The following is a 41,788-nucleotide window of genomic DNA, read 5'->3' as shown; positions in this document are numbered from 1 at the left end:
GTCCGGATCCGGGGTCGTCGGTGAACGAGGGGTGAACTCGACTTGCCCACTTGGCCACGAAATGTGGCTCGTGAGACGACAGTCACGTGAACAAGCCCCAGAGGGCTTGACTCAATGCATCCGATGACGCTCAGTCGCGACGACCTGGCCCTTGCGCAGGTGGGCCACGAGCATCTCCCCCAGGGCCAGCTGCGGGTCCTCGATCCCGAGTGCGTCGAAGACGGCCGGCAGCACGGGTCGGTGGGTGCAGACGACCGTCGGGCGAGGGTCCTCGAGCACGTCGTCGACGATCGCGCGCACCCGCTTGGCCGACGCGCCCTCCTCGCTCAGGTGCTGCTCGCACTCGAGCGGCCAACCTGTCGTGTCGGCGTACGGCGTCACGGTCTCGACGCACCGCAGGCTGCTGGAGGTGATGACCCGGGTGACGCCGTAGGCCGCGAGGAGCGGGACGAGGCGCTGGGCCTCGCTGCGGCCGGCGGCGAGCAGCGGACGCTCGACGTCGTCGGCGCGCCAGGCCTTGCGGGAGCGGGCCGCGGCATGGCGCAGGACGACCACCGGCTGGGTCTTGCGGCGGACCTTGAGCGCCTCGCGCAGCGTGTCGGCGTCGTAGAGGTAGGTGAGCCGCTCGAACGCCTCGGCAGCATCGACCCACTCGACGGCATCGATCTCGTCGTTGGCGAGGTAGCCGCTGACGTCGTCGTCGCCCAGGACCCGACCGGTCCAGTAGAAGACGGTCTTCATCCGCCCCGCGCTGCTGGTCAACGCATAGCGCTGGCTGCGCAGCGGCGGCCCCAGGCGCACGTGCAGTCCGGTCTCCTCAGCCACTTCGCGCACGGCGGCGGCCGCGGCGTGCTCGCCCCGGTCGAGCTTGCCCTTGGGGAAGGACCAGTCGTCGTACTTGGGACGATGGACCAGCAGCACCCGCTTGCCCGGACGGAACGCGACGACACCAGCGGACAGCACATCCTGAAGTCCAGACGCGGGCATGCGGGCTAGTCTCACACCACCCGAGCCACCTGAGGAGACCCGGCACCGCCGTGATCGCACCGTGAACACCCAGCGCCTGCGCCAGGTCGGCATCCTCGCCATCGTCGCGGCCCTCGTGGCAGGGCTGGCGGTGGTCGGTCTGCGCTGGTGGTCCGACCGCGACCGCACCGACCTGCAGCGCGCCATGGCCCTCGCGCCGGGCGACGGCGAACGCTTCTCGTGGACCGACTGGAGCGCCGTGCGCGACGAGCTCGGGATGGACCTCGACGCCGACTCGCCCTCCGAGTCGGTGACGGACCTCATGAACGCGGCCTACAGCGCCGACCTCTCCTCGACCTCCGCGCTGCCCGAGTCGGCGCAGGTGCTGCACGTGCAGTTCGGCTTCTCGCCGGCCTCGGCCGACTGGGAGCTCTTCAGCCAGTCGGCCGCCGGGGCGGTCGTGATGCTCCACCTGCCCGAGGACACCGACTGGGAGCGGATCCGCTCCCGGATCACCAACCTCGGCTTCACCGAGCCCGGCGAGGCCGACGGGATCTGGGACGGCGGCTCCGACGTGCTCGGCGCGATCGGCGGCAGCATCACGCCGGAGGTCAGCTACATCGCGCTCGACGAGGAGGAGCAGCTCGTCCTCACCAGCGACAACCGGGGCTACCTCGTCGAGGCGTTGGCGGGCGCGACGGGTGACGGCTCGACGGTCGAGGGCCTCTCGGAGGTCGTCGACGCGTCCGGGTCACCGTTGTCGGCCGCGATCTACACCGGGGCGCAGGCCTGCGGCGCGCTCGCGATGGGACAGGCCGACCCCGACGACCAGGCCCAGGGCGAGCAGCTGGTGCGGGAGGCCGGCGAGGTCAACGCCTACACGGGCTTCGCGATGTCGGTGCAGCCCGGCCTCGACCTGCGCGTGGCACTGTCCTTCGAGACCGACGAGCAGGCACGCACCAACGCCGACACCCGCGCGATCCTGGCCGCCGGCCCCGCGCCCGGCCAGGGCGGCGACTTCGCTGACCGCTTCACCCTCGGCCCCGTCGAGGCAGACGGGCCCGTCGTCACCCTGGCGCTCGAGCCGGTCGAGGGCAGCTATGTGCTCTCCGACCTCTCCAACGGGCCGGTGCTGTTCGCGACCTGCTGAGGGTGTGGATGGTTCGTGGCCCGGAAAGTGTGGGACGTTTTCGACCTTCCCGGGGCCTGCCGGGGTCGAAAACGTCCCGCACTTTCCCCCCGACGGCGACCTCAGGCGAACCGGCGCAGCCGGAGGCTGTTGGTGACCACGAAGACCGATGACAGGGCCATGGCGGCGCCGGCGAGCATCGGGTTGAGCAGGCCGAGGGCGGCGAGCGGCAGGGCGGCCACGTTGTAGGCGAAGGCCCAGAAGAGGTTGCCCTTGATGGTGGTCAGGGTGCGGCGGGCGAGGCGTACGGCGTCGGCGGCGACCAGCAGGTCTCCGCGCACGAGCGTCAGGTCGCTGGCCTCGATCGCCACGTCGGTGCCCGTGCCCATCGCGATGCCGAGGTCGGCCTGGGCGAGCGCGGCGGCGTCGTTGACCCCGTCGCCGATCATCGCCACGACCCGGCCCTCGGACTGCAGGCGCGACACCACCGCGAGCTTGTCGGCCGGCAGCACGTCGGCGACGACCTCGTCGATCCCGACCTCGGCCGCGACGGCACGTGCGGCACGCTCGTTGTCGCCGGTGAGCAGGATCGGGGACAGCCCGAGCCCGCGCAGCCGGGCCACGGCCTCCGCACTGCTCGGCTTGACCGTGTCGGCCACGACGAGCACGCCGCGCGCCTGGCCGTCCCAGCCGACCGCGACAGCGGTGCGCCCGGACGCCTCGGCGCGGTCGACGGCCGCAATCAGCTCGGGAGGCAGCGCCCAGCCCTGGTCGGCGAGCAACCGGGGGCGACCCACGACGACCTGACGGCCGTCGACGACGCCGCGCACGCCGAGTCCCTCGAGGTTGATGAAGTCGTCGGCGGCCACGACGCCCGGCACGGCCGCCGCGATCGCCCGGGCGATCGGGTGCTCGCTGGAGGCTTCGAGCGACGCCGCGGTCCGTCGTACGTCGTCGACGGCGGAGCCGTCCGCCGCCAAGGTCTCCACCAACGTCATGTGGCCGGTGGTCACGGTGCCGGTCTTATCGAGCACGACGGTGTCGATGCGTCGCGTTGACTCCAGCACCTCCGGACCGCGGATCAGGATGCCCAGCTGGGCGCCGCGACCGGTCCCGACCATCAGCGCGGTCGGCGTGGCCAGACCCAAGGCGCACGGGCAGGCGATGATCAGCACCGCGACGGCCGCGGTGAAGGCGGTCGCCGCGGACGCACCCGTCGCGAGCCACACCCCCAGCGTCGCCAGGGACAGGCCGATCACGATCGGCACGAAGATGCCCGAGACCCGGTCGGCCAGCCGCTGCACCTCGGCCTTGCCGTTCTGCGCCTCCTCGACCAGCCGCGCCATCTGGGCCAGCTGGGTGTCGGCGCCGACGCGCGTGGCGCGCACGACCAGGCGGCCGCTCGCGTTGACGGTCGCGCCCGTCACCTCGTCGCCGGGGCCGACCTCGACCGGCACCGGCTCCCCGGTGAGCATCGAGGCGTCGACGGCGGAGTGGCCGGACTCGACGACGCCGTCGGTGGCGACCTTCTCCCCCGGTCGTACGACGAGCAGGTCGCCGACCGCGAGGGACGCGGCGGGCACGCGGTGCTCGACGTCGCCGCGCAGAACGGTCACGTCCTTGGCGCCGAGGTCCATCAGCGCTCGCAGGGCGGAGCCCGCGCGGCGCTTGGAGCGCTTCTCGACGTAGCGCCCCGCGAGCAGGAACGTCGTGACGCCGGCTGCGACCTCGAGATAGATGTTGTCGAGCCCCGACGACCGGTCCACGGTCAGCTCGAAGGGGTGGGTCATGCCGGTCATGCCGGCGGTGCCGAAGAACAGCGCGACCAGCGACCAGCCGAAGGCGGCGAGCACCCCCACCGACACCAGGGTGTCCATGGTGGTGGCGCCGTGGCGGGCGTTGACGAGGGCGGCGCGGTGGAAGGGCCAGGCGCCCCACACCGCGACCGGAGCGGCGAGGGTGAGCGAGGCCCACTGCCAGTTGTCGAACTGCAGCGGCGAGGCCATCGACAGCAGGACGACGGGCACGCTGAGCACCACCGAGACCAGGAGCCGCTGACGCAGCGCGTCGAGCTCGGGATCGGCGTCCGGGTCGACACCGACATCGGCGCCCGCACCCGGAGCACCCGCCGGAGCCGGCAGGTCCGCGCCGTAGCCGGCCGCCGCGACGGTGGCGAGCAGGTCGTCGGTGGAGACGCCCGCGGGATAGGCGACCTTGGCCTTCTCGGTCGCGTAGTTGACGCTCGCGGTGACGCCGTCCAGCTTGTTGAGCTTGCGCTCGATCCGGTTGGCGCACGACGCGCAGGTCATGCCGGTGATGGCCAGCTCGATCTCGGAGGTGTCGACGGGGATGCTCATGTCGTCATCGGGTCACGCGAGGGCGTAACCCGCCTCCTCCACGGCTGCGGCGACGGCCGCGCGCTCGAGCGGGGCCGCGCTCGTGACGACGGCGGTCCCCGCGGTGTGGGACACCTCGACGCTCTCGACGCCGGGGAGCTCGCTGATCTCCTCGCGCACCGAGGCCTCGCAGTGGCCGCAGGTCATGCCGGTGATGGTCCAGGTGCTGATGTCGCTCATGCCTCCACCATATACCCCCCTTGGGTATGCGTCGAGCGGCACACAAAAACCCGCCGGCACAGGGTCCGGCGGGTCAGCGTCGATCGGAGAGGGGCGTCAGGCCTCGCGCCGCGGCTGGGGCGGCTGCGGGTTGACCCCGAGGATCTGGTCGATCTCGTCGGGCGAGAGGTGGTCGTCGGACTCACTCGCGGCGATGATGAGGTTGGTGGTGAGCTCCACCTCGCCGAGGAGGTCGACGTCTTCGAGAGTCACGTCGAACTGGTCGTACACGAGGGACCCCTATCTGGTCGGTGGGCGTGTATCCGAGCAAGCCTTCCCCCAGCAGGATACGCGCAAACGACACGGGATCCCCTGGTCACTATGGGCTATGCCACGCCTGCCCGAGGTGACCATGGCCGCAACCCCGGACTCGTGCCCACGGCGCCCGGGAGCAACCGCTTTAGAAACCACGAGGCCCCCCTCCCGAAGGAGGGGGGCCTCGTTTTGAAGACTATGCGTCTCGTCTGAGATCAGACGGGACGGACGTTCTCCGCCTGGGGGCCCTTGGGGCCCTGGGTGACGTCGAACTCAACCTTCTGGTTCTCGTCCAGGGACTTGTAGCCCTGGGTCTGGATTGCCGAGTAGTGCACGAAGACGTCGTCGCCGCCGTCCTCCTGCGCGATGAAGCCGAAGCCCTTCTCAGCGTTGAACCACTTCACGGTGCCTTGAGCCATGTTGCTGGTACTCCTGTTATCGGAACGAAAGCCGCCACTTCAGCGACCCGCATCAGATGCGGTGAAACGTCGCTCCGACCCGTGATTGGCAACACCACAAACCAGAAACGCCGTCGGATCACAAACTCCGCGGCCGTTGACCTGCTGGAACTTGCACCTTCTGCGCCTCCGACTCTACCAAGCGTTCGCGCAGAAGAAAGATTTCGGCTGCCTGTTTCCGCCCGGCCCCCATGAAGGTTGTGCGACGGGTCTGTGACGGCGCGGGAAACGACCCGGCGTGGCAGGGTTGAGGGCATGGACGACGACCCCGTGGCGGCCGCGTTCGGCGACCTCGGCGCCGACCTCTTCACCACCGACCCCGACCTGGTCGCGGGCTTCGCGCACGACGAGTCCCGCCTCACCGACCGGGCGCTGCCTGCGGGCGTGCTGTCGCCCCGCTCGACCCACGACGTCGCCGACCTGGCCCGCCGAGCGCACGCGCACGGCGTACCCCTGGTGGCGCGGGGCGCCGGCTCCGGCCTCTCCGGTGCCGCCAACGCACCCGTGGGGTCGGTCGTCCTGCGCACCCACCGGATGGCGGCGATCCTCGAGGTCGACGTCGCCGAGCGGCTCGCGGTGGTGCAGCCGGGGGTCGTGACCGCCGACCTGCGCGCGGCCGCCCGCGAGGTCGGGCTGTTCTACCCACCCGACCCCGGCTCCGTGGCGATCTCCACGGTCGGCGGCAACGTCGCGACCGATGCGGGTGGCATGTGCTGCGTGAAGTATGGCGTGACCGGTGACTTCGTGCTGGGCCTCGAGGTCGTCCTGGCCGACGGGACCGTGGTGCGCACGGGGCGTCGTACGGCGAAGGGGGTCGCGGGCTATGACCTCACCAGCCTCTTCGTCGGCTCCGAGGGCACGCTCGGGATCATCACCGAGATCACCGTGCGACTGCTGCCGGCGCCCGCCCCCGCCCAGACCCTCGTCGCGACCTTCGACTCCCTGGCCTCGGCCGGGCAGGCGGTCGCCGCGATCGCCGGGTCGGGGCTGGCCGTGTCGATGCTGGAGATCATGGACCGCACAACGCTGCGCGCCGTCGACGCGCGCACCGCGATGGGGTTCGACCCCGACGTGGCCGCGATGGTGCTGGCCCAGGCCGACGACACCGCTGCTGCCACGACCGTCGCCGCCCTCGCGGCACTGTGCACCGACCACGGCGCCGTCGACGTCGCGACCTCCGAGGACCCCGACGAGGCCGAGCTTCTCCTGGAGGCCCGGCGACAGGCCCTGCCGGCCCTCGAGGACCTTGGCGACTGGCTCCTCGACGACGTCTGCGTCCCCCGCTCCCGCATCGTCGACCTGCTCTCGGGCGTCGAGGAGATCGGCGGGGCCGAGTCGTTGACGATCGGGGTCTTCGGCCACGCGGGCGACGGCAACATGCACCCGACGGTGATCTACGACGAGCGTGAACCCGCCAGTCGCGCCTCCGCGGGCCGGGCCTTCGACGCCATCACCCGCCTCGCCCTCGACCTGGGCGGCACCATCACCGGCGAGCACGGGGTCGGCCGGCTCAAGACCGGGTGGCTGACCCAGGAGCTCGACCCCGACTCGCTCGCGCTGCAGCGACGGGTCAAGGACGCGCTCGACCCCACCGGGATCCTCAACCCCGGTGCGGTGCTCGACTGATCAAGTCGTCCTTGGTCAGCGCGGACCGGTCGGAGGCCGCCGAGGTGCGGTCCGACTTGGAGTACAGCCGGTCGATCGCGGCAGAGCGCCGGGCCTGGTGGTCGTGGTCGGCCGCCTCCGGGTCGAGGAAGGCCCGCTTGCTGGCGGCCGCGTCCCGCTCGTCCGCCGCCGCGTCGCGCGCCTCGGCCGCCTGGTCGCGTGCCTCCGCCGCAGCGAGCACCCGCTTCGCGGTCGAGGAGCGCCGTGCGCTGGACGCGGAGTCGACGGGCGCATCGTCCTGGTCGTTCTCGTCCGAGGCCATCGCTCCATCAGAGCACACTCGGTCGGGAGCAGACCGGCCCGGCCAGGTCGCGCCAACCTTCTGAGCCCTCCGAAGCGTTCCTCGCGTGACACCATCGCCGACGAGGAGCAGCGCGTGCAGGAGCAGGAGTTCACCGAGTGGGCAGCCGGGTGCCAGCGGTCCCTGCTGCGCTCGGCCTACCTGCTGACCGGCGACCTGCACCGTGCGCAGGACCTGGTCCAGGAGGCGCTGGTCAAGGTCGCGCTGCGCTGGTCGCAGCTGCGCGAGGGCAACCCCACTGCCTACGCCCGCCGGATCATCGTGCGCGACAACGTGAGCTGGTGGCGCCGGCGCCGCGAGACGGCGGTGGCGGACCCCGAGGGCCCGGCCCCCGACGGCGTGAGCAGCGACCCGGTGACCGCCATGGTCGTACGACGAGCCCTGCTGCGCCTCACCCCCGCCCAACGGGCGGTGCTGGTGCTGCGGCACTTCGACGACCTGTCGGAGCGCGAGACCGCCGACGTGCTCGGCGTCAGCATCGGCACCGTCAAGAGCCAGAACTCCGCCGCCCTGGCCCGGCTCCGCACCGGCGCACCCGAGCTGCTCGACCTGATCGGAGAACGTCATGAGTGACCTGCACGCGCTGCTCGACCACGCGACGGACGGGATCGAGAGCCCTCGACTGGAGCAGGTCGCACTGCGCACGGCCCACCGTCGGCGCACGCGGCGTCGGGGTGCGGCCGCAGCAACCGTGGCGTCGACGCTCGTCGCGGTGGTCGCCCTCGTCGGCAGCCAGACCAGCGGAGGACGCAGCGACAGCATGCCGCCTGCCATGCCGCCCGGCCTCACCCCCACCGTCACGCCGCCGACGCCGTCCACGCCCGCGCTCGAGGCAACGGCGAGTTGGGACCCCCGCGACGTCGACGACCTGTCCGGCGCCCCGGCCCGGGTCGTGCCCGCCCTGCCCGACGTCATCGACCCCCCGTCTTCCTCTCCGCTGCTGGCCGACGAGCCGGTCGGCAGCGCTGTCGTCGCCGTCGAGGAGCGCGGGACCGCGCAGGTGCTCGGCCCCGACGGCGAGTGGCGCACGGTGCCGCTCGACGGTCGCTACCCGAGGATCGCGCTCAGCCCGGGCGGGACACGGCTGGCGGTCTACTACTACGTGGACACCGAGGACCCGGACCACACCTACGACGTGACGGTGCACGACCTGGCGACCGGCGGCAGCACCGTGCTCGAGCCGCCACCGGGCTTCGTGCCGTGGGACGACACGGGCTGGTCGTTCCTCGACGAGGACCTGCTGCTGCTCACCAGCGGCCCGGCGTCGTACGCCGTCTCCCTGAGCAGCGGTGCCACCGAGCCGAGGCCCTACCGTGCCGGCCTCTCACGCACGGTCGACCCGGACGGCGAGGTGCTGGTGAGCTCGGACTGGAGCGAGCCCAACGTGCTCCTCGACTACGCCGGTGGGGCCCCGCGCGAGGTCAGCATGGCGCGGACCGGACGGCTCGCGAGGATCGTCGCGGACGACGACACCGTGGTCGGCACGTCCTACGAGAACGGGCCCTTCGCGGTCTACGTCGCCGACCGCGCGACCCTCACGCCCCGGGCCACGCTGCCGGTCGTCGACACGGACGGCAACTACAGCAACTGGGCGCTGGGACCCCAGGCCCTCCTCGCCGACGGCACCGTCCTGTTGCGGGTGGCAGCGCTCGGGCGCGGCCGCGCCACCGGCTTCCGGCTGGTGCTGTGGGAGCCCGGGACCGGTGACTTGTCGGTGGTCAGCTCCTCCGACCTGCCGGTCGAGGCGTCGGTGGTGTTCGCGTCCGGGTTGCTGCGGAGCTGAGAGCGGCGCCCGCGTCAGCAGGTCGGTGAGTACGCCGTCTTCGTCAGCGCCGCGCCGGCCCGCGACTGCCGACCGGTGTCGAGCGTCCAGGCTCGCACCCAGTCGACGGAGAACTGGCTGCCGTTGTGCTCGGTGGCGTTGTCCAGGCCGACCATGCTGACTCGCGGCACGAGCGCCTTGCCGGCGACCACGGTGCGCTTCGACGTGGTGGCGAACGCCTTGCCGTCGAAGAACCAGGTGATGTGGTCGCGGGCCACCTCGACGGCGAAGTTGTGCAGACCGCTCCACGCCGGGGCCGGCCGGGTGCGCGTCCACTCAGAGCGCGCCTGCTGGGAGCGGACCCCCACGGCGTAGGACTTCGCGCCCAGAGCCATGTCGGCCACGCGGATCGTCTCGGGCGCGCAGGCACCGGGTGCGGTGCCCTCCGGCACGAGCTCGACGCGCATCCCGAAGTCCCGCCCGTCCTGCTCGAAGACGTTCTGCCAGATGCGGAACTCCCACCGCCCGTAGCGCTGCGCGTTGCGGACCACGGTGGCCGACGTCGTGCCCCGGTCGCCCGGACCCTGGTGGATCAGCTTGCTCTGAAGGCCAGCGCGTTGAAGGGCACCACCCGTCCGCTGCCGGTCGAGTACTCCTCCCAGCCACCCTTGAGGACCTCGCCGCGGGTGGGCGGAGAGGACAGGGACTGGCCGTACTCCCAGGCGAAGTCGTAGGTCGGTCGGAACCACCCGTGCTGCGTGCTCGCGTCGGTCGCACCGGTCGAGTCGGTCTCCGGCGGCAGCGGCTCGCGATCGGTCGGGCGTGGCAGGGCCGCGCCGAGGATGTCGGGCAGGAGGCTGGACCGGACGTACGTCGGCCAGGAGACGCTCCAGCCGATGTCGCTGCCCGCCGCGGTGACGTCGCCGACCTTGGCGCGCAGGACGCGCTCGCCGAGCAGCGAGGCGGTGAGGTCGAAGGACGCCAGCCCGCGCTCGTCCGCACGTGCGGTGCCGATGGTGCGCCACTGGCCGTCGGAGGTCCGCTCCTGGAGGGTGACGACCCGGCCCGCGAACACCGGCGGCTCGAGCTCGCGGTGGGTGTAGATGTCGGCGGCGGAGTCGACCACGACCGTGTACCTGGACAGCGACCCCACCGTGACGACCGCGCTGCGCTCGTCGGCTCCGTCGACCGCGAGGGTCACGGCCTGGGGGCGGGCGTAGAACCGTCGCGGCGTGCTGACCAGGTCGCCGCCGACCACGCGATAGCTGATGTCGAACATCGAGGGCGCGGGGAAGCGGAACCTGTAGGCACCGGACGCGGTCGTGTGGTGGTCACTCCCCTTGACGTCGGTCCACCGGTCTCCGGGGCGGTTCATGTGGAACTGCAGGTGGATCGCGCGGCGCCCGGGCCGCGGCAGCTTGCCCGTGAAGGTGAGCGCCTGGCCAGCGACGTGGGCCGCCGGCGTCACCGTGAGCGTCCCGATGCTGCGTGCCTGCGCGATGGTGGACGGTGCGGGCGCCCCGGACGCCTCGGGGGTCGGGAGTGCGGCGGCGCCGAACACCGCCCCGGCGACGACGAGGGCGGAGAGGGCGCGACGCACCCGCGACGCGTCGACGTGATGACGGTGCACAAGGCCCCCGGTCTCGCATGTGCTGCTCGGTGCTCGACACCAGTATCGGCGCGCAGCGACCCTCACCTGAGGCATTGGGGCAACCGGTCAGCCGGGCCGGTCGGCGGGAAGCTGGAGCTGGCCGGTGGGAGCGACACGGCTGCCCCGGGCCGCATCAGGGAGGCTCGGGGGCCGGCAGGCATAATCACCGCTGGATCAGGGCCCCTAGCTCAATTGGCAGAGCAGGAGACTTTTAATCTCTTGGTTGTGGGTTCGAGTCCCACGGGGCCTACCGAGTGCACCTGTCGCCTCTGCAGGGCGTGCTCAGCCGACGACGAGGACGTGCAGCGTGCGGGGGCCGTGGACGCCCTCGACGCGGTCGAGCTCGATGTCGCTGGTGGCCGACGGCCCGCTGATCCAGGTCAGGGCCCGCGAGGGGTCGAGGCGGCTCATCGCGTCGGGGACGTCGGCGACCACCTGGTGCTCGGCCACGATGCACACGTGCACGTCCGGCACGAGCGAGATCGCGCGTCGGCCCTGGTCGGGGCCGTGGTCGAGCACGATGGTGCCGGTCTCGGAGATCCCGACCGCGGCGCGCGTGACGACGGCGTCGAGCGCGTCGAGCGCGGCAGCGGTGAGGCCGTCGTCGACGACCTGGCCGGGGACGTCGAGCCCCAGTCCGGGAGGTACGACGACCCGTGCGCCGTGTGGGAGGGCTGCGGCGACGCGCGCCGACAGGTCCGCGACGCTGCAGCGCTCCACGACCGCGCGGTAGTCGGCCACGCGCTCGGCGAAGAGCGCGACCAGGTCGTCGGGGGCGACCCCGACCGGGGACGGCACGGGCTCCGGCGACGGCGTCGCGTCGGCCAGCGCCGCGCGCACCGCCGCCAGGATGTCGTCGCGGGCGCTCATGACCCACCACCGCCCTGGCGGCCCAGACGACCGACCCGTTGCCACCACGCACGGAACGACTCGGCCGGCGGCGCCGGCAGGTCGCGAGCGCTGGTCCAGGCGCCACCCGGCCCGGGCAGCTTGCCGGAGGCGGAGCGACCGCCGGGCAGCGAGACGCCGAACATCCGCTTCATGACCCGCCCGGCGACACCCGAGGCTCGCTCGGCGCGACCCAGGCGGCGTGCGTCGGAGAAGGCCCAGGCGGCGCCCTTCATCGCGACCGCCTCCGCGCTCGGCACCGTGTCGGTCCGGTGTGCGTCGACGACCTTCGAGCGCAGGTGCACCAGCACCTCGGGGATGTCGATGCGCACGGGGCAGACCTCGAAGCACGCGCCGCACAACGACGACGCGTAGGGCAACGAGTCGACCTGCTTGTCGCCGGTGCCCTGCATCAGTGGGTTGAGGATCGCCCCGATCGGTCCGGGGTAGACCGAGCCGTAGGCGTGCCCGCCCGTGCGCTCGTAGACCGGGCACACGTTGAGGCAGGCCGAGCAGCGGATGCAGCGCAGCGCCTGACGACCCACCTGGTCGGCCAGCGCACGGGTGCGCCCGTTGTCCAGCAGTACGACGTGCACCTCCTGCGGGCCGTCGCCCGGCGTGACGCCGGACCAGGTGGAGGTGTAGGGATTCATCCGCTCCCCGGTCGAGGAGCGCGGGAGCAGCCGCAGCAACGGGTCGAGCTCGGCCCAGGTGGGCACGACCTTCTCGATGCCCACGACGCTGATCAGCACCTCGGGCAGCGTCAGGCACATCCGGCCGTTGCCCTCAGACTCCACGACCACCAGCGTGCCGGTCTCCGACACCGCGAAGTTGGCCCCCGAGACACCCACCTTGGCCCGCAGGAACTTCTCACGCAGCTGCGCCCGAGCCGCGGCGGCCAGCATCGCGGGCTCGTCGGTCAGGTCCGCGGGTGCGGGTCGCCCCGCACCGGCCATCTCGCGCAGGAAGATCTCGCGCACCTCGGCGCGGTTGCGGTGGATCGCCGGCACCAGGATGTGGCTCGGCAGGTCGCCCCCCAGCTGCACGATCAGCTCGGCCAGGTCGGTCTCCCACGCCGCGATGCCGGCCGCGGCCAGCGCGCCGTTGAGGTCGATCTCCTGCGTCACCATCGACTTGACCTTCACGACCTCGTCGACACCGTGACCCTGCGCGATGCCCACGACGATCGCGTTGGCCTCGGCCGCGTCGCGCGCCCAGTGCACCGCGGCACCGCCCGCGACCAACGTGCGCTCGAGCTCCTCCAGGTGGGTCGCGAGGTCGAGCAGCGCCCGCTCCTTGACCGCCGCACCCGCCAGGCGCAGGTCCTCCCAGTTGTCGACCTCACCGACCACGGCGGCCCGCTTGGCGCGGATGACACCGGTGGCGTGGGCGAGGTTGTGGCGCAGCTGGGTGTCGCCCAGCGCGGCCCGGGCGGCGACCGGGAAGGCCGGCATCCCCACGAACGTGCCGGTCATCGCGCACCCCCGACGACAGCGCCGAACGGTGCGTCCTCGGTCGACGCGAGGATCTCGGCGAGGTGCATGACCCGCACCCCGGAGCGCTGCCGCGACAGGATCCCCCCGACGTGCATCAGGCAGGAGTTGTCACCGGCCACCATCACCTCGGCACCCGTCGAGCGCACGTGCCGGGCCTTGTCGGCGCCCATCGCGATCGAGGTGTCGGCGTTCTTCAGCGCGAAGGTGCCCCCGAAGCCGCAGCACTCCTCGGCCGACGGCAGGTCGACCATCCGCAGACCGCGCACCGCGGCCAGCAGGCGCGAGGGCCGGTCCCCCACCCCGAGCATCCGCAGCGAGTGACACGTCGGGTGGTAGGTCACGCGGTGCGGGAAGTAGGCACCCACGTCGACCACGCCGAGCACGTCGACGAGGAACTCGGTGAGCTCGTAGACCTTCGGCGACGTCTCCGCGACAGCCACAGCCAGGCCCGCGTCGCCCGAGCGCCGCGCCACGATCCCGTGCTGGTGGCGGGCCGAGCCCGCGCACGATCCGCTGGGCGTCACGATCGCGTCGAAGCCGGCGAAGGCGTCGACGAACGTGCGCACCACGGGCACCGCCTCGTCGAGGTAGCCGGTGTTGACCATCGGCTGCGCACAGCACGTCTGCGCCGCGGGGAACTCCACGTCCACCCCGAGCCGGCGCAGCAGCGCCACGACCGCCTTCCCCGTCTCGGGGAACATCGCGTCGTTGACGCACGTCACCATCAGGGCCACCCTCATCGGCCCATCATGACCCGCCTCCGAGGGGGTCCGACGCCCGGCCCGAGACGCGTCGTGTGTCCGACAACGCGGCCCGGCGCTGCCGGCGGCACACGACCGCACTCCAGGCGGCGATCAACATCCCTCCCGGGGCTTGCCCGATTCGCTCACGCGCCCGCGACGTTCGGGCCACACTGGCGTCACACCAGGCACCCGCGACGCGACCGGCGCCGCCCGGACGAGGAGGCACGTGCACACCACCACCCCGTCCCAGCGTCCGCACCTGTGGGAGGTCGGCCTGGTCCTGCTCGCGATGGCCCTCACGTTCGTCGTGTCCGTCGCCACCGACCTGGCCGAGGTGCGGGCTCGGTGGCTGCTGAGGCACGAGGCCTACAACGTCGACGAGCTCATCTTCACCGGGGTCGTGGGGATGGTCGGTTTCGCCATCGTCGCCTGGCGCCGGACGCGACTCCTGGGGGCCGAGCTCCAGCGCAACGCCCAGATCGACCTGGCACTGCGAGAGACGACGCAGCGCTACCGCTCACTCTTCGACTACCACCCGAGCGCGGTGTTCTCCCTCGACCTGGAGGGCCGCTTCACCAGCGTCAACGCAGCGGCCGAGCAGATCAGCGGCTACTCCGCCAGGGAGCTGGAGGGGATGTCCTTCGCCGAGCTGCTGCCCGTCGAGGAGCTCGACCCGATGCTAGCCACGTTCGCCCTGCTGGTCGCCCGCGAGCCCCAGCGCTTCGAGGTGGGCTTCCACCACAAGGGCGGCGCGACCGTGGACCTGCGCATCACCGGCCTGCCGATCATCGTGGGTGACGAGGTGGTCGGGGTCTACGGCATCGCCGAGGACGTCACCGAGCACAACCTGATGCAGGCAGAGCTGGCCGAGGCCCGCCGGTCGGCCGAGGAGGCGAGCGACGCCAAGTCCCTCTTCCTCGCCACGATGAGCCACGAGATCCGCACGCCGCTCACGAGCATCCTCGCCGCGGTCGAGGTGCTGGCCGCGGACGACCTCGACCCCGGCCAGCGCCACCTCGCCGAGATCATGGGCCGTCAGGGGCACGCCCTGCTGCGACTGGTCGAGGAGATCCTGGACTTCTCCCGGATCGAGGCCGGGATCATCGAGCTGGAGACCGTCGACGTCGACCTGATCGCGCTCGTCGACGAGGCGCTCGCCCACCACTCCCCCGCGGCCGAGGCGAAGGGGCTCCGGCTCCACGCGACCATGGACCCGGGCCTGCCGCAGGACCTCTCCGGCGACGTGAACCGGCTCGGCCAGGTGCTCTGCAACCTGATCGGCAACGCGGTGAAGTTCACCGACTCCGGCTGGGTGCACGTGCAGGTCACCCAGGACCCCAGCCCGCACCGGCCGGTCATCCGCTTCACCGTCGCCGACTCCGGCATCGGGGTCACGGCCGAGCAGCAGGTCGGGCTCTTCGACTCCTTCCAGCAGGCCGACTCCTCGATCACGCGCCGCTTCGGCGGCACGGGTCTCGGGCTGGCGATCTGCCGACAGTTGGTCACGGCCATGGGCGGCACGATCGGCCTGGAGTCGACGCCCGGCGAGGGCAGCACGTTCACGGTGACGGTGCCCCTCGCCCGTCGTACGACGGCGCCCCCGACCTCAGTCACGACGACTGCGTAGCCGGGATCACATACCGGGAGTCTGTTTGATACCTCCCTATTGACGTAGATTCAACAGCATGTCGTTCCGCGCCCGTGCCCTGCTCACCGTCGTCCTCGCCGTGGGCATCAGCCCCCTCGCCGCGCCTGCCACCGGCGCGCCCGCACCGGCACCGGTAGCGGCACCGACAGCGACCCCGGCCGCAGCCGACCGCGGCACCGAGGTCGTCTCGCGCACCGTCTCCTTCAACCTGACCAACACCGGTCACAGCCTGCTGTCCTGTCCCGCGGACAACAAGGCCTACCCGGTCCGCGCCCGGCTCGTCGGCCCGCGCCAGAAGGTCCTCGGCTACGTCGGCAGCACCCGGATGAACGTGCTGGTCCATGACGCGGGCACCGGCGGCTGGTTCTGGAGCCTGCGCCAGCACCCCGCCTACGACTACGCCACGCAGCTGGGTCGTCAGGGCGAGCTCTCCGTGGTCCTGGACCGCCTCGGCTATGACAAGAGCCCCCTCGCCAACGGCCGCAGCACCTGCCTCGACGCCCAGGCCCACATGCTCCACCAGGTCGTCCAGCACCTCTTCTCCGGCATCTACGACTTCACCCAGGGGGGCTTCACCCCGCCCCACGCCTCGTCGGTCGTCGTGCACGGCCACGGCACCGGCGGCGCGATCGCCCAGCTCGAGGCCGCCCGCTACGACGACGTCGCCGGGCTGGTGCTGATGTCCTGGGCCGGCTCCAACGCCTCCCAGCTGGCTGTCGACCAGGCCCGTCAGCAGACGTCGGCCTGCCTGACCGGCAGCGGCTACGCGGCGTACGGCGCCAGCAGGGCGGCCTTCCAGCGACTGCTCTTCGCGAGCGCCCCTGCCGCCGTCCGGCGCACCGCGACCGCCCAGCGCAACGCGACCCCCTGCGGCGACGTGACCAGCCTCGCCTCCACCCTGCTGTCCTCCGTCCTGACCGCGGGACAGGTCGAGGCACCGGTGCTGCTGATGTCGGGCAGCAAGGACGCCCGCGTGCGCCGCGACGCCACCCAGGACACCGCCGCGTCGTTCCGCAACAGCGAGAAGGTCACGACCCGGGTCATCGCCGGCGCCGGCAGCGCCCTCCCGCTCGAGAAGTCCGCCCCGCGGACCCGCGCGGCCGTGCTGCGCTGGCTGCGCGCGCTCTGACACCAGCCACCGCACGCACCTCCCGCACGCGCTCCGGCGTACGGGTGGGGGGTATAGCCTCCTCGCGTGAGCACTCCTGACGAGATCGAGCCCGGCTACGTGCACCACCAGCACCGCGACGCCTACCTCAAGCGGCTGCGGCGCATCGAGGGCCAGGCCCGAGGGCTGCAGCGGATGGTCGAGGAGGAGCAGTACTGCATCGACATCCTCACGCAGATCTCCGCGATGACGAAGGCGCTCCAGTCGGTCGCGCTCGGTCTGCTCGACGAGCACATGGCGCACTGCGTCGTCGAGGCCGCCAAGGCCGGCGGACCCGAGGGCGAGGCCAAGCTCAAGGAGGCCGCCGACGCGATCGCGCGGCTCGTCAGGTCCTAGGGCCCCTCGTCCCCGGAGGCGCGGAGCCGCGGAAAGAGGCGGCCGGGGTCCTCGCCCCGCTCGTGGACACGTGACGCCGGGCCCACCACCAGCGGGTCGGGCGTGCCGACGACCTTGAGGTCCTTGGACGGGTAGTCGAACGCCGCCAGCACCACCCGCATCGCCTCGAGCCGTGCGCGGCGCTTGTCGTTGGACTTCACCACCGTCCACGGCGCGTCCCCGGTGTCGGTGTAGAAGAACATCGCCTCCTTGGCCGCGGTGTAGTCGGCCCACTTGTCACGGCTGGCGAGGTCGGTCGGCGACAGCTTCCACTGCTTCACCGGGTCCAGCGACCGGGCGGCGAAGCGGGCCGCCTGCTCGTCGTGGGACACCGAGAACCACAGCTTGAAGAGGTGGATGTCCGCGTGCACCAGCATCCGCTCGAACTCCGGGGCCTCGCGCATGAACCCGAGGTACTGCTGGGGCGAGCAGTAGCCCATCACCCGCTCCACGCCGGCCCGGTTGTACCAGGACCGGTCGAAGAGCACGATCTCCCCGCCGCTGGGCAGGTGCTCGACGTAGCGCTGGAAGTACCACTGCGTGCGCTCGCGCTCGGTCGGCACGCTGAGGGCCACGACCCGCGCGCCACGGGGGTTGAGGTGCTCCATGAAGCGCTTGATCGACCCGCCCTTGCCGGCCGCGTCGCGCCCCTCGAAGAGGATGGCGACCTTCTGGTCGGTCTCCTTGATGTGCGCCTGGAGCTTGAGCAGCTCGATCTGGAGCTTGCGCTTGGTCTTCTCGTAGCGGGCCCGTGACAGCTTGTGCTCGTAGGGGTAGCCCTCGCGCCACGGCGGCAGCCCATCCGGGCCGGGGACGTCGTCGTACTCGTGTCCCTCGCGGAGCAGCGACTGGGAGAGCTCCGCGATCTCGTCGAGCTCCTCGGCGTGGCCCGGACGCCCGACGGGGGCGGGGACCTCGGACACCGCTCCGGGGGTACGTCGCGTGGTCACCGCAGCGCCGCAGGGTCGCCGGCGGTGCCGCCCGGCCCGTCACCGGACGAGCGGTCCAGCGTGAACGTGCGACCGGTGACGACCGTGGGCGTCACGCTGACGACGTCGTACTTCAACGTGGCGACCCAGGGCCGCAGCGGCAGGCCGTCCACCCGGTGCTCCTCGACCTCGTCGAGGACCCGCATCGTGCCGCGAGCCACGACCGACCAGGCGACCTCGTCGCCGAACCAGTCGATCTCGAAGGCGACCTCCGAGTGGAGCGCCGCAGCGAAGAGCTTGTTGCCGGGCGTCGTGCGGAAGAGCAGCTCACCCTGGTCGACGACGTAGTTGAGGGGCACGACGTGGATCTCGTCGACGAGCCGGTAGGCCAACCGACCGATCTCCTCGCTGTCGAGCAGCGACCAGCACTCCTCCGAGCTGAGCTCGCGGACCGGGGACTCGGTGTAGGGCATGACGGCCTCCTCGGGAGCGGGCGGCCGGAGCACCACCCGGACCTCCACGCTAGGTCGGCGGACACCTGCCCGGCAGGGCCGTTGGTCCCCTGGCCGCCGGTCCTTCGTCGGGCGACGACTCAGCGGCCCGTCCAGACCGGCGGCCGCTTCTCGGCGAACGCGGTGGCGCCCTCCTGGGCGTCCTGGGAGCCGAAGACCTCCATGGTCAGCTCGGCCTGCCGGGCCCAGCCCTCCTCGGTCGACCAGTCACGTGCGGAGCGGGCGATCTGCTTGCTCACCGCCACCGCCAGCGGCCCGTTGGCGGCGACCTGGTGGGCCAGCTCGAGGGCACCGTCGAGCGCGCCACCCTTCGCGGTCACGCGGTTGACCAGGCCCAGCTGGGCCGCGCGGGCGGCATCGATCGAGGCGCCGGTCATGAGCATCTCGAGCGCGATCGCCTGCGGGATCCGCTGCGGCAGCAGCAGCGCCGCCCCGGCGGCAGCGACCAGGCCGCGCTTGACCTCGGGCACCCCGAAGCTGGCGTCCTCCGCGGCGACGACCAGGTCGCACGCGAGGGTCAGCTCGAAGCCGCCCGCCACGGCGTAGCCCTCGACCGCGGCGATCAGCGGCTTGCGCGGCGGCCCCTCGGTGAGCCCGCCGAAGCCGCGCCCCTCGACGATCGGCACGTCGCCGGTGAGGAAGCCCTTGAGGTCCATGCCCGCGCAGAACGTGCCGCCGGCGCCGGTGAGCACCGCGACCCGGAGCTCGTCACTGGCCCCGAGCTCGTCGATGGCCGCGGAGATGCCCCGGGCCACCGCGCCGTTGATGGCGTTGCGGGCCTCGGGGCGGTTGATCGTGATGACCTGCACGCCGTCGCGTGCCTCGACCAGGACCTCGGACATGGTGGCGCCTCTCTGAGCGGCTGCGGTGGGTGCCGCCCACCCTAGGACCCCCGCTGCCGCCGAGCAGGCCGTCAGCGCCGCAGCAACCGCGCGGCCTCGGCAGCCCAGTAGGTCAGGATCACGTCGGCGCCGGCGCGCCGGATCGAGCCGAGCGTCTCGAGGATGGCCGGCTCGCGGTCGATCCAGCCGCGGGCGGCAGCGGCCTCGACCATGGAGTACTCACCGGAGATGTTGTAGGCAGCGACGGGCACCGAGACCGCGTCACGGACCCGGCGCAGCACGTCGAGGTAGGCCAGGGCGGGCTTCACCATGACGATGTCGGCGCCCTGCTCGATGTCGAGCAGCGCCTCGCGGACGCCCTCGACGGCGTTGGCGGAGTCCTGCTGGTAGGTGCGCCGGTCGCCCTGGAGCGAGGAGTCGACGGCCTCGCGGAAGGGGCCGTAGAAGGCGGAGGCGTATTTCGCGGAGTAGGCCAGGATCGACACGTCCTGGTGACCGGCGGCGTCGAGCGCGGAGCGGATCACCCCGACCTGGCCGTCCATCATCCCGCTCGGGCCGACCATGTGGACGCCGGCGGCGGCCTGCACGCGGGCCATCTCGGCGTAGGCCGCCAAGGTGGCGTCGTTGTCGACGCGGCCGTCGGGGGTGAGCACGCCGCAGTGGCCGTGGTCGGTGAACTCGTCGAGGCACAGGTCGCTCATGACCGTCAGGGCGTCACCGACCTCGGCGACCGCGTCGACGATCGCGACGTTGAGGATGCCGTCGGGGTCGAGCGCGCCGGAGCCCTCGGCGTCCTTGGTCTCCGGGATGCCGAAGAGCATGACGCCCCCCAGCCCGAGCTCGGCCGCCTCGGCGACGGCAGCGCGCGCCGAGGCGCGGGAGTGCTGCACCACACCCGGCATCGAGGAGATCGGCCGCGGCTCGTCGAGACCCTCACGGACGAAGAGCGGCAGCACCAGCTGGCGCGCCTCGACCGAGGTCTCGGCGACCATGCGGCGCAGCGCCGGAGTGGTGCGCAGGCGGCGCGGCCGCACGACCGGTCCCGACACCTCGGGCCCGCGCACCTCTCCGGAGCCGGGTGTCATCGCGACGAGGTGGCCTTCGTACGACGACCGGACGGCTTGCGCGCGGACGGCTTGGTGACGGGCTCACCGGCCTCGATCATCGCCACGCGGCGCGCTGCACCGAAGTCGGCCAGCGCGTCGGTGAGGACGTCGATGTCGGGCTTGGGCGAGAGCACGTCGACCCGCAGCCCGTGCTCCTCGGCCGTCTTGGCGGTCGCGGGGCCGATGACGGCGATGATCGTCGAGGGGTGCGGCTTGCCGGCGATGCCGACCAGGTTGCGCACGGTCGAGGACGACGTGAACACGACCGCGTCGAACTTGCCGGTCTTGATCGCGTCGCGCGTCGGCGCCGGCGGCGGCGTGGCCCGCACGGTGCGGTAGGCGGTGACGTCGTCGCACTCCCAGCCCAGGTCGACCAGGCCCGCCACGAGGTTCTCCGTGGCGATGTCGGCCCGCGGCAGGAAGACCCGGTTGATCGGGTCGAGCAGGTCGTCGTATTCAGGCCAGTCGGCCAGCAGACCGGCGGCCGACTGCTCGCCCGAGGGCAGCAGGTCGGCGCGCAGGCCCCAGGCGGCGATGGCCTGGGCGGTCTTGTCACCGACCGCGGCGATCTTGAGGCCCGAGAAGGCGCGGGCGTCGAGGCCGTACTCCTCGAACTTCTCGCGCACGGCCTTGACGGCGTTGACGGAGGTGAAGGCGATCCACTCGTAGCGACCCTCGACGAGGCCGCGCACGGCCTTGTCCATCTGGAGCGGGTTGCGCGGCGGCTCGACCGAGATCGTCGGGACCTCCTCGGGCACCGCGCCGTAGCCGCGCAGCCGCGAGGAGAGGGCGCCGGCCTGGTCCTTGGTGCGGGGCACCAGCACGCGCCAGCCGAAGAGCGGCTTGCTCTCGAACCAGGACAGCGTCTCGCGCAGGTTGACGACCTTGCCGACCACGACGATCGCCGGCGGCGCCATGCGGGCGGCGCGGGCGTCGCTCGCGATGTGCTCGAGCGTCGAGGTGACGGTGGACTGCTCGGTGGTGGTGCCGACGCGGGTCATGGCGACCGGGGTCTCCGGCGAGCGACCGGCGAGCATGAGCGCCTTGGCGATGTCCCCGATCTGGCCGACGGCGGAGAGCAGCACCAGGGTGCGGTCGTCGGCGTAGGCCGACCAGTCGACCTTGTCGCCGCAGGTGATCACCGACATCTCGCGGTGGTCCTTGGTGGTCAGCGGGATGCCGGCGTAGGCCGGGACCGCGCCGACGGAGGAGACGCCCGGGACGACCTCGAAGCCGATGCCCGCCTTGGCGACGGCCTGGGCCTCCTCGGGCCCGGAGGCGTAGAGGAACGGGTCGCCGGAGAGCAGGCGGACGACGCGCAGCCCCTTCTTGGCGTGCTTGACGACGACCTTGGCGCGCGCGGCGTGGGTCAGTGGTTGGCCGTCCTCGCCGAAGCCACCGTCGACCAGCTCGGGGCCGGTGACCTCGGGGACGACGTCGCTCTCGCCCTCAGCGGTGTCCTCGGCCTCGACGGGCTCGGGCAGGCCCAGCAGCGTCCGGACCAGGCCGGCGTGCTCGGGCGACTCGGTGACGACCACCTCGGCCTGCTTGATGAGCTCGACGGCTCGCACGGTCAGCAGGTCGGGGTCGCCGGGGCCACTGCCCACGAACGACACCCAGCCACGGGTGGCGGCCTTGGTCGTGCCCTGGGTGCTGCCCTGGGTCGTGCCTGTGGTCTTGCCTCGCGTCATGCGTTCTGCACCTCTGCTGATGGGTCTGTCGGTTGATTCAGTTGTCCTGCACCGTCGGCGAGCATCTCGCCCGCCAGGCGGTTGCCGACGCCGGTGGCGTCAGCGGGGGCGCCGGATGCGGACATCCGAACCGACAGGCCCCCGTCGAGCGAGAGCGCGATCGCCCGCACCCAGATCTCGTCTCCCTCGTCACCCTCCGCGACCTCGGCCAGAGCTCCGATCGGTGCCGAGCAACCACCCTCCAGGGTGGCCAGCACGGCCCTCTCGGCGTCCACGGCCGAGCGGGTGTGCGCGTCCTCGAGACGCGCCAGCTCCTCGGCCAGACCACCCTCCGAGCGGCACTCGATGCCCAGCGCGCCCTGCCCGGGGGCAGGGAGCATCTGGAGCGGGTCGAGCACCTCGGTGGCCTCGTCGAGACGACCGATCCGGGAGAGTCCCGCCCTGGCGAGCACGACCGCGTCGTACTCCCCGGAGCGGACCTTGCTGATCCTGGAGTCGACGTTGCCACGAACGCCCACGACCTCCAAACCGAGGCCGAGGGCGTGCAGCTGGGCGACGCGGCGCGGGGAGCCCGTGCCGACCCGGCTGCCGACGGGCAGCTCGCCGAGGGTGAGGCCGTCGCGGGCGACGACCACGTCGCGCGGGTCCTCGCGCAACGGCACCGCGGCCAGCGTGATGCCCTCGGCGGGATAGGTCGGGAGGTCCTTGAGGGAGTGCACGGCGACGTCGACCTCGCCCGCGAGCAACGCGTCGCGCAGGGCGCTGACGAAGACACCGGTGCCGCCGATGGCCTCGAGGGGCACACCGGAGGCCTGCGTGCGGTCGCCCTCGGTGGAGACCTCGACCAGCACCGCCTCACGCCCGAGCGTGGTGCGGATCATCTCGGCGACGTGGCCGGCCTGGGTGGTCGCCAGCAGGGACGCACGCGTGCCGATGCGGAGGGGAGCACTCATGTGAGGCCCTCCGGACGCGTGACGGCCACGACGGCCTCGGGGTCGAGCGCGAAGAGCTCGGCCAGGGCCGCGGCGTAGGACACCGCTCCCTGCTCGTTGGAGAGCTCCTTGACCCGCACGGTGGGCTCGTGGAGCAGCTTGTCGGCGACGCGGCGCACGGTGTGGAGGATCTCGAGGCGGGCCGACTCGTCGAGCTCGGGTAGCCGACCGACGAGACGGCTCATCTCGGCGTCGACGACCGAGGTCGCCATCGAGCGCAGCGCCACCACGGTGGGCGTGACCTGGGCCTGGCGGCGCGCGGCGAGGAAGGCGGTGACCTCCTGCGTGACGATGGAGCGCACGTCGGAGACCTCGCGGCCGGCGTCGGAGTCCTGGAGCACCTCGGCGAGGTCGGCCAGGCCGATCAGCGTGACGCCCGGGAGGTCGCCCACGGCGGGCTCGATGTCGTGCGGGAGGGCCAGGTCGATGACCGACAGCGGTCGGGCGTCGGGGCGTGCGGTGAGGAGCATGTCGCGCGTGACCAGGACCCCGGTCGCGCCGGTGCAGCTGATGAGGATGTCGGCCCGGGCGATCTCGACGGCGAGGTCGCCCATGGCGCCGGCGCGGACGCCGTACTCGGTCACGAGGCGCTCCACACGACCGACGGTGCGGTTGACGACGGTCACCTCGGCGGGCTCGAGCCGGGCCACCGTCGCGGTGGCCAGCCCGGCCATGGCGCCGGCGCCGACGACCAGCACCCGCTTGCCGGTGACCGGGCCGATGGCGGCCTCGGAGCGCTCGAGCGCGGCGGAGACCAACGAGGGGGCGACGCGGTCGATGTCGGTCTCGGCGCGCGAGCGCTTGCCGACGCGCAGCGCCTGCTGGAAGAGCAGGTTGAGCGCGGAGCCGACCGTGCCCATCTCCTGCCCCAGGCGCAGCGCCTCGCGGGTCTGGCCCAGGATCTGCGCCTCGCCGACGGCCATCGAGTCGAGCCCGGCGGCGACCTGGAAGAGGTGGGAGACAGCACCGTCGTCGTAGTGGACGTAGAGGTGCGGGAGCATCGACTCGGTCGACTCCCCCGCGTGCTCGACGAGCAGTCGGGAGAGCTCCTCGACGCTGCCGTGGAAGCGGTCGACCTCGGTGTAGATCTCGACCCGGTTGCAGGTCGAGATGACCGTGGCCTCGGTGACGTGCTCGCTCGCCGAGGCGTCGTGGATGAGCTTGCTGACCCCGTCGGCGTCGAGCGCGACCCGCTCCAGGAGGGAGACGGGGGCGGAGTTGTGGGAGATTCCGACGACGAGGACGCTCATGCGCTCTGGGCCTTCCGCTGCTCGTGGTAGGCGAGGATCTGCAGCTCGATGGACAGGTCCACCTTGCGCACGTCCACGCCGTCCGGGACCGAGAGGACCGAGGGGGCGAAGTTGAGGATGCTGGTGATGCCGCAGGCGACCATCCGGTCGGCGACGTCCTGGGCGGCCAGGGCGGGAGTGGCGATGACGCCGATGGCGACGCCCTGCTCGGCGACGATCTGCTCGAGGTCGTCGAAGGCCCGCACGTCGACGCCGGCGACGACCTCGTCGTGGCGCTCGGGGTCGGCGTCGAGCAGCGCGACGACGCGGAAGCCGCGGCTGCGGAAGCCGGAGTAGTTGGCCAAGGCATGACCGAGGTTGCCGATGCCGACGATGACGACCGGCCAGTCCTGGGTCACGCCGATCTCGCGGGCGATCTGGTAGCGCAGGTAGTCGACGTCGTAGCCGACCCCGCGGGTGCCGTAGGAGCCGAGGTAGGACAGGTCCTTGCGGAGCTTGGCGCTGTTGACCCCGGCGGCAGCGGCGAGGTCCTCGCTCGAGCACGTCTGCGTGCCGGCCTCGACCAGGGTCGTCAGGGCCCGCAGGTAGACGGGCAGGCGAGCGACCGTCGCCTCGGGAATGTCCCGGGCAGTCTCACTCGTTGTCCGTGCGGTCACTGTCTTCTTTCCAGTCGCACGCCACGATCAGGGAGCCCCGTCCGAGGCCCTCCGGGGGTGCGGCCAGATCACTGTAGGAGTTTGTGAACGGGAGAACAAAACGAGCCGACGCCGCTCAGGCGTCATGGGCTAGCACATGTGAGATGACCCACCCGCAGCGGGTCCGCGACCGACGCCTCCTGCGGCGGTGTGGTCGTCGGTGAGGCGGGCGGGCACGACGCGCTCAGCGCGCGAGAGCCACCCGCAGCCGGGTCGCGTCGACGCGCCAGAAGTCGTGCTGGCGGCCGTCGACGAACGTCACCGGGATCTCCTCGCCGAAGCGGCGGGTGAGCTCGGGGTCGTCGTCGATGGAGACCTCGGTGAACGACTCCCCCAGCTCGGCGCACACGGCCTCGACCACGACGCGCGCGTCGTCGCACAGGTGGCAGCCGGGCCGGCTGTAGAGCGTGACCCGGGGGCTCGTCCCGCTCACTCCAGGATCCCCAGGGCCCGGCGCCGCTCGAGGCCTCGCAGGCGGCCCTTCTGCACCTTGCCCGTGCCGGTGAGCGGGAGGGTGTCGACGACCTCGATGCGGCTGGGCTGCTTGAAGCGGGCGAGGCGCTGCGCGCAGTGGTCGCGTACGGCGGACCCGACGGTCGCCGGGTCGCCTCCGGGTGCCACGACGTAGGCCACGACGGCCTCGCCGGTCACGGCGTCCTGGACGCCGATCACGGCGACCTCGGTGACTCCGGGGACCTCGCCGATGACCTCCTCCACCTCCACGGGATAGACGTTGAAGCCCGACACGATGACCAGCTCCTTGAGACGGTCGACCAGGAAGAGGTCGCCCGAGGCGTCGAGGAAGCCGACGTCCCCGGTCGACCACCAGCCGTCGTCGTCGGGCCCGTCGGCACCGTCGGGCCAGTAGCCGCTGAACAGGTTGGCCCCGCGGACCTGGATCTCGCCGGGGTCGTCGCCGACGGGGATCTCGCCGGCCTCGTCGACGAGCCGGATCTCGATGCCCTCCAGCGCAGCCCCGACCGAGCCGGTCTGCAGCACAGCCGACCGGAGGGTGCTGGTGACCACCGGGGAGGCCTCGGTGAGCCCGTAGCCCTGGTGCACCGCGATGCCGGTGCGCGCCGTGAACTCCTCGATGACCTCGGGCGCCAACGGCGCCGAGCCGCTGAGCACCAGCCGGACCGGGCCGAGGCGCTCCTCGAGCCCCTCGACCGAGCGCCAGTAGGCGAACACCGGCGGCGCGATCGGCACCACGCTGCACGCCTCGTCGTCGATGAGGTCGAGGGTGCCCTGCGGGTCGAAGCGCTCGGCCAGCACCAGCTTGGCGCGGTGCAGCAGCACCCCGCCGAGCACCGCGTTGAGGCCGTAGACGTGGAACATCGGCAGCACCCCGAGCACCACGTCGTCGCCGTGGATCATCGGCGGATCGACGTCGGCGGCCTGCTCGATGTTGGCGATCAGCGCGCGGTGGGTGAGCATCGCGGCGCGCGGGCGGCCCGACGTGCCGCTGGTGTAGAGCAGGGCCGCGAGCTTCTCGGGGTCCTGGAGCGGCGGGACGGCGCGGGCCTTCTCGGCGCGCAGGTGGTCGTAGGAGCGCTCGCCCGGGAGCAGCGTCGCGCCGATGACCACCACCCGCGGCAGGGTCAGCCGCTGGAGCACCGCGGGGTCGATGTCGTCGGCCCCCTCGAGCTCGCCGGACAGCGCACGGTCCAGCAGCGCGACGGCCTCCCGCACCCGGGTCACGGCGTTGCCGTCGGCCACCACCATCCGGGAGCCGGAGTCGGCGATCATCCGGGCGAGCTCGCCGGGGGTCGCGTTGGGGTTGACCGGCACGGCGACGGCCTGGGCGCGCAGGGTGCCGAGATAGGTCGTGATGAACTCGATGCGGTTGCCGACGACGGCCATCACGCGCAGTCCCGCGACGATGCCGGCGGCACCGAGCCCGGTGGCGACCCGACCGACCTCGTCGTCGAGCTGGGCCCACGTGACGCTGCGTCCGCCGGCCTCGACGACCGCGAGGCGGTCGGGACTCTCGGCGGCAGCCGTGGCCACGAGATCAGCGACGTCGCGCGCGACCGGGGACGAGAGCTGGCCAGACATGCGGTGATACTTCCACACCTCGCCGCAGACGCCGGGGCACGTCGTACGACGCCCGCGTCGTCGAGGGCTACCCTGAGCGCGTGTCGCCGCCGGACAAGCACCACAAGCCGCTGAACCTCCAGCAACGCTCGACGCTGGCCGGGGAGGCAGCGGCCGCGGCGGCCGAGGTCGAGAGCGCCCTGCTCACCCCGGCGGACCTCACGTCGGCGGCGTTCTTCGACGTCGACAACACCGTCATGCAGGGCGCGAGCATCTTCCACCTGGCCCGAGGTCTGCACCGACGCGACTTCTTCACGACGCGCGACATCCTCGGGGCCGCGTGGAAGCAGGCCTACTTCCGCGTCGTGGGGGTCGAGGACCCCGAGCACGTCGCCGAGGCCCGCAACTCCGCCCTCAGCTTCATCGCCGGCCACACCGTGGCCGAGCTCGAGGAGCTGGGCGAGGAGATCTTCGACGAGGCCATGGCCCACCGGATCTGGCCCGGCACCCGCGCGCTGGCCCAGATGCACCTCGACCAGGGGCAGCGCGTCTGGCTCGTGACCGCGGCCCCCATCGAGATCGCCACGATCATCGCCCGCCGTCTCGGCCTGACCGGGGCCATGGGCACCGTCTCCGAGCACGTCGACGGCGTCTACACCGGCCGTCTCGTCGGCGACATGCTCCACGGCCCGGCCAAGGCCGTCGCCGTGCAGGCGCTCGCGGAGCGCGAAGGGCTCGACCTGGCCACCTGCTCGGCCTACTCCGACTCCGCCAACGACCTGCCGATGCTCTCGCTGGTGGGCGACCCCGTCGCGATCAACCCCGACCCCCGGTTGCGCGCCCACGCCCGCGCCGCAGGCTGGCGGATCCGCGACTACCGCACCGGTCGCAAGGCCGCGCGGGCCGGCCTGGTCGTCGGCGCCCTCGCCGGCGCCGCGTCGGGCACCGTGGCGGCCGGGGTGGCGTTCCGCAAGCGCCGCTGAACCGCCCTGGACGCCCGGGCCGCCCGGACGTCGACAGATTCAGGCCTATCCGGAGCCATTCGGGCATGACCCACGGAGCGCCCGGGCACAGCCGCACACGATCACGCCTTCCGGGCCCTGTGGTCTGGACCGGACAACCCCGGATTTGTTCCCCGCCGGTAGCCAACTGGCCTACGATCGGAAGACAGGGCGCCGGGGGGCACGCCTCAGCGGGGAGGGTCTCTCATCAGCATGCCGTCGAACGGTCGTGACACGCAGCGCGGGCTGGATGCCCTGCGCGAGCTCGTCGCGCGCCTGATCCTGGTCGAGCAGCCACTGCTCGCGGGGGGCGCGCAGGTCCTGAGCGCCGAGGCACTGGCTGACGACAGCCACCACCCGCTCGGCGGAGGAGCCGGCCTGGGATCGGGCGGCGGAGCCTACGGCGACGCCGACCTCGCGACGTCCTCGGAGGAGGACGAGGCCGAGCGCACCCGTCTCATCGCCCTCGTCGAGCTGGCCCGCAAGGGTGACGCCGACGCCTTCGGCCTCCTCTACGACCACTACCAGTCCTCGGTCTACCGCTTCCTCTTCTACCGCACCCGCTCCTCGACCCTGGCCGAGGACCTCACCTCGGAGACGTTCTTCCGGGCGCTGCGGAGCATGACCAACTTCCGGTGGCAGGGCAAGGACTTCGGCGCCTGGCTCATGACCATCGCCCGCAACCTCGCGACCGACCACTTCAAGGCCGGGCGCACCCGCCTCGAGCTGACCACCGAGGACATGGGGGCGCACGACGACACCACCGAGGGGCCGGAGATGGCCGTCCTCGCCGGCCTCACCAACGAGATCCTGCTCAAGGCGCTCACCGAGCTCCCCGAGGAGCAGCGCGACTGCCTGGTCATGCGCTTCCTGCAGGGCATGAGCATCGCCGAGACCGCGGCCGTCCTGGGTCGCAGCGACGGCGCCGTCAAGCAGCTCCAGCTCCGCGGGGTCCGCAACCTCGCCAAGCTGATGCCCGACGGGATCAGGGGGTGATCGCGGTGTCCGGATTTGTTCCCGCAGGGACCGTGTCGCTGGCCACGTATTTGCATCAGCCCGCCCGCGTAACTTCCGTGGTCGACCCGTCGTTGAGCCCGATGTCAGCACCTCTTACCTCGCTGGCACGACCCGCACCCAGCACGACCACAGGATGGACCCGATGACACCCGCATTCACGGCGCGACGACGCGCCGAGGAGTTCAACTCCCTGGTCGAGAGCGCCTCGACCAGCGAGCTGACCGATGCGCGCTACGTCGACGTCCTCGAGCTCGTCGAGGCGATGCGGCAGGTCACCCCGGTCCGGGCGCGGCCGGCCTTCGTCGCCGACCTGCGTGAGCGGCTGATGATCGCCGCCGAGACCGCCTTGGCCCCCTCGACCGACGCCGAGCTCAAGGCGCGCCTGACCGTCGCCCCCCGCCGCACGCCGCGCGAGCGCCGCATCGCCGTCGCCATGGGCGGCTTCGCCATCGTCGGCGCCACCACCTCGATGGCCGTGGCCGCCCAGACCGCGCTGCCCGGCGACACCCTCTACCCGCTCAAGCGGGCCCTCGAGAACGCCCAGGCGGGCGTGCAGGTCGACGAGGGCGACAAGGGCTCGACGCTGCTGGCCAACGCCTCCGGGCGACTGGAGGAGGTCGACGAGCTCAGCCGCGAGAAGCGCGACAGCGCCACGCTGGCCATCGCCGAGACCCTCCAGGCGTTCACGACGCAGGCGACCGAGGCCTCCGACCTGTTGCTCGCCTCCTACGAGTCGACCGGTCAAGAGGCGGACATCTCGGAGCTGCGCACCTTCGCGTCCGACAGCATGACCGCGCTCCAGGAGCTCGAGGGCCTCGTGCCGGAGGGTGCCCGCAGCGCGCTCGTCCAGGCCGCCCAGGTCCTCACCCAGATCGACCAGCAGGCCGTCGCCCTGTGCCCCAACTGCGTCGTCAAGGGTCTGACCGAGATCCCCGAGTTCGTGCTCAACGGCGTCGGCGACCTGCTCGCCAGCGTCACGGGCGGCTCGCCGACCCCGACGAGCGGCACCTCCGGCTCCGGCTCCGGCTCTGGCGAGGGCAAGCCCGGACGGGGCGGCAACCGCGGCGACGGTCAGACGACCGGGCCGCCCGCTGCCCAGCCCACCAAGCCGCCCGTCGTCGAGCAGCCGGGCACGCCCGAGCCGAGCGAGGCCCCGGCGGGCGAGGACGACAACCCCGTCACCGACCTGACCGAGGGCCTGACCGGTGGTGGCTCCGCGCCCTCACCGTCGGTGCCGGCCGACCAGCCCGACCTCGGCGAGGTCCTCGAGGACACCGTCGACGGTGTGATCGGTCTGCTCGACTGACGTCGCTGCCCTAGACGCGCCCCTGGTCCCACGGATCGGGGGCGTCGTTGCGTCGGTGGCCCGCGAGGCGTCGGCGAGGCGTCGGCGAGGCGCCGGCGCCGGCGCCATCAGCGGAAGACGGACTGGCGCTGCATCAGCAGCGAGTAGAGCGTCTGCTGGATGGTCTCGCGGACCTGGTCGGTCACGTTGAAGACCAGCATCGGGTCGTCGCTGGCCGCGCCGTCGTAGTCGTCGGTGCGGATCGGCTCGCCGAACTCCAGCAACCACTTGGACGGCAGCGGCACCAGGCCGAGCGGGCCGAGCAGCGGGAAGAACGGCGTGATCGGGATGTAGGGCACCCCGAGGATGCGCGCCAGACCGGGGATGTTGCCGACCAGCGGGTAGATCTCCTCGGCTCCGACCACCGCGAGGGGCACGATCGGGACGCCGGTGCGCAGCGCGGCCGACACGAAGCCGCCGCGACCGAAGCGCTGGAGCTTGTAGCGGTCGGCGTAGGGCTTGCCGATGCCCTTGAAGCCCTCGGGCCAGACGCCCACGAGCTCGCCGCCGCGCAGCATCCTCTCGGCGTCCTCGCTGCACGCCAGCGTGGCTCCGCCCTTGCGGGCCAGGCTGCTGACGAGCGGCATCGAGAAGACCAGGTCGGCCCCGAGAGGACGGAGGAATCGACCGGTGTGGTCGTGGATCGAGACCATCGTCATGAGCCCGTCGACCGGGATCGTGCCGGAGTGGTTGGAGACGACCAGCGCACCCCCGTCGGCGGGGATGTTGTCGATGCCGCGGACCTCGATGCGGAACCACTTCTCCGCGATCGGTCGCAGCGCCGCCATGAAGAAGCGCTGGGTGACCTCCTGGTCGAAGCCGTATTCGTCCACGACGTAGTCGCCGGTCACGCGGCGGCGCAGGAAGGCCAGGAAGCGGGCCAGCTGGGGCTCCCACTGCTCACCGAAGACCTCGCGGGCGGCGTGCTGGAAGGCGGCGAGCCAGTCCTTGCTGGGGATGCCGCCCAGGGGGTGGCGGCTCTTGGTGGTCGCGGGCGAGACCAGCGGCGCCGTGGCGGTGCTGGCCTCCTCGATGACGGGCGTGCTCTCGATGACCGGGGTCTCCGAGCGGGTCGCCGTCGGGTCGGTCTCGATGACCGGCTTGCCGGCGGCGTCGAGCAGCGGGTCGACGGTGTCGGCGGGCTTCTCGGTCGGGGCCGCGCGCCGGGGCGGGCTCGCCTTCGTGGCGGCCGGCTTGGGCTTGGCACCGGGAGCCAGGCTGCGCGCGGCGCTGCTCGGCTGCTTGCCGGTGCCGCGGCCCGGTCGGCCGCGGGTCCCGATGGGGATGATCTCGGCGTCACCCACGGCGGACTCCTCCCGGGCCGATCTCGACGAGGCCGGACGCCTCGGAGGCTCCGCCCCTGGTGGAGCCCGGCTCGGGCAGCTGGCGCGCGATCCCGGCGATCACCCGCTCGGAGCGGCCGCCGGTCGTCGGGAGGCTCTTGCCGAAGTCGGCGAAGGCCTCCGCGGTGGTGAAGCGCGGCTCGAAGCCGAGCACCTGGCGCATCCGGGTCGTGTCGACGCCCCGACCGTAGGTGAGGAAGGAGAGCTGCTCGGGCGAGAAGTCGGCGACCCGCGCCGAGCGGAGGAACGACCCGACGTTGCCGACCGCGAAGCCGGGCATCGGGACGGTCGGCCGCTGGAGGCGTCGCGCAGCCTGCGAGAGCATCAGGATCCCGTCACCGGCGATGTTGAAGGTGCCGTGCACGTCGGCGTTGACGCTGTGGCGCAGCACGCCGAGCAGGTCGTGCTGGTGGAGGAACTGCAGGCGGGCGTCGTAGCCCAGGACCGTCGGCAGGACCGGGAGCCGGAAGTAGGACGTGATCGGGCTCAGGACCTGGGGACCGATGACGTTGGCGGCGCGCAGCAGCGTGACGCGGACGTCGGGACGGCGCCGGGCGAAACCGCGGACGTAGCCCTCGATCTCCGCGACGTCCTTGGCGTAGCCGGCGCGCGGAGCGCGGCGCGGCTCCATGTCCTCGGTGAACATCGCGGGGTCGCGGTTGCTCGCGCCGTAGACCGTCGTCGTCGACTTCACGATCAGGTGTCGCAGCCCGGGTGCCTTCTGGCAGGCCGCGAGCAGCTGCATCGTGCCGATGACGTTGAGCTCTTTCATCGTGTTGCGACCACCGGCGCTGCCGGGGGTCGAGATGACGCTCATGTGGACGACGGTGTCGACGTCCTCCTTGGCGATGACCTTGGCGATGACCGGGTTGCGGATGTCGGCGCGCACGAACGAGACGTCGCCCATGTCCCCGCGAGGGGGGACGACGTCCACGCCGATCACCCGGGAGACCCCGGGCTCGAGGGCGACGGCGCGCGCGAACTTGCGTCCGAGGTCTCGAGAGACCCCGGTCACGAGCACGACCTTGCCGCCGCCTGCCATCAGCCCGCCGTTCCGTAGGTCAGATCCCCGACGACCGGCTTACTTGCCGAGCTTGCGACGCTGCACGCGCGTCTTCTTGAGCAGCTTGCGGTGCTTCTTCTTCGCCATACGCTTGCGTCGCTTCTTGATGACAGAACCCACGGATATACCTCTCCAAACTGCATCGGGTGCTCCAGGAAGTGCCTGGAGGACCCCACCACCCTATCCGTGGATGGTCAGCGTCGAAGAATCCGGTCGGGTGAGGTCCACCATAGGGACCCCGACGGCGGCCCAGCCGAGCACTCAGCCGGCGTCGTAGAAGCTGTTGCGCAGGTAGTTGTTCACGTCCTCCTCGAGCACGCGGAAGGATCGGCCCACGCGCAGCGCGGGCAGGTCACCTCCGTGCACGAGGCGGTAGACCGTCATCTTGGAGACCCGCATCATCGCGGCGACCTCGGCAATGGTCAGGAACTTGGACTCGGACAGATCACCGGTCGTGTTCGTTGCCATGGCGCACCTAACTTTCTGTTGCGCACGGCATCGGCTTCCCCACCGATGTTCACACGGGCGCGTCGTGGTGAGAATAGGGCCAGATGTGACTCGTGGGGAAGAGATTCACCAATGGAACTTCTGAGGCGTCGGCGTGTCGGCTTGACGAGCCCTCAGGGTTGGGGGTCCAGGCCGTGCAGCGGGAAGGCCTCCATGCGCGTCGCGTGGATCGCCCGGTCGAGCCAGGTGTCGGGGTCGTAGCCCTCCTCCCAGCGTCGGTAGGCCGGTGTGCGGCCGTCGGTCAACCGGTGCGGGGCGCCGCGTCCGAGCTGCTCGCGGACGTGCTCGCGCCAGCCTCCCGGTGTCTCCAGGAGCGGGTCGAGGGGACGGCCGCCGACGATCGAGAGCAGGTGGGTCCAGGCCCGGGGCACGACCTCGACGAGCGCGTAGCCGCCGCCACCCGTGACGACCCACTTGCCGTCGGCCACCTCGTGCGCCAGCTCATGCAGCGCGAGGTAGGCCGCGCGCTGCCCGTCGACGCTGAGCATCAGGTGCGCCAGCGGGTCGTCGGCGTGGGAGTCGCAGCCGTGCTGGGTCACGAGGACGTCGGGGTCGAACTCGCGCAGGAGCGCGGGTACGACGGCGTGGAAGGCGCGCAGCCAGCCCGCGTCGCTGGTGCCGGGCGGGAGGGCGACGTTGACCGCCGTGCCCTGCGCGTCAGGGCCGCCCAGGTCGACCGGGAAGCCGGTGCCGGGAAAGAGCATCTGACCGGTCTCGTGCAGGGAGATGGTGAGCACGCGCGGGTCGTCCCAGAAGATCTTCTCGACGCCGTCGCCGTGGTGGACGTCGACGTCGACGTAGGCCACGCGCTCGGCGCCCTGGTCGAGGAGCCACTGGATGCCGACCGCGAGGTCGTTGTAGATGCAGAAGCCGCTCGCCCGGTCGCGCATCGCGTGGTGCAGGCCACCGGTGATGTTGGCGCTGTGCAGCGACTCCCCGCTCCACACCTGACGGAACGCCTCGTGGCTCGCGCCCACGACATGGGCCGAGGCCTCGTGCATGCCGAGGAAGACGGGGTTGTCGTCGGTGCCGAGCCCGAAGTGCTCCTCGCCGGGCCCGGGGTTGTGCCCCATCCGCTTCACGGCCTCGATCAGCTGCTCGCCGTGGATCGTGGCGAGGAGGTCGTCGCGGGCCATGGGGGCATCGACGATGCGCAGGTGGTGGTCGAACACCCCGACCTCGCGGGCCAGGCGCATGGTGAGGTCGACCCGGATCGGCGACATGGGGTGCTCGGGCCCGAAGTTGTACTGCGTCAGGCTCTCGTCGAACACCACCGTCGCCGGACCCTCACACTCCGCCGCGGTGCTCATGGGTGCAACCTACTGGTCGAGCGGCCTCGCGCCGTGGCATGCTCGCCCCGTGCACACGACCCGTCCGACCCAGTGGTGGCCCGCCTGACCCGGCGGACCACCTCGTGTTGCACCCACACATCGGCCGCCTGCGGGCGGCCGATCGTCATTTCCGGGCACTCCTCCGGGCGGCGGCACTCCTGCGGGCCCACCTCCAGGAGAGCTCCTCATGACCACCACCTCCCTCGCCCGCACCCCCCTCGCCCGCACCACCCGGCGGCTGTCGTTGCTCAAGCCGACCGGCCACCTGACGCTCGGCAACCTGCTCGGCGCGCTGCGCCCGATGGCGGCCGCACAGCAGGAGGCCGACTGCTTCTACGGCATCGCCGACCTGCACTCCCTCACCGTCCCCCACGACCCGGCCCGACTGCGGGTGCTGGTGCGCGAGCAGGCGACGCTGCTGCTCGCCGTCGGCCTCGACGCCAGCACCCTCTTCGTCCAGAGCCGGGTGCCGACGCATGCCCAGCTGGGCTACCTGCTCGAGTGCGTCGCGACGACCGGCGAGCTCAACCGGATGATCCAGTTCAAGGAGAAGGGCCGCGGCGTCGCCTCGACCCGCGTCTCGCTCTACACCTACCCGGCCCTGATGGCGGCCGACATCCTGCTCTACCGGCCCACCCAGGTGCCTGTCGGCGACGACCAGCGCCAGCACGTCGAGCTCACCCGCGACCTGGCCATGCGCTTCAACACGACCTACGGCCACGTCTTCACCGTCCCCGAGATCACGGTCCCGCCGTCCGGCGCACGCGTGATGGACCTCGCCGACCCGACGAGCAAGATGGGCAAGACCGGAGGTCGGTCGGACGGGGCGGGAGTGATCCACCTGCTCGACTCCCCCGACGTCGTAGGGCGCAAGGTCGCGCGCGCGGTCACCGACAGCGACACCGGTCCCTCCTCCGTGCGGGTCGATCGTGGCCGGAAGCCGGGCGTCACCAACCTGCTCGAGATCCTGGCCGTGTGCGGTGGCTCGCCTGACGGCGTGACGACCTACGGCGCGCTCAAGAAGGCCGTCACCGACGCCGCCGTCGCGACCCTGGAGCCGATCCAGGCCTCCTACGCCGACCTCGCCGCCGACCCGGCGCACGTCAGCTCGGTCTTCGCCGCCGGCGCCGAGCGGTGCGTCTCGGTCACGACCCCCGTCCTCGCTGCCGCTCAGGCGGCGATGGGGCTGTGATGGTGGCAGGGGCGAACGGCCGGTCCCGGGGTCAGGGCGTCCAGGACCACGCCTGGGCGGGTTGGTCCTCCGGGCCCGCGCCCACAGGGTCGACGCCGCCGACCACCACGACCCGGCCGTCGACCAGGACCGCGGACGCACCGTCACCGACCGCAGCGTCGGGCTTCGGCGGGACGCGCGTCCAGGTCTCGGCACGGTCGTCGTAGACGAAGCCCCAGCCGAGCAGGAGCGGGCCGTCGGCGGCGACGAGGGACCAGCCGTCGCCGCCCGCCGACGTCGGCGGGTCGGGCAGCGGGGCCCACTCGCGGGTCGCGGGGTCGAGGCGGCCGCCGTAAGGGATCGTCGTCCCGGCCGGGCTCTCGCCGCCCTGGAGGTCGAGCTCCACCAGGCGCTCCCCGGTCCAGTGCCGGAAGGGATTGGTCTGGTCGGTCGACCCCTCGGTCCACCTCGAGCCGTCCCAAAGTTGGACCGTCGACGTCAGCAGGACGTCTCGCGGCGACGTGCGGCCCGAGACGGCCACTCCCGTCGACGTCGCGACCGCCACCGCGTCGAAGAGCGGTGTCGGCATCGCCGGCAGCTCCGACCACGTCCCCGCCGCGAGGTCGAGCACCTGCACGCGGCCCTGGCGGCTCAGCGCGTAGACCTCGCCACCACGAGACGAGATCGAGCCGCTGTCTCGGGTGGGCACGGGCGGGTCGGGCACCCGGGTCCAGGCGTCGTCGCCGGCGTCGTAGGCCCACCAGCGCCCGTCGCCGAAGACGACCATCGTGTCGCCGACCATCGTGGTGCGGAAGTAGTAGCCCATCCCCACCGGCGCCTCCGCGATCACCCGCCAGGTGCCGGCCTCGACGTCGTACGCAGCGCCGTCGCTCGCCACGGTCGGCACCCGGTCGCAGTCGGCGTTGGCCGGGCACGGCTCGGGGTCACCGCCGACGAAGACCACCTCCTCGCCCGTCCAGCCCACCAGCGGCATCGACCGGGCGGGGACCGGCGCGTCCGGGAGCCGCTCCCAGGCGCCCTGACCCTTGACCGGTGGCGCGGGGTCGGGCGCCGGGGAGCGGCCGGCGTCGCCGCCCAGGGCAACGACGGACACCGACACCACGACACCCGCGGCCGCCACCCCGGCCAGCACCGCGCGCCGACGGCGTCGTCGCAGCCGAGCCCCGTCGGCGCGGACGGCCGCCAGGTCCCCGGTTCGTACGTCGATCCGGTCGAGGCCGTCGCGCAGCGAGCGACCGAGTCGTTCCTCGAGCTCCATCAGTGCTCTCCTCCGGCTCGTGCATCGGTCTGCCTGGTTGCGTCGCCGAGCAGGCGCCGCAGCGTGGCCAGGGCCGCGGACGACTGGGACTTCACGGTGCCCGGGCGGATCCCGAGCGTCTCGGCGATCTGCCGCTCGCTCAGGTCCTCGTAGTAGCGCAGCACCACGACGGCCCGCTGGCGCGGTGGCAGGGTGGCGATCGCGGCCCACACCTCGTCGCGCTCGAGCAGCGCGTCCTCGACCGCTGATCCCGCGACCGCGACGGCCGCGGAGACGGGCTCCGGCATCGCCCGCACGGTCGTCTCGCGGCGTACGGCGGCCTTGCGCTGCTGGGCGAGCGCGGCGTGGAGGGCGATCGTGCGGACGTAGGCGATCGGCTCGTCGGCGCGGCTGACGCGCGACCACGCGGCGTACGCCTTGGCGAAGGCGGTCTGCAGCGCATCCTCGGCGAGCTGGCGGTCGCCGATGACGCCGTAGGTGGTGCGCAGCAGGCGTGGCCAGGCGACGGCGAAGAACTCGTCGAAGTCGGTCACTCCCCCAGGATGCCGACAGGAGCCGGTTCGGTTCGGTCGACGCCTCACTTGAACATGTTCAAAACTTGGTCTAGCGTCAGAACCTCGAACTGAACACGTTCAAAACGCTTACCCACGCATTCAGGAGAGCCCCATGGACTGGACCGTCACCACCTACTTCACCTACCTCGCCGTCAGCGTGCCGTTGATCGTCTGGGTCGCCACGACGCTCGCCCACAACGGCAAGGTCTTCCTCGCCGACGTCTTCGCCGGCAACGACGAGCTCGCCGGGGCGGTCAACAAGCTGCTGGTCGTCGGCTTCTACCTGCTCAACCTGGGCTTCGTCAGCCTCTACCTGCGCATCAGCGACCCGGTCGCCGACCTCGGCGGGCTGCTGGAGACGCTCAGCGTCAAGATCGGCGTCGTCACGCTGACGCTCGGCGTGCTGCACTTCCTCAACGTCTACGTCTTCAACGCGATCCGCCGTCGCAGCCGGATGGAGGCGCTGCGCTCCGCCCCCGTCGCGCCGCAGGGCCAGCTGCCGCACCCGAGCCAGTACGCCGCCCCCTTCCCGGCCCCCGGTCGCTGAGGTCGGCCGGCCATGCAGCAGCTGACCGTCCTCTACGACGCGCGGTGCCCGCTGTGCTCGCGCTTCCGCGACTGGCTGGAGGGGCAGGCCCTGCTGGTGCCCGTCCGCCTGGTCGCAGCCGGGTCGCCGGAGGCCCGCCACTTCTTCCCCACGCTCGACCACGCCCGGACGCTCCAGGAGATCACCGTGGTCGGCGACGACGGGTCGATCTGGACCCAGGAGCACGCGTGGGTGATGGCACTGTGGGCCACCCGGGCCCACCGCGGGCTGGCCGAGCGGCTCGCCCGCCCGCAGTGGCTCCCGCTGGCCCGCGGCGCTGCGACGTCCGCCGCCGGGCTGCGTCACCTCCTGCACGCCCGAGGGGGTGACTACCCTGATCGCTGTGTCGCAGCAGCCAGCCCTCTCCCCCAAGGCTGAGCAGACCCGCCAGGCCATCGCCGAGGCCGCGATGCGGCTCTTCAGGCGCGACGGCTACGACAAGACGACCATGCGGGCCATCGCCCAGGAGGCCGGCGTCTCGGTCGGCAACGCCTACTACTACTTCGCCTCCAAGGACACCCTGATCCAGGCGTTCTACGACGGCATCCAGACCGAGCACGCGGCGCGGGCCGCGCGGGCACTCGCCACGGAGACGACCTTCGCCGGCCGGCTCCACGGCGTGCTCCGGGCCTGGTTGGAGGTCGCCGCGCCGGACCACGAGTTCGCCGGGCAGTTCTTCCGCAACGCCGCCGAGCCGACCAGCCCCCTGTCGCCGTTCAGCGAGGAGTCAGCGGCGGCCCGCGAGGCGAGCATCCGCCTCTACCGCCAGGTCGTCGAGGGCTCCGACCTCAAGCTCGCGCCGGCGCTGCGTGCCGAGCTGCCCGACCTGCTGTGGCTGATGCAGATGGGCGTCGTGCTCTTCTGGGTGCACGACGACAGCGCCGGCCAGGCCCGCAGCCACGCGCTGGTGGAGAAGGTCGTGCCCATGGTCGACCGGATCGCCCGGCTCTCGCGCCTCCCGGTCGTGCGCGGGCTCGTCGACGACCTGCTCGAGCTGATGGTGGCGCTCCGCTCGGTCTGACCCGTCAGCCGAGTCGGCGCGATGTTGCACGCCGCACGCCGAGTCGGCGCGATGTTGCAGGCCGTACGCCGAGTCGGCGCGATGTTGCAGGCCGGGTGCTGTCCGCTTCATCAAGGGATGCAGGCCAACCGGCCCACACGCTGCAACATTTCGCCGACTCGGCCCACCGGCGACGACATTGCGCCGACTCGGCCCACCGGCGACGACCACGCGCCGGCTCGGCGGAGGGTCAGCGACCCATGAACGCCGCGACGACGCGACCGAGCTCCTCACCGGAGTCCTCCTGGAGGAAGTGGCCGGCGCCCTCGATCGTCGGGTGCTCGAGCCCCGCGGCGCCGGGCACGAGCTTGCGCAGGATGGGCGCCATCGCGCCGGTGATCGGGTCGCCGTCGCTGAAGGGCGTGAGGAACGGCTTGTCCCACGCGGTCAGCACCTCCCACGCCGCCCGGTTGGCCTCGGTCGCCGGGTCGTCGGGACGGGTCGGCACGAGGGTGGGCATGACGCGGGGGCCGGCCTTGGCCTCCTCGACCGGGTACGGCGCGTCGTAGGCCAGGCGGTCGGCCTCGGCGAGGCCGCGCAGGCAGCCCGCCTCGACGAAGCGGCCGATGTCGAGCGTCGGGGCGCTCTCGACCGCGCGGCGGAACTGCCACCAGATCTCGGGCATGTCGAAGTCGCCGGTCGGCAGGCCGGTGTTGGCCGCGACGACGGCCGCGAAGCGGTCGGGGTGCTCGGCGACGAGCCGCAGCCCGATCAGCCCGCCCCAGTCCTGCCCGACGAGCGTGACGTCGCGCAGGTCGAGCTCGTCCAGGACGAGGGATCGCACCCACTCCACGTGCCGGGCGAAGCTGTGGTCACTCGTCGCCAGCGGCTTGTCCGAGCGACCGAAGCCGACCAGGTCGGGCGCGACGACGCGCACACCGGCGTCGACGAGCACCCGGATGACGTCGCGGTAGAGGTAGGACCAGGTCGGCTCGCCGTGCAGCAGCAGCGCGACCGGTCCGTCGGCGGGTCCGGCCTCGACCCACGCCATGCGCAGCGTGCCGCCGTCCTGGTCGGGCACGTCGGCGTAGGACGGCGGCCACGAGAAGGACTCGAGGCCGGCGAAGCGCTCGTCGGGGGTGCGGTAGGTCTCCATGGCGGCAGTCTGGCAGCGCCACCCCGAGCGGGCGAGGGGTCAGCGGCGGGCGTCCCGCTCCGCGAGCGCCTTCAAGGTGAGCAGCTGCTTGCGCATCATCACCAGGTCGCCCCAGGCGAGCGCGCGAGCCCAGAGCCAACCACCCGGACCCCGCTCCCGCGCGACCATGCGGGCGACCAGCCGGGAGGTGCCTGCGGCGGCCGGCTGCACGGCGTACGTCACGGACACGGGGCCGACCATCCGGCTGACCAGCGACGGTCGGGTGACGCCCGTCCACTGGCGCCCCGGGTCGACGGAGACCACGTCGAAGATGATGAGCATCGACTGCCCGACCCGCAGGCCCTCGGCGCCCGGCGTGAGCTCGCGCGGACTGCGCCGGCCCAGGTTGTCGACGAGGTCGTAGGAGTAGGGCGCGACGGCCATCTGGCAGACCCAGCGCCAGGTCAGCTCGGGCGGCGCGGCGACCGTCACCGCACGCGTCATCGGGTAGGCCGGCTGCTCGACGAGCGAGTCGGCCGGGTGGTCGCGCAGCAGGTCGTCGGCGTCGGCACCCCAGGCGGCGGGCAGGCGGCCGGCCACTACTTCTTCTGTCGTCGGCTGCCGGCGTGCCAGTCCTCGGCCACGCCCACCTGGTCGGGCTCGACGCCCAGGGCGCGCAGCTGCGGGAGCTCGCGCAGGCTGCGCTTGAGCTCGGCGAAGCCGGCGAACGTCGCGAGGCCCACGACGTGGTCCCACAGACGCAGGGCGTCCTCGTCGGAGGGCAGCCGGCTGATCACCGGGCCGAAGAACGCCGCACCCTCGGGCGGCGCGATGTGCAGGATCGGGGTGCCGACGTCCTTGCCGGTGAGCGCGAGCGCCTCGTCGGTCTCGGCCTGCAGCTGCGCGTCGCGCGAGGTGTCGTCGAGGTGACGGGCCAGGTCGGCGGGCAGCCCTGCGGCGGCCAGCGCCTCGGCGAGCACCTCGGCGGTGCGCGACGGGTCGTTGCTGCCGCCCTCGGCGACCGACCGGTCGAAGACCAGGCCCCCGAGCGCCTCGTAGTAGCGCGCGACGCCGTCGTTGCCGTGCCCGTCACGCACGTGGGCGGCCACGCGCAGCAGCCTCAGGCCGGCGGTGTGGCCGGCGTCGTAACCCTCGGGGAAGTGGCTGGCGTAGTCGACGTGGGCGTTGAGCAGGCGCAACGAGATGAAGCGCCACTCCACGTCGTAGGAGCGCTGGGCCTGCACCTGGCGCACCCAGCGGCTGGTCATCCAGGCGAAGGGGC

45 protein-coding genes and 1 tRNA gene are annotated in these 41,788 nt (G+C 72.2%); 15 read left to right on the top strand and 31 right to left on the bottom strand.

What is annotated here, in order from left to right:
• Positions 1–111: 111 nt before the first annotated feature.
• The gene (locus AAG827_RS12385) at positions 112–987 is read right to left on the bottom strand and encodes an NUDIX domain-containing protein (protein ID WP_341926319.1); all 876 of its coding nucleotides are present in this window, start codon (positions 985–987) and stop codon (positions 112–114) included.
• 61 nt (positions 988–1,048) lie between these two features.
• Between AAG827_RS12385 and AAG827_RS12380 the strand changes: the two genes are divergently transcribed.
• Positions 1,049–2,116: a hypothetical protein gene (locus AAG827_RS12380; protein WP_341926318.1), complete on the top strand. Its 1,068-nt coding sequence runs from the start codon at positions 1,049–1,051 to the stop codon at positions 2,114–2,116.
• Positions 2,117–2,217: 101 nt separating this feature from the next.
• Here the strand turns inward: AAG827_RS12380 and AAG827_RS12375 are convergent, their stop codons facing one another.
• The 4 genes from AAG827_RS12375 to AAG827_RS12360 all read right to left on the bottom strand — a co-directional run bounded on the left by AAG827_RS12375 (position 2,218) and on the right by AAG827_RS12360 (position 5,384).
• On the bottom strand, positions 2,218–4,452 hold the full coding sequence (locus tag AAG827_RS12375) for a heavy metal translocating P-type ATPase (RefSeq protein WP_341926317.1): 2,235 nt from the start codon (positions 4,450–4,452) through the stop codon (positions 2,218–2,220).
• A 12-nt stretch (positions 4,453–4,464) separates the two neighbouring features.
• The gene (locus AAG827_RS12370) at positions 4,465–4,671 is read right to left on the bottom strand and encodes a heavy-metal-associated domain-containing protein (protein ID WP_341926316.1); all 207 of its coding nucleotides are present in this window, start codon (positions 4,669–4,671) and stop codon (positions 4,465–4,467) included.
• Positions 4,672–4,767: 96 nt separating this feature from the next.
• A complete protein-coding gene (locus tag AAG827_RS12365) occupies positions 4,768–4,941 on the bottom strand; it encodes a hypothetical protein (protein WP_309650022.1) in 174 nt (57 codons plus the stop codon).
• A gap of 239 nt (positions 4,942–5,180) precedes the next feature.
• Positions 5,181–5,384, bottom strand: coding sequence for a cold-shock protein (locus tag AAG827_RS12360; RefSeq protein ID WP_056863399.1), 204 nt, complete (start codon positions 5,382–5,384; stop codon positions 5,181–5,183).
• Between the two features lie 294 nt (positions 5,385–5,678).
• On the opposite strand from AAG827_RS12360, the gene AAG827_RS12355 reads away from it, so the two are divergent.
• Positions 5,679–7,049: an FAD-linked oxidase C-terminal domain-containing protein gene (locus tag AAG827_RS12355; RefSeq protein ID WP_341926314.1), complete on the top strand. Its 1,371-nt coding sequence runs from the start codon at positions 5,679–5,681 to the stop codon at positions 7,047–7,049.
• Here the strand turns inward: AAG827_RS12355 and AAG827_RS12350 are convergent.
• Positions 7,024–7,350 carry a hypothetical protein gene (locus tag AAG827_RS12350; protein WP_341926313.1) on the bottom strand — a complete coding sequence of 109 codons (327 nt, stop codon included), beginning with the start codon at positions 7,348–7,350 and terminating at the stop codon, positions 7,024–7,026. The genes AAG827_RS12355 and AAG827_RS12350 overlap by 26 nt on opposite strands.
• Positions 7,351–7,464: 114 nt before the next feature.
• Between AAG827_RS12350 and AAG827_RS12345 the strand changes: the two genes are divergently transcribed.
• Entirely contained in the window at positions 7,465–7,962 is a 498-nt protein-coding gene (locus tag AAG827_RS12345; RefSeq protein WP_341926312.1) for a SigE family RNA polymerase sigma factor, read from the top strand.
• Positions 7,955–9,172, top strand: coding sequence for a hypothetical protein (locus tag AAG827_RS12340; RefSeq protein ID WP_341926311.1), 1,218 nt, complete (start codon positions 7,955–7,957; stop codon positions 9,170–9,172). The genes AAG827_RS12345 and AAG827_RS12340 overlap by 8 nt, the downstream gene beginning before the upstream one ends.
• A 14-nt stretch (positions 9,173–9,186) precedes the next feature.
• Here the strand turns inward: AAG827_RS12340 and AAG827_RS12335 are convergent, their stop codons facing one another.
• Both AAG827_RS12335 and AAG827_RS12330 read right to left on the bottom strand, forming a co-directional pair.
• The gene (locus AAG827_RS12335) at positions 9,187–9,702 is read right to left on the bottom strand and encodes a hypothetical protein (RefSeq protein ID WP_341926310.1); all 516 of its coding nucleotides are present in this window, start codon (positions 9,700–9,702) and stop codon (positions 9,187–9,189) included.
• A gap of 41 nt (positions 9,703–9,743) precedes the next feature.
• Positions 9,744–10,751: a hypothetical protein gene (locus AAG827_RS12330; RefSeq protein ID WP_341926309.1), complete on the bottom strand. Its 1,008-nt coding sequence runs from the start codon at positions 10,749–10,751 to the stop codon at positions 9,744–9,746.
• A gap of 228 nt (positions 10,752–10,979) precedes the next feature.
• Between AAG827_RS12330 and AAG827_RS12325 the strand changes: the two genes are divergently transcribed.
• A tRNA-Lys gene (locus tag AAG827_RS12325) sits at positions 10,980–11,052 on the top strand.
• A 32-nt stretch (positions 11,053–11,084) separates the two neighbouring features.
• Here the strand turns inward: AAG827_RS12325 and AAG827_RS12320 are convergent.
• Genes AAG827_RS12320 through AAG827_RS12310 form a run of 3 tightly spaced genes read right to left on the bottom strand, consistent with a single transcriptional unit; the run spans position 11,085 to position 13,926 of the window.
• Positions 11,085–11,672: an LUD domain-containing protein gene (locus AAG827_RS12320; protein WP_341926308.1), complete on the bottom strand. Its 588-nt coding sequence runs from the start codon at positions 11,670–11,672 to the stop codon at positions 11,085–11,087.
• Entirely contained in the window at positions 11,669–13,165 is a 1,497-nt protein-coding gene (locus AAG827_RS12315) for a lactate utilization protein B (RefSeq protein ID WP_341926307.1), read from the bottom strand. Before AAG827_RS12315 ends, AAG827_RS12320 begins: the two co-directional genes overlap by 4 nt.
• Positions 13,162–13,926, bottom strand: coding sequence for a (Fe-S)-binding protein (locus AAG827_RS12310; protein WP_341926306.1), 765 nt, complete (start codon positions 13,924–13,926; stop codon positions 13,162–13,164). The genes AAG827_RS12315 and AAG827_RS12310 overlap by 4 nt, the downstream gene beginning before the upstream one ends.
• 229 nt (positions 13,927–14,155) lie before the next feature.
• Between AAG827_RS12310 and AAG827_RS12305 the strand changes: the two genes are divergently transcribed.
• The 3 genes from AAG827_RS12305 to AAG827_RS12295 all read left to right on the top strand — a co-directional run bounded on the left by AAG827_RS12305 (position 14,156) and on the right by AAG827_RS12295 (position 17,081).
• Entirely contained in the window at positions 14,156–15,556 is a 1,401-nt protein-coding gene (locus AAG827_RS12305; protein ID WP_341926304.1) for an ATP-binding protein, read from the top strand.
• A gap of 58 nt (positions 15,557–15,614) precedes the next feature.
• On the top strand, positions 15,615–16,706 hold the full coding sequence (locus tag AAG827_RS12300) for an alpha/beta hydrolase (RefSeq protein ID WP_341926303.1): 1,092 nt from the start codon (positions 15,615–15,617) through the stop codon (positions 16,704–16,706).
• 66 nt (positions 16,707–16,772) lie between these two features.
• On the top strand, positions 16,773–17,081 hold the full coding sequence (locus tag AAG827_RS12295; protein WP_341926302.1) for a metal-sensitive transcriptional regulator: 309 nt from the start codon (positions 16,773–16,775) through the stop codon (positions 17,079–17,081).
• Here AAG827_RS12295 and ppk2 read toward each other — a convergent pair.
• The 10 genes from ppk2 to AAG827_RS12245 all read right to left on the bottom strand — a co-directional run bounded on the left by ppk2 (position 17,078) and on the right by AAG827_RS12245 (position 27,195).
• Positions 17,078–17,986, bottom strand: coding sequence for a polyphosphate kinase 2 (ppk2, locus tag AAG827_RS12290; RefSeq protein WP_341926320.1), 909 nt, complete (start codon positions 17,984–17,986; stop codon positions 17,078–17,080). The genes AAG827_RS12295 and ppk2 overlap by 4 nt on opposite strands.
• 80 nt (positions 17,987–18,066) lie before the next feature.
• On the bottom strand, positions 18,067–18,522 hold the full coding sequence (locus AAG827_RS12285) for a pyridoxamine 5'-phosphate oxidase family protein (protein WP_341926301.1): 456 nt from the start codon (positions 18,520–18,522) through the stop codon (positions 18,067–18,069).
• Positions 18,523–18,641: 119 nt separating this feature from the next.
• Positions 18,642–19,403: a crotonase/enoyl-CoA hydratase family protein gene (locus AAG827_RS12280; RefSeq protein WP_341926300.1), complete on the bottom strand. Its 762-nt coding sequence runs from the start codon at positions 19,401–19,403 to the stop codon at positions 18,642–18,644.
• Positions 19,404–19,474: 71 nt separating this feature from the next.
• Positions 19,475–20,488 carry a porphobilinogen synthase gene (gene hemB / locus AAG827_RS12275; protein ID WP_341926299.1) on the bottom strand — a complete coding sequence of 338 codons (1,014 nt, stop codon included), beginning with the start codon at positions 20,486–20,488 and terminating at the stop codon, positions 19,475–19,477.
• Positions 20,485–22,200 carry a uroporphyrinogen-III synthase gene (locus AAG827_RS12270; RefSeq protein WP_341926298.1) on the bottom strand — a complete coding sequence of 572 codons (1,716 nt, stop codon included), beginning with the start codon at positions 22,198–22,200 and terminating at the stop codon, positions 20,485–20,487. Before AAG827_RS12270 ends, hemB begins: the two co-directional genes overlap by 4 nt.
• Positions 22,197–23,153 (bottom strand): hydroxymethylbilane synthase, encoded by a 957-nt coding sequence (gene hemC, locus AAG827_RS12265; RefSeq protein WP_341926297.1) that lies wholly within the window; start codon positions 23,151–23,153, stop codon positions 22,197–22,199. Before hemC ends, AAG827_RS12270 begins: the two co-directional genes overlap by 4 nt.
• Positions 23,150–24,442: a glutamyl-tRNA reductase gene (locus AAG827_RS12260; RefSeq protein ID WP_341926296.1), complete on the bottom strand. Its 1,293-nt coding sequence runs from the start codon at positions 24,440–24,442 to the stop codon at positions 23,150–23,152. Before AAG827_RS12260 ends, hemC begins: the two co-directional genes overlap by 4 nt.
• Positions 24,439–25,098 carry a redox-sensing transcriptional repressor Rex gene (locus tag AAG827_RS12255; protein WP_309650289.1) on the bottom strand — a complete coding sequence of 220 codons (660 nt, stop codon included), beginning with the start codon at positions 25,096–25,098 and terminating at the stop codon, positions 24,439–24,441. Before AAG827_RS12255 ends, AAG827_RS12260 begins: the two co-directional genes overlap by 4 nt.
• Before the next feature lie 223 nt (positions 25,099–25,321).
• Complete coding sequence (locus tag AAG827_RS12250) at positions 25,322–25,570, bottom strand: glutaredoxin family protein (RefSeq protein ID WP_341926295.1); 249 nt, start codon at positions 25,568–25,570, stop codon at positions 25,322–25,324.
• Positions 25,567–27,195, bottom strand: coding sequence for an AMP-binding protein (locus AAG827_RS12245; RefSeq protein WP_341926293.1), 1,629 nt, complete (start codon positions 27,193–27,195; stop codon positions 25,567–25,569). Before AAG827_RS12245 ends, AAG827_RS12250 begins: the two co-directional genes overlap by 4 nt.
• Before the next feature lie 80 nt (positions 27,196–27,275).
• On the opposite strand from AAG827_RS12245, the gene AAG827_RS12240 reads away from it, so the two are divergent.
• From AAG827_RS12240 to AAG827_RS12230, 3 genes are all read left to right on the top strand, one after another.
• A complete protein-coding gene (locus AAG827_RS12240) occupies positions 27,276–28,157 on the top strand; it encodes an HAD-IB family hydrolase (protein ID WP_341926292.1) in 882 nt (293 codons plus the stop codon).
• A 231-nt stretch (positions 28,158–28,388) separates the two neighbouring features.
• On the top strand, positions 28,389–29,171 hold the full coding sequence (locus AAG827_RS12235) for a sigma-70 family RNA polymerase sigma factor (protein ID WP_341926291.1): 783 nt from the start codon (positions 28,389–28,391) through the stop codon (positions 29,169–29,171).
• A 163-nt stretch (positions 29,172–29,334) separates the two neighbouring features.
• Complete coding sequence (locus tag AAG827_RS12230) at positions 29,335–30,498, top strand: DUF5667 domain-containing protein (protein ID WP_341926290.1); 1,164 nt, start codon at positions 29,335–29,337, stop codon at positions 30,496–30,498.
• Between the two features lie 107 nt (positions 30,499–30,605).
• Here AAG827_RS12230 and AAG827_RS12225 read toward each other — a convergent pair whose 3' ends face one another.
• From AAG827_RS12225 to AAG827_RS12205, 5 genes are all read right to left on the bottom strand, one after another.
• A complete protein-coding gene (locus AAG827_RS12225; protein ID WP_341926289.1) occupies positions 30,606–31,841 on the bottom strand; it encodes a 1-acyl-sn-glycerol-3-phosphate acyltransferase in 1,236 nt (411 codons plus the stop codon).
• Positions 31,834–32,922, bottom strand: coding sequence for an NAD-dependent epimerase/dehydratase family protein (locus AAG827_RS12220; RefSeq protein WP_341926288.1), 1,089 nt, complete (start codon positions 32,920–32,922; stop codon positions 31,834–31,836). The genes AAG827_RS12225 and AAG827_RS12220 overlap by 8 nt, the downstream gene beginning before the upstream one ends.
• Positions 32,923–32,961: 39 nt before the next feature.
• Positions 32,962–33,063 (bottom strand): AURKAIP1/COX24 domain-containing protein, encoded by a 102-nt coding sequence (locus AAG827_RS12215; protein WP_008356322.1) that lies wholly within the window; start codon positions 33,061–33,063, stop codon positions 32,962–32,964.
• A 141-nt stretch (positions 33,064–33,204) separates the two neighbouring features.
• A complete protein-coding gene (locus tag AAG827_RS12210; protein WP_341926277.1) occupies positions 33,205–33,411 on the bottom strand; it encodes a helix-turn-helix domain-containing protein in 207 nt (68 codons plus the stop codon).
• Between the two features lie 152 nt (positions 33,412–33,563).
• Positions 33,564–34,760, bottom strand: a complete 1,197-nt coding sequence (locus AAG827_RS12205) for an acetoin utilization protein AcuC (RefSeq protein WP_341926275.1) — start codon at positions 34,758–34,760, stop codon at positions 33,564–33,566.
• Between the two features lie 208 nt (positions 34,761–34,968).
• On the opposite strand from AAG827_RS12205, the gene trpS reads away from it, so the two are divergent.
• Positions 34,969–35,973 (top strand): tryptophan--tRNA ligase, encoded by a 1,005-nt coding sequence (gene trpS, locus AAG827_RS12200; protein WP_341926274.1) that lies wholly within the window; start codon positions 34,969–34,971, stop codon positions 35,971–35,973.
• Between the two features lie 31 nt (positions 35,974–36,004).
• Here the strand turns inward: trpS and AAG827_RS12195 are convergent, their stop codons facing one another.
• Positions 36,005–37,231, bottom strand: coding sequence for a hypothetical protein (locus AAG827_RS12195; RefSeq protein ID WP_341926273.1), 1,227 nt, complete (start codon positions 37,229–37,231; stop codon positions 36,005–36,007).
• Entirely contained in the window at positions 37,231–37,764 is a 534-nt protein-coding gene (locus AAG827_RS12190) for a SigE family RNA polymerase sigma factor (RefSeq protein WP_341926272.1), read from the bottom strand. The genes AAG827_RS12195 and AAG827_RS12190 overlap by 1 nt, the downstream gene beginning before the upstream one ends.
• A 133-nt stretch (positions 37,765–37,897) precedes the next feature.
• Here AAG827_RS12190 and AAG827_RS12185 point away from each other — a divergent pair, with 133 nt between their 5' ends.
• The 3 genes from AAG827_RS12185 to AAG827_RS12175 are packed head-to-tail and all read left to right on the top strand — an operon-like array spanning position 37,898 to position 39,392.
• A complete protein-coding gene (locus AAG827_RS12185; protein WP_341926271.1) occupies positions 37,898–38,332 on the top strand; it encodes a hypothetical protein in 435 nt (144 codons plus the stop codon).
• A gap of 12 nt (positions 38,333–38,344) precedes the next feature.
• A complete protein-coding gene (locus AAG827_RS12180) occupies positions 38,345–38,749 on the top strand; it encodes a DCC1-like thiol-disulfide oxidoreductase family protein (RefSeq protein WP_341926270.1) in 405 nt (134 codons plus the stop codon).
• On the top strand, positions 38,715–39,392 hold the full coding sequence (locus tag AAG827_RS12175; protein WP_341926269.1) for a TetR family transcriptional regulator: 678 nt from the start codon (positions 38,715–38,717) through the stop codon (positions 39,390–39,392). The genes AAG827_RS12180 and AAG827_RS12175 overlap by 35 nt, the downstream gene beginning before the upstream one ends.
• 229 nt (positions 39,393–39,621) lie before the next feature.
• Here the strand turns inward: AAG827_RS12175 and AAG827_RS12170 are convergent, their stop codons facing one another.
• The 3 genes from AAG827_RS12170 to AAG827_RS12160 form a co-directional block, all read right to left on the bottom strand.
• The gene (locus AAG827_RS12170; protein WP_341926268.1) at positions 39,622–40,527 is read right to left on the bottom strand and encodes a haloalkane dehalogenase; all 906 of its coding nucleotides are present in this window, start codon (positions 40,525–40,527) and stop codon (positions 39,622–39,624) included.
• Between the two features lie 39 nt (positions 40,528–40,566).
• Positions 40,567–41,106 (bottom strand): hypothetical protein, encoded by a 540-nt coding sequence (locus AAG827_RS12165; RefSeq protein ID WP_341926267.1) that lies wholly within the window; start codon positions 41,104–41,106, stop codon positions 40,567–40,569.
• A partial coding sequence (locus tag AAG827_RS12160) for a hypothetical protein (protein WP_341926266.1) occupies positions 41,106–41,788 on the bottom strand: 683 nt, incomplete at its 5' end. The genes AAG827_RS12165 and AAG827_RS12160, both read right to left, overlap by 1 nt.

The sequence above is a fragment of the Nocardioides psychrotolerans genome (assembly GCF_943371775.1).
In the GTDB taxonomy this organism is placed as follows: Bacteria; Actinomycetota; Actinomycetes; order Propionibacteriales; family Nocardioidaceae; genus Nocardioides; species Nocardioides psychrotolerans_A.
This window is presented reverse-complemented; position numbering and strand designations above follow the sequence as displayed.

What these genes read in the sequence shown, in the direction of transcription:
- AAG827_RS12385 (WP_341926319.1), bottom strand. Translation starts at nt 987, where the DNA reads ATGCCCGCGTCTGGACTTCAGGATGTGCTGTCCGCTGGTGTCGTCGCG.
- AAG827_RS12375 (WP_341926317.1), bottom strand. Translation starts at nt 4,452, where the DNA reads ATGAGCATCCCCGTCGACACCTCCGAGATCGAGCTGGCCATCACCGGC.
- AAG827_RS12370 (WP_341926316.1), bottom strand. Translation starts at nt 4,671, where the DNA reads ATGAGCGACATCAGCACCTGGACCATCACCGGCATGACCTGCGGCCAC.
- AAG827_RS12360 (WP_056863399.1), bottom strand. Translation starts at nt 5,384, where the DNA reads ATGGCTCAAGGCACCGTGAAGTGGTTCAACGCTGAGAAGGGCTTCGGC.
- AAG827_RS12355 (WP_341926314.1), top strand. Translation starts at nt 5,679, where the DNA reads ATGGACGACGACCCCGTGGCGGCCGCGTTCGGCGACCTCGGCGCCGAC.
- AAG827_RS12350 (WP_341926313.1), bottom strand. Translation starts at nt 7,350, where the DNA reads ATGGCCTCGGACGAGAACGACCAGGACGATGCGCCCGTCGACTCCGCG.
- AAG827_RS12340 (WP_341926311.1), top strand. Translation starts at nt 7,955, where the DNA reads ATGAGTGACCTGCACGCGCTGCTCGACCACGCGACGGACGGGATCGAG.
- AAG827_RS12320 (WP_341926308.1), bottom strand. Translation starts at nt 11,672, where the DNA reads ATGAGCGCCCGCGACGACATCCTGGCGGCGGTGCGCGCGGCGCTGGCC.
- AAG827_RS12315 (WP_341926307.1), bottom strand. Translation starts at nt 13,165, where the DNA reads ATGACCGGCACGTTCGTGGGGATGCCGGCCTTCCCGGTCGCCGCCCGG.
- AAG827_RS12310 (WP_341926306.1), bottom strand. Translation starts at nt 13,926, where the DNA reads ATGAGGGTGGCCCTGATGGTGACGTGCGTCAACGACGCGATGTTCCCC.
- AAG827_RS12300 (WP_341926303.1), top strand. Translation starts at nt 15,615, where the DNA reads ATGTCGTTCCGCGCCCGTGCCCTGCTCACCGTCGTCCTCGCCGTGGGC.
- AAG827_RS12285 (WP_341926301.1), bottom strand. Translation starts at nt 18,522, where the DNA reads ATGCCCTACACCGAGTCCCCGGTCCGCGAGCTCAGCTCGGAGGAGTGC.
- AAG827_RS12280 (WP_341926300.1), bottom strand. Translation starts at nt 19,403, where the DNA reads ATGTCCGAGGTCCTGGTCGAGGCACGCGACGGCGTGCAGGTCATCACG.
- hemB (WP_341926299.1), bottom strand. Translation starts at nt 20,488, where the DNA reads ATGACACCCGGCTCCGGAGAGGTGCGCGGGCCCGAGGTGTCGGGACCG.
- AAG827_RS12270 (WP_341926298.1), bottom strand. Translation starts at nt 22,200, where the DNA reads ATGACGCGAGGCAAGACCACAGGCACGACCCAGGGCAGCACCCAGGGC.
- hemC (WP_341926297.1), bottom strand. Translation starts at nt 23,153, where the DNA reads ATGAGTGCTCCCCTCCGCATCGGCACGCGTGCGTCCCTGCTGGCGACC.
- AAG827_RS12260 (WP_341926296.1), bottom strand. Translation starts at nt 24,442, where the DNA reads ATGAGCGTCCTCGTCGTCGGAATCTCCCACAACTCCGCCCCCGTCTCC.
- AAG827_RS12245 (WP_341926293.1), bottom strand. Translation starts at nt 27,195, where the DNA reads ATGTCTGGCCAGCTCTCGTCCCCGGTCGCGCGCGACGTCGCTGATCTC.
- AAG827_RS12235 (WP_341926291.1), top strand. Translation starts at nt 28,389, where the DNA reads ATGCCGTCGAACGGTCGTGACACGCAGCGCGGGCTGGATGCCCTGCGC.
- AAG827_RS12230 (WP_341926290.1), top strand. Translation starts at nt 29,335, where the DNA reads ATGACACCCGCATTCACGGCGCGACGACGCGCCGAGGAGTTCAACTCC.
- AAG827_RS12220 (WP_341926288.1), bottom strand. Translation starts at nt 32,922, where the DNA reads ATGGCAGGCGGCGGCAAGGTCGTGCTCGTGACCGGGGTCTCTCGAGAC.
- AAG827_RS12210 (WP_341926277.1), bottom strand. Translation starts at nt 33,411, where the DNA reads ATGGCAACGAACACGACCGGTGATCTGTCCGAGTCCAAGTTCCTGACC.
- AAG827_RS12205 (WP_341926275.1), bottom strand. Translation starts at nt 34,760, where the DNA reads ATGAGCACCGCGGCGGAGTGTGAGGGTCCGGCGACGGTGGTGTTCGAC.
- trpS (WP_341926274.1), top strand. Translation starts at nt 34,969, where the DNA reads ATGACCACCACCTCCCTCGCCCGCACCCCCCTCGCCCGCACCACCCGG.
- AAG827_RS12195 (WP_341926273.1), bottom strand. Translation starts at nt 37,231, where the DNA reads ATGGAGCTCGAGGAACGACTCGGTCGCTCGCTGCGCGACGGCCTCGAC.
- AAG827_RS12185 (WP_341926271.1), top strand. Translation starts at nt 37,898, where the DNA reads ATGGACTGGACCGTCACCACCTACTTCACCTACCTCGCCGTCAGCGTG.
- AAG827_RS12180 (WP_341926270.1), top strand. Translation starts at nt 38,345, where the DNA reads ATGCAGCAGCTGACCGTCCTCTACGACGCGCGGTGCCCGCTGTGCTCG.
- AAG827_RS12170 (WP_341926268.1), bottom strand. Translation starts at nt 40,527, where the DNA reads ATGGAGACCTACCGCACCCCCGACGAGCGCTTCGCCGGCCTCGAGTCC.